This is a genomic window from Bacillus sp. SRL543 (genome assembly GCF_984799205.1).
This window is the reverse complement of record NZ_OZ481794.1, coordinates 2,555,503-2,610,837: the sequence shown is the minus strand read 5'-3', so window position 1 is coordinate 2,610,837 and position 55,335 is coordinate 2,555,503. Positions and strand designations below refer to the sequence as shown.

Annotated in this window: 66 protein-coding genes and 3 riboswitches (2 of these 69 cut by a window edge); of the genes, 48 read left to right on the top strand and 18 right to left on the bottom strand. The window is 47.2% G+C overall.

Going from position 1 to position 55,335, the window contains the following annotated elements; translation table 11 throughout:
• Both AC4E8B_RS13185 and AC4E8B_RS13180 read left to right on the top strand, forming a co-directional pair.
• Positions 1–1,275: the 3' portion of an ABC transporter permease gene (locus AC4E8B_RS13185; protein WP_490213847.1), read on the top strand. 327 nt of this gene lie to the left of the window's left edge; only the last 1,275 of its 1,602 coding nucleotides appear in the window; its start codon lies beyond the left edge, outside the window; its stop codon occupies positions 1,273–1,275.
• A 429-nt stretch (positions 1,276–1,704) separates the two neighbouring features.
• On the top strand, positions 1,705–2,691 hold the full coding sequence (locus AC4E8B_RS13180) for a CsxC family protein (RefSeq protein WP_490213846.1): 987 nt from the start codon (positions 1,705–1,707) through the stop codon (positions 2,689–2,691).
• Between the two features lie 151 nt (positions 2,692–2,842).
• Here the strand turns inward: AC4E8B_RS13180 and AC4E8B_RS13175 are convergent, their stop codons facing one another.
• The 6 genes from AC4E8B_RS13175 to AC4E8B_RS13150 form a co-directional block, all read right to left on the bottom strand.
• On the bottom strand, positions 2,843–3,055 hold the full coding sequence (locus AC4E8B_RS13175) for a hypothetical protein (RefSeq protein WP_490213845.1): 213 nt from the start codon (positions 3,053–3,055) through the stop codon (positions 2,843–2,845).
• 66 nt (positions 3,056–3,121) lie between these two features.
• Complete coding sequence (locus AC4E8B_RS13170) at positions 3,122–3,634, bottom strand: CBO0543 family protein (RefSeq protein WP_490213844.1); 513 nt, start codon at positions 3,632–3,634, stop codon at positions 3,122–3,124.
• A gap of 141 nt (positions 3,635–3,775) precedes the next feature.
• Positions 3,776–4,099 carry a hypothetical protein gene (locus AC4E8B_RS13165; RefSeq protein ID WP_490213843.1) on the bottom strand — a complete coding sequence of 108 codons (324 nt, stop codon included), beginning with the start codon at positions 4,097–4,099 and terminating at the stop codon, positions 3,776–3,778.
• A gap of 77 nt (positions 4,100–4,176) precedes the next feature.
• The gene (locus AC4E8B_RS13160) at positions 4,177–5,442 is read right to left on the bottom strand and encodes an ATP-binding protein (RefSeq protein WP_490213842.1); all 1,266 of its coding nucleotides are present in this window, start codon (positions 5,440–5,442) and stop codon (positions 4,177–4,179) included.
• A gap of 319 nt (positions 5,443–5,761) precedes the next feature.
• Complete coding sequence (locus AC4E8B_RS13155) at positions 5,762–5,887, bottom strand: DUF6254 family protein (RefSeq protein WP_490213841.1); 126 nt, start codon at positions 5,885–5,887, stop codon at positions 5,762–5,764.
• Between the two features lie 312 nt (positions 5,888–6,199).
• A complete protein-coding gene (locus AC4E8B_RS13150) occupies positions 6,200–7,213 on the bottom strand; it encodes a DUF3231 family protein (protein ID WP_490213840.1) in 1,014 nt (337 codons plus the stop codon).
• 202 nt (positions 7,214–7,415) lie between these two features.
• A riboswitch (SAM riboswitch) is annotated at positions 7,416–7,518 on the top strand.
• 75 nt (positions 7,519–7,593) lie between these two features.
• Positions 7,594–7,693, top strand: a riboswitch (SAM riboswitch).
• A gap of 179 nt (positions 7,694–7,872) precedes the next feature.
• Between AC4E8B_RS13150 and AC4E8B_RS13145 the strand changes: the two genes are divergently transcribed.
• Positions 7,873–9,495 (top strand): peptide ABC transporter substrate-binding protein, encoded by a 1,623-nt coding sequence (locus tag AC4E8B_RS13145; protein ID WP_490213839.1) that lies wholly within the window; start codon positions 7,873–7,875, stop codon positions 9,493–9,495.
• Between the two features lie 92 nt (positions 9,496–9,587).
• Here AC4E8B_RS13145 and AC4E8B_RS13140 read toward each other — a convergent pair whose 3' ends face one another.
• Both AC4E8B_RS13140 and AC4E8B_RS13135 read right to left on the bottom strand, forming a co-directional pair.
• The gene (locus tag AC4E8B_RS13140) at positions 9,588–9,743 is read right to left on the bottom strand and encodes a hypothetical protein (RefSeq protein WP_490213838.1); all 156 of its coding nucleotides are present in this window, start codon (positions 9,741–9,743) and stop codon (positions 9,588–9,590) included.
• Between the two features lie 171 nt (positions 9,744–9,914).
• Positions 9,915–10,091 (bottom strand): DUF2187 family protein, encoded by a 177-nt coding sequence (locus AC4E8B_RS13135; RefSeq protein WP_490213837.1) that lies wholly within the window; start codon positions 10,089–10,091, stop codon positions 9,915–9,917.
• Positions 10,092–10,294: 203 nt separating this feature from the next.
• Between AC4E8B_RS13135 and AC4E8B_RS13130 the strand changes: the two genes are divergently transcribed.
• Positions 10,295–10,954 (top strand): TetR/AcrR family transcriptional regulator, encoded by a 660-nt coding sequence (locus AC4E8B_RS13130; protein ID WP_490213836.1) that lies wholly within the window; start codon positions 10,295–10,297, stop codon positions 10,952–10,954.
• A 137-nt stretch (positions 10,955–11,091) separates the two neighbouring features.
• Here the strand turns inward: AC4E8B_RS13130 and AC4E8B_RS13125 are convergent, their stop codons facing one another.
• Positions 11,092–11,421 (bottom strand): hypothetical protein, encoded by a 330-nt coding sequence (locus AC4E8B_RS13125; RefSeq protein ID WP_490213835.1) that lies wholly within the window; start codon positions 11,419–11,421, stop codon positions 11,092–11,094.
• Between the two features lie 72 nt (positions 11,422–11,493).
• On the opposite strand from AC4E8B_RS13125, the gene AC4E8B_RS13120 reads away from it, so the two are divergent.
• The 14 genes from AC4E8B_RS13120 (at position 11,494) to AC4E8B_RS13055 (ending at position 26,111) form a co-directional block, all read left to right on the top strand.
• On the top strand, positions 11,494–12,348 hold the full coding sequence (locus tag AC4E8B_RS13120; protein ID WP_490213834.1) for a GRP family sugar transporter: 855 nt from the start codon (positions 11,494–11,496) through the stop codon (positions 12,346–12,348).
• A gap of 16 nt (positions 12,349–12,364) precedes the next feature.
• The gene (locus tag AC4E8B_RS13115; protein ID WP_490213833.1) at positions 12,365–13,150 is read left to right on the top strand and encodes a glucose-1-dehydrogenase; all 786 of its coding nucleotides are present in this window, start codon (positions 12,365–12,367) and stop codon (positions 13,148–13,150) included.
• A 300-nt stretch (positions 13,151–13,450) separates the two neighbouring features.
• Positions 13,451–14,485 carry a Delta(5) desaturase DesA gene (desA, locus tag AC4E8B_RS13110; RefSeq protein ID WP_490213832.1) on the top strand — a complete coding sequence of 345 codons (1,035 nt, stop codon included), beginning with the start codon at positions 13,451–13,453 and terminating at the stop codon, positions 14,483–14,485.
• Between the two features lie 101 nt (positions 14,486–14,586).
• Positions 14,587–15,723, top strand: coding sequence for a sensor histidine kinase (locus tag AC4E8B_RS13105; protein WP_490213831.1), 1,137 nt, complete (start codon positions 14,587–14,589; stop codon positions 15,721–15,723).
• On the top strand, positions 15,720–16,316 hold the full coding sequence (locus AC4E8B_RS13100; protein WP_490213830.1) for a response regulator: 597 nt from the start codon (positions 15,720–15,722) through the stop codon (positions 16,314–16,316). Before AC4E8B_RS13105 ends, AC4E8B_RS13100 begins: the two co-directional genes overlap by 4 nt.
• A 316-nt stretch (positions 16,317–16,632) precedes the next feature.
• Positions 16,633–17,190 (top strand): sigma-70 family RNA polymerase sigma factor, encoded by a 558-nt coding sequence (locus AC4E8B_RS13095; RefSeq protein WP_490213829.1) that lies wholly within the window; start codon positions 16,633–16,635, stop codon positions 17,188–17,190.
• Entirely contained in the window at positions 17,174–18,271 is a 1,098-nt protein-coding gene (locus AC4E8B_RS13090; protein WP_490213828.1) for a hypothetical protein, read from the top strand. Before AC4E8B_RS13095 ends, AC4E8B_RS13090 begins: the two co-directional genes overlap by 17 nt.
• A 21-nt stretch (positions 18,272–18,292) precedes the next feature.
• Complete coding sequence (locus AC4E8B_RS13085) at positions 18,293–20,374, top strand: peptidoglycan D,D-transpeptidase FtsI family protein (protein WP_490219663.1); 2,082 nt, start codon at positions 18,293–18,295, stop codon at positions 20,372–20,374.
• Positions 20,375–20,477: 103 nt separating this feature from the next.
• Complete coding sequence (locus tag AC4E8B_RS13080; RefSeq protein WP_490213827.1) at positions 20,478–20,978, top strand: GNAT family N-acetyltransferase; 501 nt, start codon at positions 20,478–20,480, stop codon at positions 20,976–20,978.
• Between the two features lie 167 nt (positions 20,979–21,145).
• Positions 21,146–22,072 carry a hypothetical protein gene (locus AC4E8B_RS13075; RefSeq protein WP_490213826.1) on the top strand — a complete coding sequence of 309 codons (927 nt, stop codon included), beginning with the start codon at positions 21,146–21,148 and terminating at the stop codon, positions 22,070–22,072.
• A 36-nt stretch (positions 22,073–22,108) separates the two neighbouring features.
• Positions 22,109–22,768: a hypothetical protein gene (locus tag AC4E8B_RS13070; RefSeq protein ID WP_490213825.1), complete on the top strand. Its 660-nt coding sequence runs from the start codon at positions 22,109–22,111 to the stop codon at positions 22,766–22,768.
• Positions 22,749–23,876, top strand: coding sequence for a DUF4350 domain-containing protein (locus tag AC4E8B_RS13065; RefSeq protein WP_490213824.1), 1,128 nt, complete (start codon positions 22,749–22,751; stop codon positions 23,874–23,876). Before AC4E8B_RS13070 ends, AC4E8B_RS13065 begins: the two co-directional genes overlap by 20 nt.
• Positions 23,873–24,802 (top strand): AAA family ATPase, encoded by a 930-nt coding sequence (locus AC4E8B_RS13060; protein ID WP_490213823.1) that lies wholly within the window; start codon positions 23,873–23,875, stop codon positions 24,800–24,802. Before AC4E8B_RS13065 ends, AC4E8B_RS13060 begins: the two co-directional genes overlap by 4 nt.
• Before the next feature lie 34 nt (positions 24,803–24,836).
• Positions 24,837–26,111: a DUF58 domain-containing protein gene (locus AC4E8B_RS13055; protein ID WP_490219661.1), complete on the top strand. Its 1,275-nt coding sequence runs from the start codon at positions 24,837–24,839 to the stop codon at positions 26,109–26,111.
• A gap of 118 nt (positions 26,112–26,229) precedes the next feature.
• On the opposite strand, the gene AC4E8B_RS13050 is transcribed toward AC4E8B_RS13055, so the two are convergent.
• Positions 26,230–27,210, bottom strand: coding sequence for a stage II sporulation protein M (locus tag AC4E8B_RS13050; RefSeq protein ID WP_490213822.1), 981 nt, complete (start codon positions 27,208–27,210; stop codon positions 26,230–26,232).
• A gap of 97 nt (positions 27,211–27,307) precedes the next feature.
• Between AC4E8B_RS13050 and AC4E8B_RS13045 the strand changes: the two genes are divergently transcribed.
• The 11 genes from AC4E8B_RS13045 (at position 27,308) to AC4E8B_RS12995 (ending at position 36,281) form a co-directional block, all read left to right on the top strand.
• Positions 27,308–28,117, top strand: a complete 810-nt coding sequence (locus tag AC4E8B_RS13045) for an RDD family protein (RefSeq protein ID WP_490213821.1) — start codon at positions 27,308–27,310, stop codon at positions 28,115–28,117.
• Positions 28,118–28,241: 124 nt separating this feature from the next.
• A riboswitch (SAM riboswitch) is annotated at positions 28,242–28,345 on the top strand.
• 96 nt (positions 28,346–28,441) lie between these two features.
• On the top strand, positions 28,442–28,597 hold the full coding sequence (locus tag AC4E8B_RS13040; RefSeq protein ID WP_490219659.1) for a YezD family protein: 156 nt from the start codon (positions 28,442–28,444) through the stop codon (positions 28,595–28,597).
• Between the two features lie 97 nt (positions 28,598–28,694).
• Positions 28,695–29,405, top strand: coding sequence for a phosphoadenylyl-sulfate reductase (locus AC4E8B_RS13035; RefSeq protein ID WP_490213820.1), 711 nt, complete (start codon positions 28,695–28,697; stop codon positions 29,403–29,405).
• A 15-nt stretch (positions 29,406–29,420) separates the two neighbouring features.
• Positions 29,421–30,500, top strand: coding sequence for a sulfate permease (gene cysP, locus AC4E8B_RS13030; protein ID WP_490213819.1), 1,080 nt, complete (start codon positions 29,421–29,423; stop codon positions 30,498–30,500).
• 5 nt (positions 30,501–30,505) lie between these two features.
• On the top strand, positions 30,506–31,651 hold the full coding sequence (gene sat, locus AC4E8B_RS13025; RefSeq protein ID WP_490219657.1) for a sulfate adenylyltransferase: 1,146 nt from the start codon (positions 30,506–30,508) through the stop codon (positions 31,649–31,651).
• A gap of 14 nt (positions 31,652–31,665) precedes the next feature.
• The gene (cysC, locus tag AC4E8B_RS13020) at positions 31,666–32,268 is read left to right on the top strand and encodes an adenylyl-sulfate kinase (RefSeq protein ID WP_490213818.1); all 603 of its coding nucleotides are present in this window, start codon (positions 31,666–31,668) and stop codon (positions 32,266–32,268) included.
• A gap of 12 nt (positions 32,269–32,280) precedes the next feature.
• Positions 32,281–33,912, top strand: a complete 1,632-nt coding sequence (locus AC4E8B_RS13015) for a nitrite/sulfite reductase (protein WP_490213817.1) — start codon at positions 32,281–32,283, stop codon at positions 33,910–33,912.
• Positions 33,896–34,114 carry a DUF3906 family protein gene (locus AC4E8B_RS13010; protein WP_490213816.1) on the top strand — a complete coding sequence of 73 codons (219 nt, stop codon included), beginning with the start codon at positions 33,896–33,898 and terminating at the stop codon, positions 34,112–34,114. The genes AC4E8B_RS13015 and AC4E8B_RS13010 overlap by 17 nt, the downstream gene beginning before the upstream one ends.
• Before the next feature lie 2 nt (positions 34,115–34,116).
• Entirely contained in the window at positions 34,117–34,896 is a 780-nt protein-coding gene (gene cobA / locus AC4E8B_RS13005; protein WP_490213815.1) for a uroporphyrinogen-III C-methyltransferase, read from the top strand.
• Between the two features lie 12 nt (positions 34,897–34,908).
• The gene (locus AC4E8B_RS13000; RefSeq protein WP_490213814.1) at positions 34,909–35,664 is read left to right on the top strand and encodes a sirohydrochlorin chelatase; all 756 of its coding nucleotides are present in this window, start codon (positions 34,909–34,911) and stop codon (positions 35,662–35,664) included.
• On the top strand, positions 35,640–36,281 hold the full coding sequence (locus AC4E8B_RS12995; RefSeq protein WP_490213813.1) for a precorrin-2 dehydrogenase/sirohydrochlorin ferrochelatase family protein: 642 nt from the start codon (positions 35,640–35,642) through the stop codon (positions 36,279–36,281). The genes AC4E8B_RS13000 and AC4E8B_RS12995 overlap by 25 nt, the downstream gene beginning before the upstream one ends.
• Positions 36,282–36,688: 407 nt before the next feature.
• Here AC4E8B_RS12995 and hmpA read toward each other — a convergent pair whose 3' ends face one another.
• Complete coding sequence (gene hmpA, locus AC4E8B_RS12990) at positions 36,689–37,903, bottom strand: NO-inducible flavohemoprotein (protein ID WP_490213812.1); 1,215 nt, start codon at positions 37,901–37,903, stop codon at positions 36,689–36,691.
• Between the two features lie 171 nt (positions 37,904–38,074).
• Between hmpA and AC4E8B_RS12985 the strand changes: the two genes are divergently transcribed.
• Positions 38,075–38,551 (top strand): RrF2 family transcriptional regulator, encoded by a 477-nt coding sequence (locus tag AC4E8B_RS12985; protein ID WP_490213811.1) that lies wholly within the window; start codon positions 38,075–38,077, stop codon positions 38,549–38,551.
• A gap of 14 nt (positions 38,552–38,565) precedes the next feature.
• On the opposite strand, the gene AC4E8B_RS12980 is transcribed toward AC4E8B_RS12985, so the two are convergent.
• The 3 genes from AC4E8B_RS12980 to AC4E8B_RS12970 are packed head-to-tail and all read right to left on the bottom strand — an operon-like array spanning position 38,566 to position 41,177.
• The gene (locus AC4E8B_RS12980) at positions 38,566–39,135 is read right to left on the bottom strand and encodes a hypothetical protein (RefSeq protein WP_490213810.1); all 570 of its coding nucleotides are present in this window, start codon (positions 39,133–39,135) and stop codon (positions 38,566–38,568) included.
• A gap of 39 nt (positions 39,136–39,174) precedes the next feature.
• Entirely contained in the window at positions 39,175–39,726 is a 552-nt protein-coding gene (locus AC4E8B_RS12975; protein WP_490213809.1) for a hypothetical protein, read from the bottom strand.
• A 14-nt stretch (positions 39,727–39,740) separates the two neighbouring features.
• Positions 39,741–41,177, bottom strand: a complete 1,437-nt coding sequence (locus tag AC4E8B_RS12970; protein ID WP_490213808.1) for a PQQ-dependent sugar dehydrogenase — start codon at positions 41,175–41,177, stop codon at positions 39,741–39,743.
• 163 nt (positions 41,178–41,340) lie between these two features.
• On the opposite strand from AC4E8B_RS12970, the gene AC4E8B_RS12965 reads away from it, so the two are divergent.
• Entirely contained in the window at positions 41,341–42,102 is a 762-nt protein-coding gene (locus AC4E8B_RS12965; RefSeq protein WP_490213807.1) for a YqcI/YcgG family protein, read from the top strand.
• Positions 42,103–42,123: 21 nt separating this feature from the next.
• On the opposite strand, the gene AC4E8B_RS12960 is transcribed toward AC4E8B_RS12965, so the two are convergent.
• The gene (locus AC4E8B_RS12960) at positions 42,124–43,095 is read right to left on the bottom strand and encodes a DMT family transporter (RefSeq protein ID WP_490213806.1); all 972 of its coding nucleotides are present in this window, start codon (positions 43,093–43,095) and stop codon (positions 42,124–42,126) included.
• A gap of 198 nt (positions 43,096–43,293) precedes the next feature.
• Here AC4E8B_RS12960 and AC4E8B_RS12955 point away from each other — a divergent pair, with 198 nt between their 5' ends.
• Entirely contained in the window at positions 43,294–43,932 is a 639-nt protein-coding gene (locus tag AC4E8B_RS12955) for a DUF6944 family repetitive protein (RefSeq protein ID WP_490213805.1), read from the top strand.
• Positions 43,933–43,986: 54 nt separating this feature from the next.
• On the opposite strand, the gene trhA is transcribed toward AC4E8B_RS12955, so the two are convergent.
• Entirely contained in the window at positions 43,987–44,634 is a 648-nt protein-coding gene (trhA, locus tag AC4E8B_RS12950; protein WP_490213804.1) for a PAQR family membrane homeostasis protein TrhA, read from the bottom strand.
• 144 nt (positions 44,635–44,778) lie between these two features.
• Here trhA and AC4E8B_RS12945 point away from each other — a divergent pair, with 144 nt between their 5' ends.
• Genes AC4E8B_RS12945 through AC4E8B_RS12930 form a run of 4 tightly spaced genes read left to right on the top strand, consistent with a single transcriptional unit; the run spans position 44,779 to position 47,362 of the window.
• Positions 44,779–45,369 (top strand): DUF1836 domain-containing protein, encoded by a 591-nt coding sequence (locus AC4E8B_RS12945; protein WP_490213803.1) that lies wholly within the window; start codon positions 44,779–44,781, stop codon positions 45,367–45,369.
• A 47-nt stretch (positions 45,370–45,416) separates the two neighbouring features.
• Complete coding sequence (locus AC4E8B_RS12940) at positions 45,417–46,385, top strand: bile acid:sodium symporter family protein (protein WP_490213802.1); 969 nt, start codon at positions 45,417–45,419, stop codon at positions 46,383–46,385.
• A gap of 18 nt (positions 46,386–46,403) precedes the next feature.
• A complete protein-coding gene (locus tag AC4E8B_RS12935; protein ID WP_490213801.1) occupies positions 46,404–46,598 on the top strand; it encodes a hypothetical protein in 195 nt (64 codons plus the stop codon).
• A 17-nt stretch (positions 46,599–46,615) separates the two neighbouring features.
• Positions 46,616–47,362 carry a DUF2161 domain-containing phosphodiesterase gene (locus tag AC4E8B_RS12930; RefSeq protein WP_490213800.1) on the top strand — a complete coding sequence of 249 codons (747 nt, stop codon included), beginning with the start codon at positions 46,616–46,618 and terminating at the stop codon, positions 47,360–47,362.
• 89 nt (positions 47,363–47,451) lie between these two features.
• Here AC4E8B_RS12930 and AC4E8B_RS12925 read toward each other — a convergent pair whose 3' ends face one another.
• Positions 47,452–47,601: a hypothetical protein gene (locus AC4E8B_RS12925; RefSeq protein ID WP_490213799.1), complete on the bottom strand. Its 150-nt coding sequence runs from the start codon at positions 47,599–47,601 to the stop codon at positions 47,452–47,454.
• 128 nt (positions 47,602–47,729) lie between these two features.
• Between AC4E8B_RS12925 and AC4E8B_RS12920 the strand changes: the two genes are divergently transcribed.
• The 12 genes from AC4E8B_RS12920 to AC4E8B_RS12865 all read left to right on the top strand — a co-directional run bounded on the left by AC4E8B_RS12920 (position 47,730) and on the right by AC4E8B_RS12865 (position 55,002).
• Positions 47,730–49,109, top strand: a complete 1,380-nt coding sequence (locus AC4E8B_RS12920; protein WP_490213798.1) for an amino acid permease — start codon at positions 47,730–47,732, stop codon at positions 49,107–49,109.
• 74 nt (positions 49,110–49,183) lie between these two features.
• On the top strand, positions 49,184–49,621 hold the full coding sequence (locus tag AC4E8B_RS12915; protein WP_490213797.1) for a GNAT family N-acetyltransferase: 438 nt from the start codon (positions 49,184–49,186) through the stop codon (positions 49,619–49,621).
• 95 nt (positions 49,622–49,716) lie between these two features.
• Positions 49,717–49,863 carry a hypothetical protein gene (locus AC4E8B_RS12910; protein WP_490213796.1) on the top strand — a complete coding sequence of 49 codons (147 nt, stop codon included), beginning with the start codon at positions 49,717–49,719 and terminating at the stop codon, positions 49,861–49,863.
• The gene (locus tag AC4E8B_RS12905; protein ID WP_490213795.1) at positions 49,860–50,297 is read left to right on the top strand and encodes a lipid II flippase family protein; all 438 of its coding nucleotides are present in this window, start codon (positions 49,860–49,862) and stop codon (positions 50,295–50,297) included. The genes AC4E8B_RS12910 and AC4E8B_RS12905 overlap by 4 nt, the downstream gene beginning before the upstream one ends.
• Before the next feature lie 43 nt (positions 50,298–50,340).
• Positions 50,341–50,811, top strand: coding sequence for an NUDIX hydrolase (locus AC4E8B_RS12900; RefSeq protein ID WP_490213794.1), 471 nt, complete (start codon positions 50,341–50,343; stop codon positions 50,809–50,811).
• Between the two features lie 108 nt (positions 50,812–50,919).
• Positions 50,920–52,491, top strand: a complete 1,572-nt coding sequence (locus AC4E8B_RS12895) for a DEAD/DEAH box helicase (protein WP_490213793.1) — start codon at positions 50,920–50,922, stop codon at positions 52,489–52,491.
• A gap of 421 nt (positions 52,492–52,912) precedes the next feature.
• Positions 52,913–53,437, top strand: coding sequence for a sigma-70 family RNA polymerase sigma factor (locus AC4E8B_RS12890; protein WP_490213792.1), 525 nt, complete (start codon positions 52,913–52,915; stop codon positions 53,435–53,437).
• A complete protein-coding gene (locus AC4E8B_RS12885; RefSeq protein WP_490213791.1) occupies positions 53,430–53,741 on the top strand; it encodes a hypothetical protein in 312 nt (103 codons plus the stop codon). Before AC4E8B_RS12890 ends, AC4E8B_RS12885 begins: the two co-directional genes overlap by 8 nt.
• 118 nt (positions 53,742–53,859) lie before the next feature.
• On the top strand, positions 53,860–54,033 hold the full coding sequence (locus AC4E8B_RS12880) for a hypothetical protein (RefSeq protein ID WP_490213790.1): 174 nt from the start codon (positions 53,860–53,862) through the stop codon (positions 54,031–54,033).
• Between the two features lie 52 nt (positions 54,034–54,085).
• The gene (locus AC4E8B_RS12875; protein WP_490213789.1) at positions 54,086–54,253 is read left to right on the top strand and encodes a hypothetical protein; all 168 of its coding nucleotides are present in this window, start codon (positions 54,086–54,088) and stop codon (positions 54,251–54,253) included.
• 72 nt (positions 54,254–54,325) lie between these two features.
• Positions 54,326–54,484 (top strand): hypothetical protein, encoded by a 159-nt coding sequence (locus AC4E8B_RS12870; protein WP_490213788.1) that lies wholly within the window; start codon positions 54,326–54,328, stop codon positions 54,482–54,484.
• The gene (locus AC4E8B_RS12865; RefSeq protein WP_490213787.1) at positions 54,466–55,002 is read left to right on the top strand and encodes an isochorismatase family protein; all 537 of its coding nucleotides are present in this window, start codon (positions 54,466–54,468) and stop codon (positions 55,000–55,002) included. Before AC4E8B_RS12870 ends, AC4E8B_RS12865 begins: the two co-directional genes overlap by 19 nt.
• Positions 55,003–55,043: 41 nt before the next feature.
• On the opposite strand, the gene AC4E8B_RS12860 is transcribed toward AC4E8B_RS12865, so the two are convergent.
• Positions 55,044–55,335, bottom strand: partial view of a cytochrome P450 family protein gene (locus AC4E8B_RS12860; protein ID WP_490213786.1) — the 3' end only. Its footprint extends 917 nt past the window's final position; only the last 292 of its 1,209 coding nucleotides appear in the window; its start codon lies off the right edge, out of view — the gene reads right to left on this strand; its stop codon occupies positions 55,044–55,046.

The window sequence follows — 55,335 nt, the reverse complement described above, 5'->3', positions numbered from 1 at the left end:
GACGAAGAAGAGGGAAGGATCGAGCTGATCCGCGCATTGCCAGTCGGGAGGATGGCCAATCTGACAGCATCCGTCCTTGTTTTATTTACTATGAATGTCATTTTGGCCATTATTATTGGCTTTGGCCTATACAGTCTGCAGATCGGAAGCATGAATCTTGAGGGATCGCTTCTTTATGGAGCGGCGATCGGTGCGGCAGGCATCTTTTTTGCCGGGACAGCCGCACTGTTCGCGCAGCTTTCGGAAAACACGAGGGGCACAGCCGGTTTGTCCCTTGCTGTTCTGGGAGTCGCCTATTTGATCAGGGCCATCGGGGATGTAAGCGGCGGCGCTTTATCCTGGTTCTCGCCGCTCGGATGGATAGTGGGCACAGAAGTCTACGTAAATGACTATTGGTTTCCTGTAATCCTTACTGTCATGGCGGGTATCCTGTTAACAGCATCTGCATTTTATTTCAATATGAAACGGGACCTTGATTCTGGCCTGCTTCCGTCCAGACCGGGAAAGAAATCCGCTTCACCGCTGTTATCCAGCCCCTTTGCACTGGCTTTCCGGCTCCAGAGGACAGCCATTATTTCCTGGGCAGCAGGGATGTTCATCCTGGGGATTTCTTATGGATCTGTGTTTGGAGATCTCGAGTCCTTTTTTACAGAAAATGAATTGCTGCAACAGATGATCGACCCCGCCAGCGGTTTATCACTGACAGAACAATTCATGTCCATGCTCATGTCCGTCATGTCTATGGTTGCATGCATCCCGCCGCTGATGTTCTTTTTAAGGCTGAAGAGCGAGGAGAAAAATGACAGGATTGATATCCTGCTGTCAAAACCGATATCAAGGCTGCGGCTTGCGGGAAGCTATTTCATGCTTTCATTGATTTTCAGTGTTATCATGCTGCTGCTTGCTATTTTGGGCCTTTGGGGAGCTGCTGGTTCGGTTATGGAAGACCCTATCCCACTGGGCAGTATGCTGGAGGCCGGGCTGGTCTATCTGCCGGCCATCTGGCTGATGCTTGGCGGTGCCTACCTGCTGCTGGGCTTCCTTCCAAGGCTCACCGGGCTGATATGGATTGTACTCAGCTATTCCTTTGTTGTTGTTTATCTGGGAAGCATACTGAATTTTCCCGAGTGGCTTGAAAGGCTATCTCCATTTGGCTATGTGCCGCGTTTGCCGGTAGAAGAATTTATCCCGGGAACAGTGCTAACGCTTGCCGGTGCGGCTGCTGTCTGCACCATTGCAGGGTTCATCGGCTATCGTAATAGAGATCTTGGCTGAATATAAAGAGAAAACGGATGGCTGATTACCGGCCATCCGTTTTGATTTGTTTATAAGGCCAGTAGATAATCCTAAGTTTCTGGATCATCGTTCACCAGCAGCGTCTGCTCCGCATCGAGCACTGGCCAATCCTCCAAAAAGGCAGTAAACGCCTTTCCATCAGGACCGTCTTGAGCCAAGCGTAAGCTGGTTATGGCAGAAGCAGCCACAGGACCCCGCGTTCTCAGTCTGCGTCCCATTGTATCCAGGCGGCAGCGCTGTTATTCATAAAATAGACTTTTTACCACCGGCATCAGTACAAGCCGAGCTCAGCAGAAGTACATATAAATTAAGAGAGTGATAAAACTTCACGATGCTTTCAAAACTTGCACTGCCTAAATAGAATTGGGCAGAGTCTGTCAGCAAAAAAATCCAAGGAGTGATATGAGAATGTCAGAACAAAAAAAGAAGAAGTCAACAAGCTATCAGCACAATTACAAGCCGGGCTATACGCCGGACCACTCGGTGAAATATCCGCCGAACTACCCGCCAAACTATCCTTACTGCAAGCCTGAGAACAAAGGTGAAACAGAAACGGTTGGTGCCTTTACCCGTTCTTTCCCGCCGCAAGGCGATTTTCAATTCTTCCCTGTTATTGATGCCAGCGTCGTGCTCGCAGAAGTTCTTCTTGAAGCAGATGTTGAAGCACATATCGAATTGCCTACACCTGCCAAGGAGATTAAATCTATCCGCAAAAATGTGCATCTGACTCAAGCTAAAGTAATTCCTTCTGTTGTCAGAAGAGACCTTGTTAAAGTATTCATCACTGGTGTTGTCCACAAAAACATTCAGTATGTAGAAGAATACAGCGGCTATGTCAGAGATTATGGCGTTGATATCAAATTCAGCACCAACCAGCAGGTCCGCATCTATAATCCTGCTTACTCCAGAACAAGCCAGAAGTCCAGCATCCACGAAAGCCGCTATCTGGATAAAAAAGGCCATGGAGCAGATAAGGACCAATTTGGTTCCTATCATTCCGAGTTTTTCAATGAGCCGATCGAAGTGAAGCTTCTAGGGGCTATCATTAACGAACTTGATCTCGCTAAAGAGCATAATATGTGCGGCAGCTTTAAGAAGATCACAGAAAAAATGGAAGTTGTCCTCTTCTTGAAGCTTCTTCAAAAGCAGCAATACAGCGGACACCGCCGTTTTGGTGCCGAAGATTTTGAAGCAGACGGCATGGAAGCACAAGGACAGTTTGAAGCTTTTCAGGAATTACAGGCTGAAGAGGAATTTGGCCAAGCTGAAAACGGAATCGAAGACAACTACGGAGATGCAAGGTCTGAAAAAGGCGCTGACAGCCTGCGCAAATCACTGCGCGGCCATATGAAGGAAATTCTTCGCAATGCTTACGGCCAAGGCTCTGACCATTAATTAGAAAAACTGGATTGTAAAGAGAGGGACAGGCAGCAGCTTGTTCCTCTTTGTTTACATAATGTTATTATTGTTAATAGAGTTGGTGTCTCTATAAAAGTATTCATGAAAAAAAGCCTTCTCTATGAAGGCTGGGGGAGAAAATAGCGTATTAGCGGTAATCATTCAATCCTGTTCCGAAAATATCGAATTCGGGAGCTGGTCCTTTAGTAGAAGGAGGGACGACAGAACTGCTTCCTGTTAAGCTGATAACCATTTTCTTGGGCTCCACTTCACCTGAACGAATGGCGGCTGCATCAGTTTCTGCCTTGAATGGGTTTTCGATCATGGACATGGCTGATTCAACTCCTCCTGAGTTTTTCATTACACTTTTCAATACCCGGCATGACAAGCTTTAAACAACAAAATGAAAATATAAGGTCATTTGCAATTATTCACTATCTATATCAGCGTGACCTTCACGCTGATGCTGATCTATCTTTCGGACGATTTCAATGATATAGCGGTTCAAAAGCGACTTCATAGTAAGGGTGGCAAAAGAATAATATCCTGTCCAGCCTTTCTGCCATTTGACGAGTCTTGTTCTTCGCTCTGCCCATGATTCAATCCGGAATATAGTAAAGGTTATGATCATCATTTTAAAGAAAAGCCAGAGACCTCTATCTTTACTTGTCAGCTGGTTCGCAAGCAGGGAGGCAGTCGGGTAGAAAAGGTAGTCAAATAATATATTGATGTCGCTCAGCTTTGGCAGAAAACGCACAGGATAGGTAACATATTTCTTGCTTACAACAAACTTATCAATGATCCCATTTGTGTACGCATTGAATAGAAATGCCAAAAGCCAATCTTTGATGGGCGGTTTCCTAAGGGTGAAAAAGAGTATGCAGAAAGAAAGGATAGACATGAACCATAATATTTTTCTGTCTGAGGCATCTCGTCTCATGATTCATCAATCCCTTCTTTTCTAAAAATAAATACACATAAGAGGCATACTTATAGCATGTTCAGTTGTTGAGTTTTTATGAAGCCGGTATGGAGGAAGTAAGAAAAAACACAAAAAAAAACAGGCTGGAGAGCGCTGTTCTTATTTATTCAGGATCGTTGCAATGTCTATTTTCGTCATATCGCGGGCCGCTGCAAAAGTGCGGATCTGCTTAGTCGCCCAGTAGTCATAGAGCCTTGCCAGGCTGTTCCGATCATAAACCTGGTGGGCGTATGAGGCATAAAAATAAACCAGCAGAACATTGATGACTTCCTTTGGCAGCTGCCTGCGGGTGTTCAGGGACCTAAGAGCAAGGTTTTCAAGTCCGCGCACCTTTCCTCCAGTAAGCTTTGTGACCATTTCAAGAGGGGTGGCTGTTTCACAAAAACGGATAAAATCCGGATCATACAAATTATTCAGCATCATAATCTCCCAATTTCGGCTTCTTTTTAAACTATACACGTAATTTTTTCTCCAGTATCATATGTGGCTCAAATGACACATTATCGAGCGGGTTCTGGAATCAGCTGAAGAGGCAGGATAATCGTTACCGTAGTGCCCCGATTCACTTCGCTTTCGTAATCTATCGTCCCATCCATCTCCCTGATGATCTTATTTGTCACCATGCTGCCCAGACCTGTTCCTTTTGACTTGGTCGTGTAGAAAGGAAGGCCAATTTTTCTGAGCTGTTCCTCCGACATCCCGACTCCATTGTCAGAAACCTTCAGGGATACTGTATTTGCCAGCTGGTTGGGCTGGATGGTGATTTTAATAGAGCCATCTTTATCAGTTGATTCGATTGCATTTTTTATTACATTCATAATTGCCTGCTTCATATGGTGCTCGTCCCCGCGGACGAAATGGTGCCCGCCTTCGTCGAATAGGATTGCTGTATTGATATAATTTGCCAGCGGGCGAAGCAGATCAACACAATCCCTGACAACTTTCTCCAGATTCATGGTAGTCAGATTGAATTGTTCAGGCTTGGCAATTTTTAAATAATCTGTAATGATCTTATTTGTTCTGTCTAATTCCTCAAGTATGAGAGGGGAAAAGGATTTGACCTGGTCATCTGTTGTCTTTTCGCTTAAATACTGGATGAAACCCCTGACAGTGGTAAGTGGATTCCTGATCTCGTGGGCGATGGCAGCGGCCATCTGTCCGACCATCGTCAGCTTGTCCAGATATACCACCTCTTCAATCTGCTTATTGGTCTTAATCAGCTTTTCAATTATCAGTACTATACTCCCGAATGTTATATAAAAGGCAGTAAAATACATGAGATAAAACGATAAATCCAAAAATCTAACATTAAAATAAATGACAAGAATATAAAGGATCGCATAAACAGCGAAGGCCGCAGAGCTGACAAGCAATTTATACGAAGTTTCAATATATTTCTTCCGGAAAGCCAGTCCTGTCAGCATAGCGAGAATAGACACCACTACCCCGGTCAGTACAAACGGTCCTCCAATGGCCGCTCTGATCAGGGAGACAACAAGCACCACGATGAGACCGGGAATCGGCCCGGCATAAAGCGAAATGATCAGTATGGCGATCATCCGGAAATCAAAGTGAGTGTCTCCAAGGGTTTCGATCGGATACAGCATGCAGAAAACCGCTCCAAGCGAGCCAATCAGACCGTAGGTGAGCTTATGCTTTAAAGAAAGCAGCTCTTTCAGCTGAAATGGGAAAAATAAATTCGCATTAAAGGTAAATGAAAAAAGTATCGTCATATTTATTAATAGCGTTTTTAGCAAAGTAATCAAACGTGCTCCTCCAAAAATTACCTAATAAAGCAGCATGGAAAACTGCCACCTCTATTATACTCGCATATCCAGGCTTGCGGGGGAATTGTACAAAATTCCTGTTTTTCTGCAGGTGAAAGCTATGTACTGCAGCACCTTGAAGAAAAGCGCATGTCGGACCTGGTGTTTTTTTGTTTTTAGCAGCTTTTTCTGTTTATTAGCAGCTTTTTTCATTTATTAGCAACTTTCAATTTATATTAGCAACTTTGCCAATATATTAGCAACTCGCATCTTCACATATCAAAAAAAAGGCCCAAGACATTGTCCTGGACCCATTCAATCAGGATCGTCCGCCTTTTCCGGCCTGATCGGCCAGCTGGTCAAACGATTTCACTTTTCCATGAGGATGCTGTGTTTCTTTTCTCTGGCGCCACTGTCTTTCTTCCTGCTTTTTAGACTGGGTCATGAGAAGACCTCCTTATTGTGGTATCTCTTTTAGATTTGCCAGCTGGCCTTTTTTCAGTCTGAAAACTTTCTCCCAATTGCTCCTTTTGGTTTAAGGAAATTTTAAGGTTGTTGGGTGATGTCAATCTGCGGGGTATTCGGAATCTTTAAGTCAATTTTGAATTTGTACTCATATTAATTAAATATAGGAAGAATCTGTCCCTAGGGAGTATCACAAACACAAAGGGTACCGATTTATGCAATAAATTGCTTTATGCTCACTGGACCGAAACACAAAACCCCAGAACCACAAAACCTCGCTCATATAGCAGGGTCAAGGCGTTCCTTTTTTGGACAGTGCATCACGGTCTGTTGTTCCTGGAGGCTGCTCGAGCCAGCCGTGCTTGATCATAATGTCTGCACCGCTTTTGGCGAAAATGGCAATTTCAACTGACAGCCGCTCATAGCTTGCAGCCACATCGGTTCGCTGGCTGGCAACTCCCGCAGTCGCGTAATTTCCTGATCCGGAAGCACTCAAAAGGGCCATATGGAACATCATCATCTTATCGGAAAACACCTGTGCAGTTGTATCATACACGGCGATATTCGGTGAACCGACAGCTTGTATATTGCTTTCCAAAAGCAATTTTGAAAAAATGCCGACGTGCTTTTGGGAAATCTCTTTGCCTCTCAGCATAAATTCCTGGACTTCCTTCAATTGAGCAGTTTGAGCAAATGCAGCTGATATTTGCAGTCCGATTGAATTGGTCTGGATATTCAGGGTCAGATGGGAAATTTCCACGGCATTCAAAGGTCTTTTGGTCCCGAAGGGGTTCAGCCCGCTTAAGTATTTCTTGGTATCCACATAATCCGTTTCATGCGGATAAGAGATGTAAGGAGCTCTTATGTAAATCCCTTTTTCGAGCATCAGGCTCGTTGTTTTATTATAAAGCAAGGCTGTTTCGGCCAGGCCCTCAGTAAAGAAATTCCGGATATCGCTTCTCGCACTCATAGAGAGCATACCGCTGTATGCCAGCATTCCCGCTTTTGCCATATGGTTGATATAAGCAAGGCAAAAAGTGTCTGAAAACAGCTGTGGAGCATCAGAGTTGACATCCCCGCTGCTGAAGCCGTCCGGAACAGCCATTTTTTCCTCTTTGAATAAAGGGATCAGATATTCCAGATGGCTGGTGGATAAATCGAGGGCATACTGCAGAGCAGCCTTTATTTCATCCTCTGCAGCATGTGATTTCATATAGCCAAGAACACATTTTGACATGCTGTCATTCATATAAGTAGTCCAGAGCATCGCGATTTCTGCCGATGTAAGAGGTGTTTGCTTTTCCATAGGAAGACTCCTTCAATCAGTATGCTGGTAGTGTTTGCAATTGCTAATAAGATTATTAGTCAGACACCTGAAAAGCTACCTTATGCCGGTGCATTTCCAATTCGCCCAAAAAGATAGAAAAGTTAGACTTTTCTCGTTGCTGTTGACGAAATTTTCTAAATTGGTTATTCTTAGTGGACCGGAAAAATTATATACCTATAATATCTTATCAAGAGAGACGGAGGGGATGGCCCGAAGAAGTCTCGGCAGCGGGTTCAATTGAACACTGTGCCAATTCCATCAGGCAGATGCCTGGCAGATAAGAAGGGAGCCTGTTTATACATACTGTCCTCTTCTATCTGCAGAAGGGGATTTTTTTATTCAGCCAGCTAATACCTATATTCTTATCCAGAGAGGCGGAGGGACTGGCCCGATGAAGCCTCGGCAGCAGGTTCTGTGAACACTGTGCCAATTCCGCCGGATATACCGGAAAGATAAGCCGGGTACAACACCTCTCAGCTTATCTTTGCCGGGAGGTTTTTTAGTGAGTTAATGAGTTAAAGGGTATTTTCGGAATAAGCAAAAAGGGCGGGGATATTGCAATTATAATTCTTACTTTTTTAATAAGATAAATCAGTTTAAAGTGTTAAACAAAAAATAAGTAGTGGAGGAATGAAACCATGAAGAAATTATTTAGTTTCCCGCTGGTTATCCTGGTGTTCGCCCTGGCGGCGCTGACAGGTTGCAGCAATGATGAAGCAGTGCCGGCATCCGGTGGAAAAGACGTTGCACAAGTGTTGAATGCCAATCTTGGAGGGGAGCCGTATACCCTTGATCCTGCCTTTGCATCTGATACAACTTCTTTTTGGGTCATCGATAATCTTTATGAAGGCTTGTACCGCTATGATAAAGATGGAAATGCAGTAGAAGGGGCGGCCAGCAAAGTCGATGTGTCAGAGGACGGAAAAACCTATACTTTCACAATCAGGGACGGCCAGAAATGGTCCAATGGCGACCCGCTGACAGCAAAGGATTTTGAGTTTGCATGGAAGCGTGTCCTTAATCCTGAAACAGGTGCCTATGATCCTTCCAGCTTTTTTTACATAAGAGGTGCAGAAGAATACAATAGGGAAAACGGGGATGCTGAAGATGTGGGAATCACTGCAGTGGACGAGCAAACATTAAAGGTGGAATTGAACACGCCTATTAAGTTCTTCCCTAAGGTCCTGATGGGCCAGGGCTTTATGCCGGTGAACCAGAAGGCAGTGGAAGCTGACGAAAACTGGGCGGCAGGCCCGGAAACAATTGTCACGAATGGTGCTTATACACTAGGGGATTGGGAACACAATAATATCCTTACCCTTAACAAAAGCAGCAATTACTGGAACAGCAAAGAAATTACGATGGATACTGTTAACTTTAAGATGGTAGCTGATGCCAACACTGAGTATCAGATGTATAAATCAGGCGATATCGACATGATCAAGAATCTTCCCGCCGACGCGATAGATATGGAAAAGGATGGCAGGGAGTTTGTAAACTCACCGCAATTCAGTGTTTATACCTATACATTCAATGTTGATCAAGAGCCTTTTAATAACAGCAAAATCCGAAAAGCATTCAGCATGGCAATCGATCGTGAGGCCATAACGAAAAACATTTCCAAAGGCGGGGAAGAGCCTGCCTACGGTTATGTGGGGTATGGTGTGGAAGGTCCCACAGGCAAAGACTTCCGTGATGAGGAAGACCCTTACTATACTTTTGATGCGGAAAAAGCAAAAGCATTGCTTGCAGAGGGTATGAAGGAAGAGAGCTGGAAGGATCTTCCTGCGGTCACTCTGAAATATAATTCAGAAGGGAACCACAAGAATATTGCCGAGGCACTGCAGGAAATGTTCAAAGTTAACCTCGGTGTTGAAGTGAAGCTGGAGAATCAGGAATGGAAAACATTCATTGATACTTTTAAGCAGAAAAACTTCCAGGCTGCACGCATGGGCTGGGTAGGGGACTTCCTGGATCCGTACCCTGTACTGGATCTGTACAGCTCAGGCAGTTCCAGCAACTTTACAAACTGGTCCAACCCTGAATTTGATGAGCTGCTCGACCAGTCGCTGACAGAGCAGGACGAAGCAAAGCGTTTTGAACTGCTGCATCAGGCTGAAGCTGTCCTGATGGATGAAATGCCAATCATCCCAATCTACTTTTCATCTCAAAATGCGGCCGTGAAAGAAAATATTAAGGGAATCCGGTTCAGCCCCCTTAATAATCCTGATTTCCGCTATGCCGAAAAAGTTTCTGAATGATCTGATGCAAAAGGAGCCGGAACCCCGGCTCCTTTTGAAGTTTTAAAGAATGCAAGACTTTCAATAAAAAACAGCCTTTTGAAGCCTGCAGTTTAAGAAGAAGCGGCGGGCATATTGGAAGCTGGCAGAGCAATGATTTTGCCGCCGATCTGGATATGAACGGTATCATTGTAAATAGCCTTAACAATGCCCTTTAGCAAAACAGGTGAATCTACCGCTAATTTCTTTGAATCTTTGCTGATTTCCATGCCAGTATCCTCCCAGGTTTTTAAATTTTTGATAGAACGGCTGAATCAATAAACATATAATTCAATTCTATCTTTATAGCTGAAATCCTGCGTGTTTTTCAAACAAAAGTAAATAAACTCCGCAGCTTTCTTCTATTAATGCTGTCAGCCGCCATTATACATATCTCAGTTTCAAACAATCTTGTAATTTTTATGCGACACGACCGTAATTGGTGTATCTATTTTCAAAAGCAGTGCATCCTCATCGCTGATCTGGACAAGAACGCTTTCTTCTTTGACTTTTACGACCGTTCCGGTAATGGAAAGATCATGCCTTTTAAACTTGATTGTGTCTCCCTCTTTTGCCATAATCGCGACTCCTTATCGTTAAATTTTCAAACCAGTAAAAATAAGACGTAAGGACTATCATAGTGAAATTAAATTCATTATTGCACCATAGGAAACACCTGTCAAACAATAAGCTGAACTAAAGTTCATGTTTTTTGTGCGTCAGGATTTCAGTATCTCTGCTATGTTTTTTATATGATATGATGAATCTGGAGGTGAGGTTTATGGCAGAAAAAAATACCGCCCCGTTTTCTGGGGAATTCCCATCCCTGCCCAAGCAGGAAAGAGCGCTTCAGAAACGGAAGGCTCTGCTGGAAAGCGGAAAGCGGTTATTTATAGAAAAAGGCTACGAAATGACAACAGCAAAAGAAATAGCAGCCGCCGCAGATGTGGCCACAGGCACCTTTTACCGCTATTTTTCTGATAAACGCCAGCTGCTCATGGAACTGCTGCAGGATAAAATCGACTTCTTGACGATTCCGGAGCCCGACTGGCTCAATGGAGACCAGGTGCTGATCCTGGCCCGTCTGCTGGATGAGCATTATAAGAGACTGGAAGAGGTTGGCATTCACCGGGTGCTGCCCGAACTTCTGCCCAAGGATTCAGAACTGGCCGCTGTTTTGCAGGAGGCTCGGAGAAATATACATATGCAGATTGTGCGCGGATTAGAACTGGCCAGGCAAAAAGGGTTAACCTGGGATGATATAGATCTTGATACAGCTGCCTGGTCGGCCCTTGTTTTGGCAGAAAACGGGCCTCATAAAAAAATTCAGAGTTCTTCGCCGGTCAACACAATGGAAGCAGCCCGCATCATTTGCCGGATGATTTTTCCCCCTGTGGCGATTAGACGGAATGATAAGATGAATGATGAAGATATGCTTTAGGAAGGACCAGGCATTTTGCCGGGTCCTTTTTTAGAAACTGGAATATGTGTGATTTACAATAAAGTGTTTCAAAACTGCGGGGAATTTCAGAACTCCCAGTATATACTCAACATATTTCATGTAAATAAAGAATCAAACTAAGACTTTCTGTTTTTTTCAAGCTGCTTCAAACCTCTTTTTGCAGCCTCGACCCCCAGAATGCTTGCACCGATTGCTGCAAGTTCATTGACGAAAATAATTTTCGCCCCGTAATAGCAGGCTGTACCAAACCCCATTTCCAAAGCGAAGAATTTTCTGAGAGCAGAGGCTTCAATGATAATGACAATAAACCGGCTTTTTACTTCCATTTCCTTCACCATCCCAAACTGATTGTTTACTATATGCCCGCTCCAATATGTCCGATTCTTGGCAGCTTCCCGGCTTGTAAAAAAATCCCCTTTCTTGTGCTTTTTAACTTTAGGTTTCATCTTGAGAACATTCAGGGAAAAGCTACTATCATCATCTTGAATTTTTTAGCATCGAGAAAGGGGAAATCATAGATGTCTGGAATTGTATTAGCTGTTATAACAGCGGCATGCTGGGGAAGCATCATTTTGGTCAGCAATAAGCTTGGAGGGAATGACAACAGCCAAACCCTGGGTACCACCATCGGAGCACTTATTTTTGCCGTGACGGTATTTATATTTGTCAGGCCTGAGCTTTCGCCCCATGTATGGGGAGCGGGGCTTGCTTCTGGGGCGCTTTGGTCCCTCGGGCAAAAAAATCAGTTTGGCGCGGTGAAATATCTGGGAGTTGCTAAGACTACACCGCTTTCAACGGGCCTTCAGCTGCTCGGGACAAGCTTTTTTGGGATCGTCGTATTTAATGAATGGTCGACCGGGCTGCAGATCACGCTTGGCGTTATCGCACTTGTTCTCATCATCGGCGGGGCGGTGATGACATCATGGGGGCAGAAGGGCGAGAATGATGAATCCAAAAATCTGAAAAAAGGGCTCGTAACGCTCCTTATTTCGACTGTTGGCTTTGTTGGCTATGTAGTCATCATCAATTGGCTTGAAATTGATGGATGGTCTGCGCTCCTTCCCCAGGCGCTCGGGATGATCATCGGCGGCATCGTGCTGACGATCAGGAATAAACCGTTCAATAAATATGCGGTGCGGAATATTCTGACAGGACTTATTTGGGCAACCGGAAATCTTACACTCCTGCTGTCGCTTCCGAAAATCGGCGTGGCGACAAGCTTCTCGCTTTCCCAGACAGGGATAGTCATCTCTACGCTGGGGGGAATCTACCTTCTTGGCGAGAAAACGTCAAAAAAGCAAACGGTACTTATTATAACAGGATGCCTGCTCATCATTGCAGGCGGTGTGCTGATCGGATTTACAAAAGGATAAACAAAGGAGAATGGACATGTATAAAGACCTTGAAGGAAAAACAGTCGTCATAACAGGAGGAAACTCGGGGCTCGGCCGGGCAATGGCCGAACGGTTCGGAGCAGAAAAATCGAATGTCGTCATCAATTATCACAGCAGTGATGACAATATTGACGAAATAATCGAGATCATTGACAAGGCGGGGGGCAAGGCTACCAGCATCCAGGGAGATGTCGGCAATGAGGAAGATATCAAGCGGATCATCAAGCATGCAGTCCATACCTTTGGTTCACTGGATGTTATGGTCAATAACGCCGGAATTGAAAATGAAGTGCCTTCAGAAGAACTGTCACTCGATGATTGGAATAAAGTCATCAACACAAATCTGACAGGGCAGTTCCTTGGCTCCAGGGAAGCAATCAATTATATGCTGGAAAACGATGTTAAGGGCTCTATCATCAATATGTCATCCGTCCACCAGCGCATTCCATGGCCGCATTTCGTCCACTATGCTGCCAGCAAGGGAGGCGTAAAGCTGATGACCGAAACACTCGCGCTCGAATTCGCCCCTAAAGGAATACGGGTAAACTGCATCGCACCTGGTGCCATCGACACACCGATCAATGCAGAGAAATTCTCTGATCCGGAGCTTGAAAAAGGCGTGCTGGAACTGATCCCGATGGGGTATATCGGAAAGCCTGAAGAAATAGCCGCCTGCGCTGCCTGGCTCGCTTCAAAGGAAGCAAGTTATGTAACCGGGCTGACACTTTTTGCGGACGGCGGGATGACGCAGTATCCGGGATTCCAGGCAGGGAAAGGATAAAAAAGGGTATTTTTATAACCATTTTTAAAGAGGGTACGGAGAGAGAATATTCCGTACCCTTTTTTTTGTTTTCTTCTTTACAATTCTTTAACGAACGGCTCTTAGCAGAAAACCTGTCGATAGCAGCGGAAGGTAAGACTACCAATAAGAATCTGCAATACTTAAACAAAGAGCCTTTTATAGATATTAATTCCATACATGACATTTATCATGTCCCCCGCATGACATGTATGTCTTACACCAAACTGCTCTATATTACATAATGGAATTAGCAAGAACGAACGAGGAGGAATATCTTTTATGGAAAAAAAGACGTCAAAACCTGGCAAATTATCGAGGAAAAATATCTCTCCTTATGAAAAAGCAGATACAAAGAGCAGTATTACCCAATTAATGAACACGCTGGTGCCATTTTTTCTCATTTGGTATCTGGCTTATGAATCCATGCAAATATCTTATCTGATCACCTTTATTTTGACTGTTGTGAATGCAGGATTTCTGGTGCGTATTTTCATCATTTTCCATGACTGCTGCCATAACTCTTTCTTCAAAAGCAAGAAAGCAAATGAAGTGCTGGGCATCATCACAGGTGTGATGACACTCTTCCCTTTCCATCAATGGAGACACAGCCATTCCGTCCATCATGCGACAAGCAGCAACCTGAATAAAAGGGGTACCGGGGACATCTGGGTCATGACCGTTGATGAATACATGGAGGCAAGCCCATGGCAGCGTGTGCAGTACCGCCTTTACCGCAATCCGCTTGTTATGTTCGGGCTGGGACCGATTTATGAGTTCCTTGTCGTACAGCGGTTCAACCGTAAGGGAGCTCGCCCTAAGGAGAGAATGAACACCTATATCACCAATATCCTGATTATCCTGGTGATTGCAATCATGTGCTGGCTTGTTGGCTGGAAGGCATTCCTTCTGATCCAGGGACCGATCTTCTATATCTCCGGAGCACTTGGGATCTGGCTGTTTTATGTGCAGCATCAGTTCGAGGATTCTTATTTCGAGAAAGACGAAGAATGGGAATTTGTCAGGGCCGCAGTTGACGGAAGCTCTTTTTATAAGCTGCCGAAACTCCTGCAGTGGCTGACCGGCAATATCGGCTTCCACCATGTCCACCATCTAAGCCCTAGGGTGCCGAACTATTATCTTGAGGATGCCCATAATATGGAACCGATGCTCAAAAATGTGCAGACAGTAACTCTTGCAACAAGTTTAAAGTCGCTGAAATACCGATTGTGGGATGAAAAGAACCGCAGTTTTGTTTCTTTCAGGGAAATCCAGCACCTGCTGAAAGCGCAGAAGAAGAAAAGCGTTTCAGTATAAAAAGCCATTTCAAAGGACGGAGCCCGGAATGAAGGCTCTGTCCTTTTTCGAAAACAAATTTTTATGTAAAATAAGGATACAAATGATATTGGAGTTGTATAATGAAGAAAAAATTGCTTGTCTTTAACAGCAGCACAGGGATTTCACCGTACATCTGGGCAATTTTGACGATACTGCCCTTTTATTTCATATTTCAGTCTTCTTCAACAGCGGAAATCGTTGCCGGCATCATTCTGACTGTCATCTTTTATTTATGCTTCCGGCTGGCCTTCCTTTCAAGGGGCTGGACCGTCTATATCTGGGCCGTCGTTCTGATCGGCATCTCGTCAGCAATGACAACACTGTTCGGCTATGTGTATTTTTCCTTTTTTATCGCCTATTTTATTGGCAATATGTCAGCAAAGGTGCCATTTGCCATTTTATATATCCTTCACCTGGTAGGCTCATCTGCAGCGATCAATTACCAGTTTATCCTGCAGGACCCTTTATTCCTGAAGCAGATACCGTTTATCATCATCAGCTGGCTCAGCGTTATTCTCCTGCCTTTCAGCATCAAAAACCGCAACATGCGGGGCAAGCTGGAGTCGCAGCTTGAAGATGCGAATAAACGGATTTCAGAGCTCGTGAAGATGGAAGAGAGGCAGCGGATTGCCAGGGATCTCCACGATACACTCGGCCAGAAGCTGTCGCTTATAGGTCTGAAAAGCGATCTCGCGGGGAAATTGGTCTATAAAGACCCGGAGCAGGCCCGTTCCGAACTGAAGGATGTTCAGCAGACAGCCAGGACCGCCCTGAATGAGGTCAGGAAGATGGTCTCGCAGATGAGGGGGATCCGGCTGAAGGAAGAAGTAGTCCTGATTGAACAAATACTGGAAGCTGCTGAGATCTCGTTTGTGCTTGAACAGGAGCGGCAGCTTGTCAATGTTTCTCTATTCGTGGAAAATATCCTCAGCATGTGCCTGAAGGAGGCAGTGAATAATGTGGTGAAGCATTCCAATGCTACTGAAGTCATCGTAGAAATCAGGCAGGCAGATGATGAAACCACAGTCACAGTGAGGGACAATGGTGTGGGTATAGACCCTGACCGGGATATCGGCAAAGGAAGCGGCCTGCTCGGGATCAGGGAGCGTGCCGAATTTGTCAATGGCACTATGGAGGTGTACCAGGACAATGGAACGTCACTGGTCGTCCGGGTGCCGAATGTTGTGAAGATTAGACAGAAGGAGGAGCTGCAATGATAAGGATCGTCATAGCGGAAGATCAGCGCATGATGCTCGGTGCGCTTGGTTCGCTGCTGAGCCTTGAGGAAGATATGGAGGTTGTCGGCAAGGCGGGCAATGGCGAGGAAGCTGTCGCCCTGGTCGATAGGCACCAGCCGGATATCTGCATCATGGACATCGAGATGCCGCTGAAGACCGGCCTTGAGGCAGCAGAAGAGCTGAAGGGCAAATGCAAGGTCATCATCCTTACCACCTTTGCCAGGACCGGCTACTTCCAGTCAGCCATTAAAGCCGGTGTCAGCGGATATCTGCTGAAAGACAGCCCGAGTGAAGAGCTGGCAGGCAGCATCCGCAGTGTCATGGCTGGCCGCCGCATTTACGCGCCAGAGCTTATGGATGATATGTATGCCGAAGAAAATCCGCTGACAGAACGGGAAAAAGCAGTGCTAGAACTGGTCGCAGACGGAAAAAATACGAATGAGATTGCAGAAGAGCTTTCCATTAAAAGCGGGACCGTGCGAAATTATGTGTCCGCAATTCTGGATAAACTTGAAGTACAGAATCGAATTGAAGCCATCACGCGTTCGCGCGAAAAGGGCTGGTTTAAATAATGAGAAGAGCAGGATGGATTCCGGCTCTTTTTTTTAGTGTTGGTTTGGTAATATTTGTAAAACGGAAAAGTTATTGCTGATTTTAGGTATTTTCGCAGAATTCTTCTGGTTTCAGGCGAAAAATAGAAAATTCAGGATCAGGCTCCATACCTTCTAAGTTCAGGTATTACCCTCAATCAAGGCAGAGCCGCCATATTTTTTGTGAATTATGCATGAAATACATAATCACCAGAAAAATTCCCTGTTTTTTGACCCTTTTTACATCTGTGTTGCGTCTATATTACAAACGGCTTTTTGTGCAGCAAGGAGGGAGCCCTTGAATCCTGACATCGATAGAGATTGGCATAAGATTTCAAAAGACGAAGCCATAGAATATGCTATGGATTTGTATGGCGAGAAACTAAAGAGATTTATTTATACATATACGAAAAGCTGGGCACAGACTGAGGATTTGCTCCAGGAGGTATTCTTGAGCGTCTATATGAATCTTGAAAACTTTAAGGGAGAATCATCATTTAAGACTTGGATTTACCGGATTGCCGCAAATAAATGCAAAGACTACCAGCGGAGCTGGCATTATATTCATCTTCATCTGACAGATAAGCTTTTCTGGTTTGAAAGAAACAGGGAGAAATCGGCCGAGGATGAGCTGGTTGAAAAGGATGGATTGGAAAACTTGATGGAAAACATCCTGGATCTGCCTGTTAAATACAGGGAAGTGATTCTTCTTTATTATATAAAAGAATTTTCGATGCCGGAGGTTGCTGATATCCTGGGCCTTCATCCAGAAACGGTCAAAACGAGGATCAGGAGAGGCAGGGAGAAGTTGAAAGTCTTTTATTCTGCAGGAGAAGGGAATGAATTCAGTGGATGACAGGCCGGAAGGTTTAAAGCAGCATTTTAATCGTTATATCTCAAAAGATCCTGTTTTTACCGAGAAAGATAAAAGGCTGATCAGGCAAAGGATTGCGGCAGAGAAGGAAAAGAAAGCGACACATTATTTAACCTTTTTTCCAAGGGCAGCAGCATGGCTCACAGCAGGGGTGTTCTTCCTGGCTGCAGGCGGATTTGCCGGATACCACTTGGGCCTTCTCCAGACAGAGAAACACAGCGGGCAGCAGGAAACTGTTAGAGAGGTCATCCCATTCGTCTCCGGCGGGAATATTTTTGACCCGGAGGATGCTGAGGCGGGCGACAGGATAGCGGGAATGGATCTGTCGCAGCTTGAGAGTGAGGGCAGGCAAGGAACTTTCCAGACAGTATATGCCGAATTCAAGGGAGAAAAGCTTTTAACCGGCACAGTTCACAGCTTTGGAGTCTCATCCGGCTTCCTGGAAGGTCAATTCTTTTTTAAACCAGATGCAGAATCGTCCGCACTTCTGCCCCGTTTTAAGGGTGACACAAGGGAAAGCTGGATTACTTTTGAGAATCAGGGGGATTTTGCAGACAATATGAAATCAGCGGCAGAAAAAGGCGTCAAGGTGGCAGTCATGATAGACTCTTATACTATCCGATTTGCACCCTCTGATTCAAACAATACTGCCAGGTTGAAGTCTGTTAAAACCAAAATGACACCAATTTCCATAAAACAGGAAGGAAAAACCGTCATTCCTATGGAAGTAGGAAAGGGGACGGCTTCCATTACGATGGATGGCCCCCATTCATTCACTGGAAGACTATATATTGAAGAGCTCAGCCCTTCCCGGCGGTATACGATTGCACTAAAATCATCAAACGCTGGTGTCATGTTCGGACCCGCTGAAAATATTGAGATAGGGGAAGGGACTATTGAAGAAGATATTTATTTTATTCCTTCCGCGGAAGGCAGGCTCGAGGTATCGATGGCTAATCCTGTCCGCATTCTTGAAGGCGGGGGTGAATTCGTTCTGATTCTGCAGGCAGAGGATGATTTGGCTGACTTGTCTGTCTCCTTGCCATTTCAATTCAGCAAATAAAAGGGGGTCTTATAAGTGGAAATGGAAAGGGAGAAAAAAAAGACAAAAAACAAGCTGCCATTCCGGCTTAATCTGCTTTTTTTCTTTGTTTTTTTATGTTTCACCATGCTGATCGTCCGGCTTGGCGTTGTCCAGATCGTCAAGGGGGAGGATTTCGTGAACGAACTGAACCGCACCGAAAACCTCGTCATCAAGGAATCTGTTCCAAGAGGAAAAATATTTGACCGGAATGGCCGGATCATTGTTGATAATGTCGGGCAAAATGCCATTTCTTATATTAAGGACCAGAATACAAAGCAGCAGGAAATCATAGACGTTGCTGAAGAACTGGCCAAATATATCGAAATGGGGACCGATAAGCTGACTGATAGGGACCTGAAGGATTTCTGGATCCTGACACATGAGGAAGAAGCAAAGGCCCTTCTTACAGAGAAAGAGCTTAAAAATCAAAAGCTGACTTTCAAAGATCTTTATAAGCTGCAGCTCAAAAGGATTTTTCCGGATAAGCAGCTTGCCAAATTGACTCCTAAGGAAAAAAAGGTGGCAGCCATCTTCAGGGAAATGGCAAAAGGCTACGCACTCACACCGCAGATCGTTAAAAATGAAAATGTAACCAGTGAAGAGGCTGCGCTTGTGAGCGAGCATCTTCAGGATATGCCTGGAGTCGATGTATTCACAGACTGGAAGCGCGAGTATCCAAACGGCGACACCTTCCGTTCGATTCTTGGCAATATCAGCTCCAGTGAGGAAGGCTTGCCGCAGGATCGGCTGGAATATTTCACCTCGAGGGGCTACAGCCTGAATGACCGGGTCGGGAAAAGCCAGATTGAGGACCAGTATGAAGACGTACTCGCCGGGGAAAAAACGAAAACAGAGTACAAGGTGGACAAAAGCGGACAAGTGCAAGAAGAAGAAGTGATTTCACCGGGCAAAAGCGGCAAAGACCTGATTCTGACCATCGATCTCGAGCTGCAGGAGAAAGTGGAGGAAGTCATCGAGCAGGAGCTGAAGGCTGCAAAAGCAAGCGGAGGCGGCAGATTCCTGGACAGCGCTTTTGTTGTCATGACTAACCCGAGGACTGGCGAGGTCCTGGCCATCTCCGGCAAAAAGCTTAAATATGAAAATGGCGGATACAAGGCGGATGATTATGCACTGGGCACCTTCACTTCATCTTATGAAGTCGGGTCTGCCGTCAAAGGGGCTACTGTCCTTGCCGGCTATGAGATGGGCGTCCTTCAGCTCGGAACCAGATTAAAGGATGAGCCTCTCAATCTGTATGAAACTCCAGTGAAAAAATCATACAGCTTGTCGCTCGGATCACCAAATGATATTGAGGCTTTGAAAAAATCTTCTAACGTGTATATGTTCAAAACGGCCATCAGGGCACTCGGCAAGGAATATACCCCGGGAATGAAGCTGCCTTACGATCCAGGCGCGTTTGAGGAATTCCGTTATTATTTCAATCAGTTCGGCCTTGGCGTGAAGACGGGGATCGACCTTCCGAATGAATCCAGCGGCCTTCCGGGTGCTGATTACAGGCCAGGGCTTCTGCTTGACTTATCAATCGGACAGTATGATACGTATACTGCCCTCCAGCTGGCCCAATATATTTCAACGATCGCCAATGACGGCAACCGCATGAAGCTCCAGCTCGTCAGGGAAATCAGGGAACCTTCCCCGGCAAAAGAGCTTGGGTCTGTCTACAAAGGTTTTGAGCCGGTCACACTAAACCGCATCGACATGAGCGAGCGTGAAATCCAGCAGGTCCAGACCGGCTTCAAGAAGGTATTCCAGGAACAGGGCGGTACAGCAACAAATTATTTCAGCAGCAGTCCATACCGGGAATATGACCTCGCCGGAAAGACGGGGACGGCCCAGTCTTTTTATTATAGTATGGAAGAGAAAAAGCTTTACAAAGACACACCGACTTATAATCTCACACTGGCCGGCTATTCGCCTTCAAGAGATCCGGAAGTTGCCTTCTCAATCATCGTCCCGTATGTGTCTACAGATAAAAACACAATTAATAAAAAAATCGGCCAAGGCATCATGAAGGCCTATTATGACTTAAAAAAAGGAAAAAAACCTGAGGACAGCGAATAGAATTTGAAAAGGCGGAAAGAAGGGGCCATGAATGGGCCCCTTTTTTCCATTGAACCAAAGTCTCACCTGTATTCTGAAAACGTACATAAAGGAGGATAAGAGAATGAAGATCAGAGAGCTGAAAAGTTTGGGGGAAAAAGAACTGAAGCAGCTTTCCTTGCTTCTGGCCGATGCAGTAAACAGCGGGGCATCGATTGGATTTTTGCCGCCAATGGATGAGGATGATGCACTTTCTTACTGGAGGGAACTGCAGCTGAATGATACAGCCCTATTTATAGCTGAAGAAGAAGGAGCCATCGCTGGGGCGGTACAGCTTCAATTTTGCACCAAGGAAAATGGCCGTCACCGGGCTGATATAGGTAAGCTGATGACCCTTACTGCCTTCCGCCGGAAAGGAATCGGCCGCAGATTGATGGAGGCCGCTGAAAAAAGGGCAGAGGAAGGCGGCATTTCCCTGATTGTGCTGGACACACGGGAAGGGGATCCTTCCAACCGGCTTTATCAGTCCTTGAGTTATGTGGAATCAGGAAAAATCCCGAGTTATGCCCGATCGGAAGACGGCAGCCTCCATACAACCGTCTTTTACCACAAACTACTGTTATAACATCCTCTAATATTGGTAAACTGCCAGGTTTCAATCTTTTACACCCCGCAGATGGGAGAAAAATGTTAAAATATCCTATAGATTGACAAATTTTTCATCAAGGAGAGGTATCAACACAAACCGGACTTGAATCCGGGGCGCTCTCCGTTCATTTAGGAGGCTGAAATATGAATTCACAGTTAAACAGACCAAAAGGGATCGGCCAGATCCTTGACCTTACCTTCAGCCTGGCCAGAAACAGGTTTGGCTCCTTTATGGCCATCTTCCTCATTCTGGCAGGGCCGGTCTATCTTCTTCAGGCACTATTCAGCCTGGCCGCGGGACAGAGCTTTTTCCGAGACATGGATGCCGGGGGGAGCTGGTTTGAACAGATTGCTTCAAGCTTTGAAGCAGAAACCACAGGAACAGAAATTTATGCACCGGGTTCGCTGTTTGCTGATTTGGGCATTATATTTGCCGGCCTGCTGTCAGCTTTGATGATCTCAATAGCCGGAGCGGCTGCCCTAATAGCGGTGGACGAGGTAAGAAAAGGGAAGGATTTTACCGCGGGAATGGCCATCAAGAAGGCTTTCAGGCGGTTTTGGCCTATTCTGGGAACAAGCATTCTTTTTAGCATCATTACATTCACCATCATTATCTTGCCGGTCATATTCATATCCATCACAGGTATTTTCGGGTCCATGGTGCATCCTGTGATCGGCATCATTTTTGCTGGGCTGTTTTTGCTGGCATTTGCCGTTGGAGTAGGTTATCTACTGACAAGATGGAGCTTTTATTTTGGATATACCGTTCTGGAAAAAAAAGCGCCTGGTTTCTCTGAAAGCTGGACATTGACCAAGGGTAGATCATGGCATATGCTCCTCATCTACGCTCTGCTGTTTTTAATAGTCGGAACAGTATCTTTTGCGATCGAGATGACGGCCGGCCTGCTCCTTGGGGGCAGTGTACTGTTTGATATCATCCTGAATCTGGCAACCCTTGTTACAACCTGCCTGTATTATATCGGCTTTTCTGTCATGTACTTTGACCTGAAAGGAAGACAGGGCGGCGATGACCTCAACAGCATGATAGAGGACTACAGCAGGGTGCAATAGGATGAGAGCTGAGAATACCGGCAAGAGGTGGAGAATATGAAGGATGCTAAACAAGCAAGAAAAGAACTTTCTGAGATATTGGAAGACAGGGAATATACTGTCTATCAGGATCAGGGGGAGAGCTTTCTCGAGAAGCTGAGGGAAAAATTCTTCACTTGGCTTAAAGAGTTGTTTCCGCAGATAGAATTCTCCAGCGGCTCTTCAGGCTCCTTTCCGTTCATCATGATTCTGGCGGGAGTCCTATTCATTGGATTAGTGCTTTTTGCGGCAGCAAGGGCTGCCAAAAGGCAGAGGATCCTGCAGGAGCATCAGCCTCTCGACAGGGAAGCTGAGATCAGCTGGTCCTATAAGAAGCATCTTGAAGAAGCCGGAAAGCATGAGGAAGCCGGGGATCTGACAAAGGGGGCCCGGCATATTTTCCTTGCCCTGCTGCTCTGGTTCAATGAACACGGGTGGCTGAAGGCAAAAATATGGAAAACGAATTGGGATTATTATGAGGAGCTTAAAAAAACCGACAGCAAAACGGCTGGAATTTTCTTTTCCCTGTCAGTCCTTTTCGACAGGGCTGCCTATGGGGGCAAAAGCATAAAGCCCATTGAATACCAGCAATACAAGACAGAAGCGTTGAAACTTATGGAAAATAGTGCAAACCTGCAGGAAGGGAGGGAACCGGAAGTTGCGGAATCAGCTGATTAAGAGAGCTTTATATTGGATACTTCCGCTGCTGCTGTTTATTATCGCCAGCTACTTCCTGGCCGGCGACGCGCCAGCAAGCTATCCTCCCTATCTGGCCAAATCCCCATCGCCGACAGGCATCAAGGGACTGTATACATATAAGGAGCAAAACGGCTCAAGCATCCGAAAGTGGAGCAGGGATCCCCGCCTTCTTCCAAACTCTGAAGATCCCATCCTTTTGGTCATGGCAGAGCCCCGGTCTGTTCCTGATAAGGAAGAAATGGAAGCATATGCAAAATTCATGGAAAATGGCCATACCATTCTATTATTCAAGGAAAATCCGGCACCGATGTTCGGGATGAAAACAGAACAATTTGCCGCTGAAGGGGACAGCGCCCGCAAGATTGCCGGCAAGGATGGGGGCAGATACAGTGCTGCCGTCACTTCTCCATTCAGAATCATGGAAGAACCTGGAGATGAAATTCTTCTTTCCGATGAACTTGGTGCGGTGGCGGTCAAAAGGGCTGTCGGAAAAGGCAGCCTGATTGCCGCAAATTCCCCTTCCTGGCTCACAAATGGGCTGATCCTGGAAGAAAACCATTTAGAGCTCATCCTGTCATTGATGGATGAAGAAGCAGCGGAAGATATATTCATAGATGAATTTTTACATGGTCAGGAATCTTCTTCCGGAGCTGGGGTGTATCCGCAATGGTTCCTCGTCATTCTTGTACAGGGCGTGCTCATTGCCCTGTTATGGATCATTTATAAAGGCAAGAGATTTGGTCCTGTTGACTGGCCTCGGGAAGAAACTGTCCGTTTTACGGATGAAAAGATTGCCGCTTTGTCAGCCTGGCATATCAGGGGGAGGCGCTACCAGGACTCGCTAAGGATACAGGCTGAATATACAAAAGAGCTGCTGCAGGAAAAATGGGGGATCCCTTTCAGCCGTAAGTGGGAGGAAGCAGGAGATTCCATCATGGCAAAAGCATCTTCCCTGCCTGCTGAAGAGGTAGAATCGTTCATTAAAGGGATTTCTTCTGTCCTGAAAAAAGAGTATTTGCATAAAAAAGAGTATTTGCGCTGGTCCGCAAAACTGGATGATTTAAGGAAAGAGGTGGAGAAAAGATGAAACAAGATACATCATCACTGCTCCAGCAGTATGAGGGGCGGATAAAAGGGCAGGGACGGAACCTGAGGCTGCTGCTTGCCGCGATCCTGTCCGGGGGGCATGTACTGATCGAAGGGGTGCCTGGAACCGGGAAAACCCAGATGGTCAAGACGCTTGCAGGGCTTCTTGGCGGTCAGTTCAGCAGGATTCAATTTACACCTGACCTGCTTCCAAGCGATATCACCGGAAGCATGATCTATAACATGAAGGAAAGCTCATTCCAGACACTGAAAGGTCCGATTTTCACCAATGTCCTGCTCGCAGATGAAATCAACAGGACACCTGCTAAGACTCAGGCTGCACTGCTGGAAGCGATGGAAGAGAAGCAAGTTACCATCCAGGGGGAGACCTATCAGCTCCCGGACGCATTTTTTGTCGCAGCGACCCAGAATCCGATTGAATTTGAAGGAACATACCCTTTGCCGGAGGCGCAGCAGGACCGCTTCCTTTTTAAACTGATTATTGACTTTCCTGAATTCAATGAGGAAAAACTTGTGCTTCAGTCTGTGCTGGAAGGGCGGATGGAAGCCGGATCTATTATACAGGCACTATCACTGGAAGACTTCCTGTCCATCCGTAAAGATGTTGAAGCGGTGGCCATAAGCGATGATATACTCGACTATATCATGCGGATCGTCAGGAAGACGAGGGACGCAGAGTCCATCCGGTTTGGCGCCAGTACGAGGGCAGCCATCTCTATCGGAAAAGCCGCCAGGGCATGGTCCTATCTGGCTGGGCGCGATTATGTGACCCCTGATGACATCAAGATGGTTTCCAAACCTGCCTTAAGGCACAGGATCCAATTATCCCCAAATGCAGAATTGGAGGGGAGGACTGTTGACCAGACAATCGATGAGCTTGTGGGATCGGTTCCTGTTCCGAGATAAAGGCATCCTTCCGGGAAAGCGGCTCCTCATCAGCATGCTTGTTCTTTCAATAGCCCTGGTGGGCGCTGCATTCTGGGGTGTTCCGTGGAAGGTGGTTGCGGGACTTGATCTCGGCATTCTGCTGCTATCCATTGCCGATCTGGCCTTACTGCCAAAGAATTCGCAGATCCAGCTGAGGCGCAGAGCTCCCGAAGAAATGGAAAGGGGGATTCCTGCAAGAGTGAGCATTGAAATAGAGAATCACTTTCAGCAGCCCCTTTCTTTCCGGATCATCGATGATCTTTCCGATTCCTTTGCACGGCCTTTTCCGCTTAAGCGCAAGGTAGCTGGAAACACCAGGGGCACTATTCATTATGAAACCAGAGCCAGTGCAAGGGGGCACTATAAGCTGAACAGCATTTATATCCGCTGCAGCAGCTTCCTCGGCCTTTGGGAAAAGCAGATGGTGAAAGAGAATGAAAGCATAGTCAAAGTGATACCAGATTTAACCGAAACCAGGCGCTATCTAGAAAATGCACAATCTTATTTGCTGTATGAAGGAGAAAAGATCAGAAGGCAGCAGAGCGGATCCGGCGAATTTTCAAAGATTCGGGCATACGCGCCAGGTGATGATCCGCGGAAAATCAATTGGAGGCAGACGGCCAAGCTCCAGGAGGTCATGGCCAATGTCCATGAGCCCGAACACGGAAAGTATGTCACCATCATGATTGACTGCGGCAGAATTATGGGGGCGGAACTTGAAACAGGGAACCGGCTCGAGAAAGCGCTTGAAGCGGCTATGACTACGGCTGCTGCTGCACTCAAAAACGGTGATTATGTTTCTGTCCTCGCCTTTTCAAAAGACATTAAATCATATGTCCCCCCTGCAAAAGGGATGCAGCACTTGAACTTCATCCTGAAAGCTTTGTACTCCATCCAGGCGGATGCAGTTGAATCTAACTATGGCAGAGCTTTTCAATACTTGCAGTCTGTTCAGAATAAAAGGAGCCTTCTTCTTCTCTTTTCTGATGTAAAAACGTTTATCCTTGAGGAAAGTGCGCTTGTTTATTTAAAAAGAATCAGGCAGAGGCACCTTTTCTTTATGCTGGGGATAGAGGATAATTTCCTTGCAGACCGGGCGAAAGCGCGGCCGGAGGATATAAAAAGCACCATGCTGAAAAGCATGGCGCAGCAGCAGATCCTTATGGCTAAACGTGAAAAGCTGAAGTGGGAGAAGCAGGGCCTGCAAATGGCGGAAGCACCTGAAGGAAAACTTGCAGCAGCAGCTGTTTCCCACTATATCAGTGTGATGAACCGGGGACTGCTTTAATATGGCCAGCCTTTCTGCCATAAGTGATAATTTTCAGTGTAACCGGCCGGCAGTTGAGCGATGTTCAGCCCAGGCACCTGCCGATGTGATGGCCTGAGCAGTTCCCGGGAAGCTTTCATCACGCCTGCCGCGGCTGCCCATACAGGCGGTTTCTCTTTTGTTCCAAGAGCCAGCCTGACCAGGCATAAAACAGCAGGCCCAGCACAGTCAGCAAGGCGGCCAGGTATTTTATTTCCAGCGGGAGCGGGGAAGGGGTAATGAACCCTTCGATCAATCCGGCGATGATGAAGAGCGGGATTGTCCCCAGGAGCAGCTGGACGGACCTTCTCGCCTGGGTTTTCAGCTGGTATCCTCGAGAATATTTGCCCGGGACAAGAAGCTTGTAGCCCATCAGCAGGCCGGCGCCCCCGGCGATGAATATCGCGGTGAGCTCTATCATTCCATGCGGGACGATATAGGCCCAGAATTCATAAGATTTGCCGTGCGTCCAGAAGAGGCCAGCGATGGCACCAACTATAATACCATTGTAGATCATCAGGTAGACTGTCAAGATGCCGAAAGTGATGCCGCCGGCGAATGCGAGGATAGCCACACGGATATTATTGGTCATGATGCTGGCTGACATGACCGCAGAATCGACCGCCCCTTCATTTTCGCCGAGCCGCTGTGGATCAATGGCCCCTGACATATCGTCCGGGAGAATCGAATGGATCGACAGCGGATCCCCGATTACAGCAAAGAAACTGCCCAAACCTCCCAATGTGAAAAGAAGCATGCTGGCGATGACAAATTTCCATTGCTCAAACAGCAGCCTTACAAACTTAATCTGGAGGAAATCTTTCAGCTGGCCCAAGCTGGAGGACTGGCTTTTGTATAAAAGATTATGGGCTTTTGCGACCAGATCATTTAAATAAAGAGTCACTTCTTCCTCAGGAAAGAAAGTCTGGGAGAATGAAAGGTTTTGGGCTGCTTTCTGGTATAGCCTGTCAAAACGCGCTAAATCAGTTCCTGCAGCTTTTTTTCCTTTTATCCTGGCCAGCAGCTCCTCGAGCTCATGCCAGTTCCCGCGGTGCTGCTTGATGAACTGTTTACTATTCAATATAATCACCTGCCTGTACGAATGAAAAGTTATATCTCCATTATAAATCAAAGCGAAAGAGAGATACAGGCAAAACTTCCAGGAAATGGGGTGCACCATGCAAACAGAAACAATTCTTATTAAAACACCGGAATATGTATCACTGCAGTTCCAGCCGGCGGGTCTCGGAAGCCGGGCAGGAGCACTCATCATTGACCAGCTGATCCTCACGGTTTTTAATTTGGCTGCGATTCTTTTATTTGCTTTTTATGCTTCCAGCGCAGCTGCATACTTCCTTGATGATTCTTTCCTTTCATGGCCATTCGCCATTATGCTCATTTGCATTTTTCTTGTCAACTGGGGATATTTCTTTGTGTTAGAGTATTTTTGGGCCGGGAGGACTGTAGGGAAAAAAATAATGGGCATTCGCGTCATCCAGGATAACGGCCAGAGCATCACTTTGCTTTCGAGCTTTATCCGCAATCTTCTGCGCATCATAGACTCTCTGCCGGTGTACTATCTGCTTGGCATCTTGATGGTGTTTTTCCATTCCAGGCACAAACGGGTTGGGGATCTTGCTGCGGGGACGGTGGTCGTGCATGAGCGGAAAAAGAAGAGGCCGGGAAAAATGACTGCGATTGAAAGAGAAATCCAGGAGAGAGGCCTGAAGAAGGAAGATTTGTATATGGATGAATGGACTGTCAGGAAAATCGGGGCTCAGGAATGGAAGCTTTTAAAAACCTATAGTGAGAGACTGCTCCAGCTGCCTATAAGCAAAAGGGAAGAGCTCACAAAGAAACTTTCGTATACACTCCTGCCGAATCTCGATATCGATCCAGAACGAAAATCCTTCAGGCAGCTGGAAGACATCCTGCTCGTTCTTTATTTAATCGGCAAGGAAGAATGGGAGTTTGAGAATCATAAATAAATGAGCTGATTTTCCTAATTAATAAAATAATTAGAAAATTGCATGATAACTCGTTGACAAATCATATAGGTATGGTAGGATTAATTTCAATAAAATAAATCAGAGCAAACGCTCCTGATTAAATCACTTATCTAGAGTGGCTGAGGGACTGGCCCATCGAAGCCCGGCAACCTGCTAAAAGCAAGGTGCCAATTCCAGCAAAATGTCCAGCATTTTGGGAGATAAGGTGCAAGTATGTGAAGATGCGCCTTTTCCTGATGGAAAAGGCGTTTGTTTTTCTCCTCTTGTGCCAGTACCCGCCATTCAAAAAGGAGGCGAGCCAATCTGAAGCATGCTGATTGGGAGGAAGTGGCTGAACATCTGGAAAAGATGCTGCAGTCCGTAAAGTTTGGAAGCATCACCTTAGTGGTGCAGGATGGCAAGGTCATTCAAATTGAAAAGAATGAAAAGGTTCGCCTTCAATCTAATAAAGCGCGCTGACTAGACAAACTAGAGGCGGCCTTCTTCCCAAAGCGGGAGGAAGGCTGCCTTTTTTTCTTGTTCAAACAGCAGAAGGCGATCTGAAAGGAGCACTGTAATGAGCACCACCGTAACGTACACACAATGGAATCCGCCTTCATTTTCAGAAGAAGATGGATTCAAAGGAGCAAGAAAAGTGCTGGAATGGGCCTACAGCCACTACGGCGCGCATGAAATCAGCTATGCCTCAAGCTTTGGGGCAGAGGCGATTGTCCTGATTGATCTTATCCAGGAAATCAAGCCTGACGCCCACATAATCTTTCTGGATACCGGCCTCCATTTCCCTGAAACTTATGAAGTCATTGAAAAGGTCCAGAAACGCTTTCCAGGATTGAATATTGAAAGAAAGCTGCCTGACCTTTCTTTGGATGGCCAGCGTGAAGCCTACGGATCTGCACTTTGGAAAAGAGAGCCGGACCGCTGCTGCAGCATCCGGAAGATCATTCCGCTCCAGGAAGCCATGAAAGACAAAATGGCCTGGATTTCCGGGCTGAGGAGGGAACAATCTGCATCCAGGGCCGGTGCGCAATTTTTAAACAAAGACAGCAAATTTCAAAATGTGAAAATCTGCCCGCTTATTCACTGGACTTGGGAGGAAGTTTGGGAGCATATCCGTAAAAAAGATCTCCCCTATAATAACCTCCATGACAATGGATATCCCAGCATCGGCTGCTTCCCCTGCACAAGGGCTGCAGGAGACGGCGGGGACAGCAGGGCTGGCAGGTGGGCAGGGACCGGCAAGACTGAATGCGGCCTGCATTCCGGGTGAAAGGGGGGCATGACCATGCTTGCAGCAATAGCAATAACCGTTGGACTATTTTTTGCCATGAACATAGGAGCAAGCGGTGCCGCCGCCTCGATGGGAATTGCCTACGGCACGGGGTCCATTAAAAGCAGAAAAATCGCCCTCCTCTTGTGCGGTGCTGCTGTATTCCTTGGCGCCTGGCTCGGAGGGGGCGAGGTCGTCAAAACGATGGGGAGCGGCATCGTGCCGAAAAGCACTTTCACCGTGAGCATTGCCCTGATCGTTCTTGCCTCAGCAGCACTTTCGCTCTTTCTGGCCAATATTTTCGGCATTCCGCTGTCGACCAGTGAGGTGACAGTCGGATCAGTGGTCGGGGCAGGGATTGCTTATCAGTCTCTATTTGCTTATAAACTGCTCTGGATCGTGTCCTTCTGGCTCCTAACACCGCTGGCAGCTTTTATTATTGCAGTCCTTGCCGCGGAACTGGTCAGGATGACCCGCTTCTCCAAGAAAAAGAAAAAGCCGGGCACAAACAAATTCCTTGGCTTCCTGGTAATATCCATGGGATTATTTGAAGCCTTTTCGGCCGGCATGAACAATGTGGCGAATGCCGTTGGCCCCCTTGTAGGCGCAGATGTCCTTACCACGGGGGCAGGGATATTCTGGGGCGGCATATTTGTCGCAGCCGGGGCAGTTTTTCTCGGCAGCAAAGTCCTGGAGACAAATGGAAAGAAAATCACGGATATTAAGCTTGGGGAAGGATGCATCATCTCAGGGACGGGGGCGGGAATAGTCACAGCAGCATCATTGTTCGGGATTCCCGTTCCCCTGACCCAGATTACCACAAGCTCTATCATCGGCATCGGCTTTGCCGGCCAGGGCCGGTCCGTTTTTCAGAAAGAGATCGTCGTCAGGCTGCTCGGTGTATGGCTTGTTTCACCGGTCCTCTCGATGGTCCTGAGCTATACTTTGATCCAAATTCTCATCAAACATGACTATTATCCGATTGTTGCCATGGCAGGAGTGCTAATTTCTGTATTAGGCGTCCGCTTCCTGATGGGAAGGCAAACCGCGGCACTGCCGGAAAATGAATCTTACAAACTAGCAAGGAAAGGCTGATGAAAATGACACTGCCAGCGCCTCATGGAGGCAAACTAATAGAATTATTTAATCCGGATTACCACCTGGAGAATGCCAACAAGGAGATTGAAATCGACTCTATTGCACTAAGCGACCTTGAACTGATTGCCTGCGGCCATTTCAGCCCGCTGACAGGATTTCTTGGAAAAAAAGACTATGAGTCTGTTGTTGAAAATATGCGCCTTGGAAACGGGACGGTCTGGCCGATCCCTGTGACATTGCCGATACATTCTGCTGCAGCAGATCAGCTCCGGGAGGGAGATGTCTGCAGCCTGAAACATAAGGGCGTCATCTATGGGGTTCTTGAACTTTCAGAGCTGTATAAACCAGATTTGGAAAAAGAGGCCCTGTTTGTCTATCGGACGTCTGACCGGGCACATCCAGGCGTAAAGAAGCTCTTTGAAAGAGGAGGCACATATGCTGCAGGGAAAATCACACTGGTTAAACGCCCCGGAAAAGGCGAATTTGCAGATGTCTGGCTGACACCTAAGGAAACAAGGGCATTATTTGCCGAAAAAGGCTGGAAAACGGTTGTCGGCTTCCAGACAAGGAACCCGGTGCACCGGGCTCATGAATATATCCAGAAAGCAGCATTGGAAACTGTCGACGGCTTATTCCTGAACCCGCTGGTCGGAGACACGAAGGAAGATGATATCCCGGCCGATGTCCGCCTGAAAAGCTACCGGGTGCTGCTGGAGCATTATTATCCGAAAAATCGGGTCCAGCTGGCTGTCTACCCGGCAGCGATGCGGTATGCGGGACCGCGTGAAGCCATCTTCCACAGCATCGCCAGGAAGAACTTCGGCTGCACCCATTTCATTGTCGGGCGCGACCATGCCGGCGTGGGGAATTATTATGGAACCTATGATGCCCAGCATATATTCAGCGAGTTTGCCGAAGAAGAACTGGGGATCAAGCCTTTGTTTTTCGAGCACAGTTTTTATTGCAATGTGTGCGAAGCTATGGCTTCCGATAAGACCTGCCCTCACTCAGCGGATGACCGGGTGATCCTGTCAGGCACAAAGGTAAGGGAAATGCTCAGGGCCGGTGAAATTCCGCCTTCATCTTTCAGCAGGAAAGAAGTGATAGAGGTATTGATTGAAGGCCTGCGGGAAAAAGAAATAGTTTAAGGAGGAAGGGAAATTTGGCACAATCACTTAATTTGACCTGGCATGAAGCAGCAGTAACAAAAGAAGAGCGAAGGGCGCAGAACGGCCATGCAAGCTGTGTGCTCTGGTTTACCGGCTTATCCGGCTCTGGAAAATCCACTATTGCCAATATCGTCAGCCACCGGCTGTTCAAGGAAGGCATAGATGAGTATGTACTGGATGGAGACAATATCCGCCACGGGCTTAACCGCGACCTTGGATTTTCTGAGGCAGACCGGAATGAAAACATCCGCCGCATCGGTGAAGTGGCTAAGCTGTTTACGGACAGCGGCCAGATTGTCTGTACAGCATTCATCTCGCCTTACAGGAAGGACAGGGATTTAGTGCGGGGCATTTTTCCGGAAAAAGGGGAGTTCATTGAAGTATTCATTGACTGCCCCTTGGAGGAATGTGAAAAGCGCGATCCGAAGCAGCTTTATCAAAAGGCACGGCGCGGTGAAATCAAAGGATTCACAGGGATTGACGCCCCCTACGAGAAGCCGGAAGACCCGGAGATCGCCATCCGGACTGATCAGCTTTCACCAGAAGAAGCAGCTGAAAAGATATTAACTTATCTAAAAGAACAGGGAATTATTTAAGGAGGGGCAAGGATGGCATATATAAAGCATTGGGCTGATAATGAAAAGCTGAACAAAACGGAAAAAGCGAAGCTCGAAAAAGACGGACTCGAAATTCTGAATGACATACCCTATTATGCAGCAAACGGTTTTGAATCCATTCCGAAAGACCAGTGGGACCTGTTCAAATGGGCCGGCCTGTATCTGCAGCGCCCGAAAGAGGACGGCTATTTTATGATGAGGGTGAATGTCCCTTCAGGCATCCTGACAAAACCGCAGGTGGATGCTTTGGCCGGGATCGCCCGGGATTACGGGCGCGGCGTTTTCGATATTACGACAAGGCAGGCTATCCAGTTTCACTGGCTTGAAATCAGCCAGATCCCTGATATTTTTAATCGGCTGGAGGCTGTCGGCCTTTCAAGTGCCGGTGCGTGCGGCGACATCACCAGGACGATTGTCGGCAACCCGATTGCAGGACTTGATCCGCATGAACTGTTTGATACGGCAGAAATCGTTCAGGAAGTATATTCCTATTTTCAGAGAAATGAGGACTTTTCCAATCTCCCGAGAAAATATAAGATGTCGATTTCCGCCAATCTTCATAATGCATCCAATGCGGAAATCAACTGTGTATCTTTTACCCCAGCCGTCAAGGTGATAGATGGGATCGAGAAAAAAGGATTCCACCTCAAGGTTGGCGGAGGCCTTTCTTCACGGCCTTATCTGGCAGAAACGCTGGATGTATTCATTGAACCGGAGCGCACACTGGAAACAGCGATTGCCGTAACGACGATTTTCAGGGACTACGGCTACCGCGAAAAAAGGCATCTTGCCAGACTGAAATTCCTTATGGCCGATTGGGGTCCAGAAAAATTCAGGGAAAAGCTGCTCGAGTACACAGGTCCTCTCCCTGATAAGGGAACAGAGCCTGCGGGAGGCTGGAATGCCGGCTATTTTTACGGTGTCCATGACCAGAAGCAGCCCGGGCTGAAGTTCCTTGGCTTCAATGTACCCGTTGGCCGCCTGTCGGCTGATGAAGTGTTCGAGCTTTCCCGCATTTCAGCCCAATATGGGAACGGAGAAATCAGGACGTGCAATTCCCAGAATCTGATCATACCCAATATTCCTGAAGAAAACGTTGAAGCACTGCTTCAAGAGCCGATCTTCAGCCGCATCACCATCAATCCCAATTCATTTATCGGCCATGCGGTATCCTGCACCGGGATCGAATATTGCAATCTGGCACTGGTTGAAACAAAAGAAAGGATGCGCTTGATTGCTGAAGAACTTGATAGCCGGATCGCCCTTGATGTGCCGGTCAGGATTCATATGGTAGGCTGCCCGAACTCCTGCGGGCAAAGGCAGATTGCCGATATCGGCCTTCAGGGGATGAAGGTGCGGAACGAGAATAAGGAAATGGTGGAAGCTTACGAGATTTATGTGGGAGGAACCCTGAATGCAGGCGGCAAATTCAATGAAAAGCTGAAGGGTAAAGTGGAAGCAGAAAAACTGGCGGACGTACTGGAGGAACTGCTGCAATTTTTCAAGGAGGAAAAAGCATCAGATGAATCATTCTTCGATTTTGTCGGCAGGGCCGGCCTTGAGCTTCTTCAGCAGCAGCTTGACATCATATTGGGAAAAGAAGCCCATGGCCTATCTTTATAGATTCAGTGTACAGCTGGAAGAAAAAGAGATTGCCGCGGTCATCCTTGCTGAAGATGACGAAGCGGCTTTCCGCCAGCTGGATGTGGAGCTTGAGAAGTTCTATCTGAAAGAACCGGGCATACAGGAAGTGGCCCTCCGCGAGAAAAAGCGCGCTGCAAAAACGGCAGGCTATATTTTTGATGAAGATGAGAAAGGGTGGTAGTGATGCCAGGAAAAGTATATTTGGTAGGAGCAGGTCCGGGGGATGCGGACCTGATTACGGTAAAAGGGCTCCGCTGTATCCAGCAGGCGGATGTTATCCTCTATGACCGTCTCGTGAATCCCGGGCTGCTGGAGCACGCGAAGAAAGGCGCCCAGCTTATCTACTGCGGCAAGCTCCCCCATTATCACACAATGAAGCAGGAAACAATCAGCCGGTTCCTTGTTAAGTTTGCAAAAAAAGGCCTGGTTGTCGTCAGGTTGAAAGGAGGAGATCCCTTCGTGTTCGGACGAGGAGGGGAAGAGGCGGAGGAATGCGCCATTAATGATATCTCTTTTGAAGTGGTTCCAGGCATAACCGCCGGCATCGGAGCTGCTGCATATGCAGGGATTCCTGTCACGCACCGCACACTCAGCAAAAGCTTTGCCTTTGTGACAGGCCATCAGGCTGGAGACAGGGAGGCAGAGCACCAATGGGCCCATCTTGCCCGGGCAGTAGATACGATTTGTGTCTATATGGGGGTATCTCATCTTCCGAACATCGTTGCCAAGCTCCTTGAAAACGGAAAGAAAAAGGAAACGCCGATTGCTCTTGTCCACTGGGGCACACTTTCTGACCAGCAGACTGTCGCTGGGACTCTTGAGACGATAGTGCAGCTGGTTGAAAAGTCAGGCATCAGCAATCCAAGCATGATTGTTATCGGGGAAGTCGTAAAGCTGCACAAGAAGCTACATTGGTTTGAGGAAGAAATTGCTCCCCAGCTGCCGGTCATCCAGGGAATATAGAGGAGGGGGAATATGGAAGCGATCCTTTATGTGGGGCACGGAACAAGGTCCAAGAAAGGTGCACAGGAGGCAAGGGACTTTTTGAACAGAATCACCAGCAAATCTGCTGCACCGATCCAGGAAATCAGCTTTTTGGAGCTTTCTGAGCCTTCGATCGGAGAAGGCTTTGAAAAATGTGTCCGGCGGGGAGCCGCGCTGATCAAAGTGGTCCCCATTTTTCTTTTATCTGCCGGGCATATAAAAAGTGATATTCCGAAAACCCTGGAAAAGTTAAGGAATAGGTTTCCTCATATCCCGGTTGAAATGGCGGATCCCTTTGGAGTCCAGCAGACAATCATTGACGGCGTCTCCGATTTGATCTTCCAGGAATCTCCGGTCCTTGCCAAAGATGATACTGTCCTGATAGTCGGGCGGGGGAGCAGCGATCCTGGCATTCTTGAAGCATTTGAAGAGATTAGGAAGAAGATTGCTGATAAGACTGGTGCCAAAGTGAAGTTCTGCTTTCTGGCTGCGGCTTCTCCATCTTTCAATGAAGGACTTGAAGATGCATGCTCCAGATCCCGCGGCCGCATTATCGTTGTTCCGTATCTATTATTCGGAGGGCTCTTGCTGGGTGAAGTGGAAAACGCGGTGAGGAAAAAGAAAAAGCTGGGTGTTCAAATCGTACATACCGGCGCATTGAGCAGGCATCCTGCCATAGAAAATGTTGTCATTGCACGTGCAGCAGGGAAGGTTGGAGAACGATGCAGCCGCTATTCATTGATTTAAAAGGGAAGAAAGTTGTCATTGCCGGCGGCGGCAGGATTGCTGCCAGGAAGGCGCGTGTGCTTGAAGAGGAGGGGGCACTCATCACTTTCATTGCCCCCTCGTTTTCTGAGGAAGCGGTAGCGATCGCCGCCGGCAAAGGCTATACACTTATTGAACGGAAAGCAGACGCAGCAGATTTCGCTGATGCCTTCCTTGCCATATTGGCCACAAATGACCGCAGTGCCAATGAAGCTTTGCAAAAGTCTCTCCCGGCCAATCAGCTCGTCTGCGTCGTTGACGAATTCGAAACCGGCAATGTCACTTTTCCGGCAAGAGTCCGGCGGGGCGGCCTTCAAATTGCTGTCACTTCAGGCGGCACAAGCCCCAAGCTGACGCGGAAGCTGAAAAAAGAATTTGAGGAGCTTTTTGACGAGACATGGACCGTATATACAGAATTCCTCGGAAGCTGCCGGTCAGAGATCAAAAGGCTGGATCTTACTGCCGAGGAAAAAGACCGGCTGCTCTGGAGCCTGCTGGAGGATGATTGCCGATTGAACAGGAGTGTGCAGGGGGAGAAGCTCATGGAAATCAGGAGGATGGCGGAGAGAGTGAGGGAAGATGGTCAGGGGTTTCGGTGAATATGCGCTGGCACGGCCGGCGGAAGAATCCGGGTTTGTGCGAGGCGCCCTTCGGCAGCACCGTTATAGTCCGTCTAATGCTGAAATGGCAGAATAATCGTGCAATTGATTAAATTAATTCCTCAAAGTAGTGAAATAAGCTGCACCATGATAAAAAACACTATTTTCCACAGTTTAAGGAGACCATATTACACCACGAAGCCTGCACATCCGGCTGTAACCTCGACAAAATATCTTTACTGCTATCCCATGCAGACAATAACACCCGGAATTCCATAATAATTCCCGAAAAAGCCGCTTATCCCAAAAAAACAATTAAATCCAAACCACCACGCCTTCTCAAAACGCCCAAAAAAGAAGCTGACGAGCCTATCAAGGCCCGCCAGCTTTTTTCACTTCATATATTCCTATTCTTCCAGATTCAAAGCCGGACCGAAAAATTCAAAGTGAATCTTGGATTCTTCTACATGCAGCTTTTTCAACCCTTTAACAATTGCGTGGAGGAAGGGAACCGGCCCGCAAACATAATAATCTGCATCATCAGGCAGGAAATCACTCAGGAAGTCTGCATCAATATAGCCTTCTTTGGCAAAGCGGGCATCCTGGCGGTCGGTTACCTGGGCATTTTCGTAGACAAAACGAAGCCTGCTGTTTTCTAATTTTCCTTCGAGTGCGTATAGTTCCTCCTTGAACGGCTGGTGGCTGCCGCTCCTGGAAGCATGGATGAACTCCACCCGGCGGCCTGGGTTTTGTTCAGATACCGCACTGATCATGCTCATGAAAGGTGTGATGCCGACACCGCCGCTAAGGAGCACAACTGGATTATTTGCGTTTACCTCTAACGTGAAGTCACCGGCAGGAGCTGTCACTTCTATCATGCTGCCTTTTTCAACAAAGTCGTGCAAATAATTGGAAACCTTGCCTTCCGGTGTATTTTCTTCTGCTTCCCGTTTAACCGAAATGCGGAAGTAATCTTTGCCTGGTGCCGCTGAAAGGCTGTACTGCCGATTCAGCAGATATTTTTCACCAGGGATGCCGATGCGCACGGTTATATACTGGCCAGGCAGGAAGGCCGGTACAGCAGAACCGTCTGAAGGCTTTAAGTAGAAGCTGGTAATAACATCGCTTTCTTTCACTATATCTTTGACTGTAAGCTCCTTGAAGTCTTTCCAGCCTGCAGGCACGCTGGCAGCTTCTTCATACATTTCCTTCTCGATCCCGATAAAAACATCGGCAATGACGCCATAGGCTTCTCCCCAGGCACCGATGATTTCATCAGTTGCCGCATCGCCAAGCACTTCTTTGATCGCTTCCAGAAGATGTTCGCCGACGATCGGATAATGTTCAGGCTTAACCCCAAGGCTTCTGTGCTTGTGTGCGATTTGCTTTACTGCAGGAATGATCGCTTCCAGTCTGTCGATATAAACAGCTGCAGCCAAGATCGTATTGGCAAGAGCCGTCTGCTGCCTGCCTTTCTGCTGGTTGGCATGATTAAAGATATTCAATAACTCCGGATGACTTGAGAATAAGTTGCGGTAAAAAACGGTTGTTATTTCCGTTCCTTTCACTTCCAGTACAGGAACGGTTGAAACGATTGTGTCAATTGTTTTTTGAGATAGCATTGCTGAATCCCTTCTTTGTTTAAGTAGTATTTTGAATACATCTTTATAATAGTAGCCAAATAACTAAAAAGCAATATTTCAAATACATCTTTTTATGGGCAGAACAGCAAAGTTTAAGATTTGTTCACAATTATGATAAAATGGGGAAAGAACAGAATGTGAGGGAAAATCATGAGGCTTACAACCTATTCGGATTACTCCATAAGAGTGTTAATATATCTGGCTTCCCATAAAAATGACAAGCTCGTCAATATAAAAGAAATTGCTGAAGCATATGATATTTCAAAGAACCATTTAATGAAAATCATTTATAATCTCGGAAAAATGGGCTATATCAGGACCGTACGCGGCCGCAATGGGGGCTTCAAGCTCGCCAAGGCCCCGGCCGAAATCAATATCGGGGAGATTGTCAGGAAGACAGAAGAAGATTTTTATCTTGTTGAATGTTTTGACCACAATAATAAATGTGTCATCACGCCGGTCTGCTCTTTGAAGCATATCCTGAATCACGCGCTGGAAAGCTTTTTAAAAGTGCTGGATCAGTATACACTTGAAGACATTGTCGAAAATAAGGCTATGCTGAAGGAATATTTTGCACGTATAGCTGAAAACGGACATAATGAATCACATGAAGAAAGGCTGCCCTAAATGGCAGCCTTTCTTCATGTCATTTCCGGTGATTTCTTCCGTACGGTCCGGTTGAGCGCCTTAAGAGTGGCGAAAGAAACCCACAGCCACAGACAGCTGTAAATCAAGCCAAACAGAAATATCGGGCCGCCAGTCAGCAAGACTGGATAGCCAGAAAGGGATGGCCCCAGTATCGGAAAATCAATGATGTACAAAAGAAAAGCGATGCCGGCTGTCAGAGAAGCTGCACCGGACAAGATGGCAATCAAAGGCCGTTTGAGCTTATTGAGTGAGATGCCGATGCTGATGCCGAGCAAGCCGGTGGTAAATGGAAATACAAACAGTTCGGAAGGCTGAAGGACAGCAAGCATCAGGACGGTGAGCAAGTATGTAAGCAGTCCGATGCGCACCGACAGGAAGCAGGCAATGATGATTGGCCAAGTCGTCAGGATGCTGAGCGCATAGCCTGCACCGCTGAACAGGCCGGCTGACTGGAATATCGCTGCCAGCCCGCCTAGAATCGCCCCCATCACCATTTTGACTGTACCGGAATAACCGGCCATCTCTTCTGCAGCTGAGAGTCCTGGTAGCCAATTTCTCTTCATTTTTCCACCCCCTTATAGGCAATGCGTTTTTGCGCCCGTTTATACCTGTTGTTTATACAAAATTGAAATAGGCGCCATTTCCAGCATATATTCCTGGAGCAGCAGCTGGTGCATCGTTTTATCATGGACGATCAGAAAACATGCGTCAGCAACTTCTCTGCTCCCGACTGAAAGGCCGAGCTGTTCGCCAACGGCAAAAGCGCCCATTGCCTGCTGGTTTAACAGGAGCAGGTGATGGATGGATTGCCAGGATCCTTCAGCACCAGCGAGGAAGTCCTGAAAAGACAATAAAGCTTCCTCCACTTTGCCGATCACCGTGCCAAGGATCTTGTCTTTACGGTCATCGGCTGTCCGGCCGATAAAGCGGAAAAGATTATCCGCACTTTCCGCATGATGCTGCTGCGACTTCTGGATTTTTTCAATAGCTTCCCTGATATGGGGCTCCCTGATTGCGGGCACAGCTTTTGCCAGCATAACCTCAAGAGCAGTTTGGGCAGTGAGGATATGTTCAAACCATTTTTCCATTTCATTCTTTTGCATTTCAATATAATCTTCACCCAGCTCAATAAGAATGGCTTTTTGTTCCTGCATATTCGTACCCCTATTCATTCCTTTGTTATTTTCCATAAAACTCCCGTATGGCCATATGCCTGAATATATCCTTTTGTCACAGGAGAGTAGCCGAAATCAAGTACATACAAGCTTTTTCCGTCCGGATGAAATTTGCAGTCAACCGGCCTTTCAATTCCGCCTGAGCCTGAAGAGGAAGCAGCTCCAGGGGCACGGTTGCGGAGGAATACCTCAGAAGTTCCTGTTTTAACATCAACCATTGCCACCCTGAATCCGTTATTCAGGTCTTTCTCATGCGGGCTGTTGAGTGGAGCGTAAGTACCCCATTCTGTTACAAACAGTTTCCCGCGGTGCCCAAAGAAATCTGATGTGCAAAACTCCATTTTTGTCATAGCCGAATGAGGCTTCTCCAGGTAAACCGGAGGGCCGGCCCATTCAGGAGGATTCTCAATCAGCTGCTCGGCGGCCTTGCCTTTTGCCGGCTTACAGCGTTCATCCCATACAGGCACGCCATCTGCCCGGTAATCAGGAAATCCATACCAATCAGGATTTTTTACTGTTCCATGCTTTGTTTTGGCATTGCGGATATGCCAGATTCTATCAGGGTCGCCGGCGATCGCCCGTTCGCCTTTTTCCTCCAGGCAATTGTCTGATGCATATAATTCGCCATCTTCACTGAAAGCCAGTCCATATGGATTCCTGAGACCCCAGGCCAATAGTTCAGGTTCGCTTCCATCCGGCTTGGATCTCCAGAGACCCGTTGAGCACCATAATTCTCCTTTGACTTTTTCCCCTTTCTGGGCTGGTGTCCCGAAAGGCTTAAAGGCGCCTGTTTCTGTTAAGAAAGGAAAGGGCATCAGCGGGTTGCGCGATGTGACATTATGCCCTGTTAAGGTGATGTCTGCACCTGGGACATCATGGGCCTCGGGATGCTTCGCCAGATCGACAGTAAAACCTGCAGGAAGGCAGACACCGTTTTGCGAAACTGACCCATTGGCAAAATACAATAACCCGTCATGCGGGCCAAAAACAGGACCGCCTGGTTCATGCCAGCCGCCGCTCGGTATTTTTTCATGAAGGACGGTGCGTTCCTTTGTTTTTCTGTTATATGTGACTATTCGTGCGAGATAGCCGCCTTTGCAAGATACATACAGCTTGCCGTCCCTGCAGACGACTCCGCGAGGTCCTCCAAGCGTCTCGACTGCAAAAACCTCGAGCATTCCGCCAGGATCCAGGCTTAAAATCCTGGGCGGGAGGGCAGGCCTTGTCGGCCATGTGCTTCCGCCTTCTAATATGTAAAGTGTGCCGTCCTCCGCAAATCCCATCCCGGTCGGAAAAGACAGGCCGGCAGCGGCCACCTCCACTTTGTATCCTTCGGGGACCCAGACATCATCAGGATTCACTACTGGCCGTGCGCTTGTAGGAAGCTTCAAAACTTTTTCGGCAGATTGGGTATAAGCGATATGTTCCATTAGAATCTCCTTGGTTGTAGTTAGTAAAAAACCTTATCAGTATAGTCCAACAAGGAAACGGGTATTCAATTTGCCGGTGTATAAGCCCGGTTTTCAGCTGTACAAACCCATTTACGGCCCATCCTGAATATGCTGAATAAGCAAACAGGAGGCAGGGATCAGTATGCAATTAATCAGCGATATATCCGGCTTGAAAAAAACTGACTGCTGGGAAGAAGATGCACTGAGGGCATTCCAGTCAAAGCTGGGCAATAAAAAAGATCGATTCCCATGTATCCCGGCGACCCAGGGTCATGCACTTCAGCAGCTGCGCTATGGATTTGCCGGAGATCCGCGGAATATTTCTTCTGCAGGTGAATTGGCGGAAATGATGACGGAGTTTACAGCACTTTCAAGGAGCTTTGGCAGCTATACTTCGCTTATTGTCTTTTTTGAAACCAATGAACAGCTGGCGGAACAGGGTACGGTGGAGGAATTTGAACAACTTTTTTGGCGGCAGATGAACCTTTTAGCAGAAAGGGACAGGGAAAGCTGGCCGGCCCATATACCAGAGGACCCGCACGATCCGCTTTGGGAGTTCTGCAGCCATGGTGAACAGTATTTTATGTATTGCGCCACACCTGCGCACGTAAACAGGCAAAGCAGGTATTTTCCATATTTCATGCTGGCAATCACACCCCGCTGGGTGCTGGATGAGTTCAATGCTGCCCCGGAGCGTGCTGTAAAAGTAAAAAGCAAAATACGCGACCGGCTGGCAGCTTACGACAGTATCGGAGCCCATCCCCATTTAAACAGTTATGGAAGCGATAATAATTATGAGTGGCAGCAATATTTTTTAAGGGATGATGACAGTTCGCTCAGCAAATGCCCATTCCATAGGATGCTTGCAGGAAAAGAGAGCGGAGAAAAAGGACGAGACAATTGAAATGTCTCGTCCTTTGCTCATTCAAGCCTGATTTTTAATAGGGGAAGCCGGAATGGGCAGTGAGGGCTTTTCTTTTGATTGCGAGAAGCGGCTGTGCAGCACCATTCCGATTATGATGACCAGCAGTCCGGCAGAAGAGAGGGTATCCGGGGCGGCTGCAGAAAACAGAAGAACTTCGCCTGCCATCACAAAAAGTACCTGCGTCGACTGTGTCGCTTCCACTGCAGCAAGCCTAGATTGATCTTGGCGAGAACGGTCAGTTGCAATGAAAAACAACGTTGTCGCAATGACTCCTGATGAAATGGCGACAATGAAGGTCTGCAAAAGCTGGCTTGAGGAAGGAGGGCCGGCATTTCCGTAGCCGGCAGCAGCTATGACGAGCCAGAAAGGGAGACTTGCAATCGTCATGCCCAGCACTCTTTGGAAGGTATCAAGCCTTCCTCCGCAAAGCTCCATCATTTTCCGGTTTCCGAGCGGATAAGCAAAGGCAGCCACCACGACCGGCAGGATTCCTGCGGCCATTTCAGCAGGAGACAAAGTGTCTGCTTTCTGAAGCTGGATAAGGATGACTCCAGCCAGAATGATAAGCGAAAAGGAAAGGGGCCTGAAAGGGATTTTATTTCTTTTTCCCGCAGTGTTGCCAGATGCAAAAAGGGGAGCAAGGAGGGTGCCTGCCACAATTGTCAGCTGCCAGGATCCTGCAACAAGCCAGCCGGGCCCGTAGCTTGCTGCATAGGTGATCGGTGCATAAAAAAGCACAAACCCAACAAAGCTCCATAACAGCCACCAGTAAGGATGCTTTCTCATTTCAGCAAATAGCTGCTTCAAATTTCCGCGCAGTGCTACAATAATGACCAGAAACGGAACCATAAAAATAAATCTTAAGGATGCGCTCCAAAGCCAGCTGCCGCCTGCAAGCTCCATCGTCCTGTTAAGAATGAATGTGACCGCAAAAAATACGGAAGCAAGAATGCCGATCAGTATTTCTTTCATAGCCAGCTCCTTCCCAGCCTAATTATTACAATATACTGAATTTTATTCACTATTATACTCTCCTTCCCAGCATAAGGCTATAAGAAATATGGGCAGGGACCAGTCAGCTGAGGCAGCTTGACACCTCTTGAATATAATGGGGAAAGGACCGGAATAATCATCCTTGGAAGCCAGCAGCAGAACAGGCGGGAATTCTTTATGAAAAATCAGAAAAAGGAGATTGCCGGCGCCTGGATCCAGGCTGCCGGAACCCTCATAGCCGCGGTTGGAACTTCAGAATGGCTGGGGCTGGATGATGCAACCGCAGAATCACTTATAGTAATAGGCAATGAATTGCAGGCGGCTGGAAGCGCATTGGAGGCGGACGGACAGGATAAGCCTTCTCTCGAGAAAACAGGAAATGAACTGCAGGCAGCCGGCAATTTATTCGTCATTGCCGGACTTGTTCTCGATCCAGGGAATGAGAACGAATTAAAGCTGGTCATTACTGGGAACTGGATTCAGGCACTGGGATCTCTCACTGTGCTTGGGGATGAATGGACTGATCAGACAGCAGAAGGGCAACACTTGCTGATCATGGGAAGCTTCCTGCAGGCGATCGGCAATTCCCTCCAGGCTCTTGGGACGATTCTGCTCCTTGAAACAACCAGAAATGGTTGTGCCGCATCTGAGAGCTTGAAAGGGAAATCACTGGATATATCAGGAAGCTGGATCCAGGCTGCCGGCTCTGTCCTCTCAGCAATCGGGCAAACGCGTGAGGAGCTGGCTGAAATCTCTTCAAAAGATGGAAATAGATTGATGGGATTCGAATTACTAAATAAGCAGCAAAGGTATTAACGCGGAGGAAAAAATGAAACAAAAAAAGCCGACGGAAAATCCGTTCAGCTTCTATTACAGCACATATAGGTAGACACTGAGGAAGTGGGCCATACTGCCCATCATGATGAAAATATGGAATATTTCGTGGAAGCCCATGTGCTTGAACTCCAGGAACTTCGGCTTGACTGCGTAGATGATGCCCCCGGCCGTGTAGAATATTCCGCCGAGCAATAGCAGGAATACGCCGTGGAATGACATTGCCTCAGACAGAGGCGAGAATGCCAATACAATGATCCAGCCCATTGCAATATACAGGACGGTTGAAAGCCATCTTGGGCAATTGAACCATACCATTTTGAAAATGACGCCGCAAACGGCTACAAGAGTGACAATGGAAAAAATGACCCAGCCTGTTGTACCATTCAGGCTCACAAGGCAGAAAGGTGTATAAGACCCGGCAATCAGAACGAAGATCATTGAATGGTCAAGCCGTCGAAGGAACGCGATCACCTTATCCTTTGCAATCACCATATGATACGTGGCAGAAGCAGAATATAAAAGGATCATGCTGACACCAAAGGCAATGGATGATGCGATTGCTGCGGCAGATGCGGTTACCATCGAAGCTTTGATGACCATAGCAAGCAGGCCGATGAATGACAGGATGGCTCCTGCAAGATGTGTGAGTCCGTTGATAGGCTCGCGGATATAAGAATTCAAGACAACTCCCCCTTACATAACACAATGTAGTATTGATAACTACTTATCATCATATAATGATTAATGCAGTCCCGTCAACAATTAGTTCTCACTTATGGTAAAATAAAGGAAGCGCAATACATAGAAAGCTAGAGGGAAAATGTTATGGATAAAAACAATATGGAAGAATTGATCGAATCCCTGGGCCTTGAAAGGCAGCTTTTGCCTGAAGAGCTACCAAGCATTGATCTGTATATGGATCAGGTGATCCAGCTTTTTGAGAACACCTTTGGTTCAGCCACCCGGAATGAAGGGGAAAAGGTACTCACCAAAACGATGATCAACAATTATGCCAAAGGAAAACTGTTCACTCCGGTCAAAAATAAGAAATATTCCCGTGAGCAGCTTATGATGATAAGCCTCATTTATCAGCTCAAAGGATCCCTGTCCATCCAGGATATCAAACAGATCCTCGATGGAGCCAATGAAAAGGCACTGAAAGGGAAGCTGCGGATCGAGGAATTTTACAGCAGGTATCTCCAGCTGGCAAAGCAGAATCTGTCCAGCTTTAAAGAAGATGTCCCGCTCCGCGGCCGCCTGGCCCGCGAACAGGCAGAAGAGCTGGAAGAAGGCAGCAGCGAGCTTGAACAGATTCTCCTGATCCTCTCGCTCGTCCATATGGGCAATATGTACAGAAGGACGGCAGAAAGGCTGATTGATGAACTGGGCGGAAATCCACCTGCTACAAAAGGCTAATACCCTTTTCTATTAGATTGAAACCACAAAAAGGCGGAGGAGCAACCTTGCTGGATAAGCTTAACCGATTTTTACAAAAATTCATGCCGTTCATGACGCCGCTGGCCGTCCTTCTCGGCATTACATTTGCAGACCAGCTTCATGGCCTCGTCTTTATCGTGCCATGGCTGTTCGCTCTTATGACGTTCTCCGGAAGCCTCGGCTCGAGCTTCAGTGATCTGAAGAAGGTCATTTTGCACCCGCTTCCGATCATCATTTGCCTTGTGCTTCTTCACTTTGTGATGCCTGCAGCAGCATTTGGCACAGGGGCCCTGTTTTTTCCGGATGATGCCTACACAAGGACAGGTCTGATCCTTTCCTTTGTTATTCCAACCGGCATCACGAGCCTTGTATGGGTGACTCTTTATAAAGGCAAGACTTTCCTGACATTATGCATCATTCTGGTCGACACCATGATTGCCCCATTTGCCGTGCCGTTCATCCTTCACCTGTTTGCAGGGGCCTCGGTAGAAATGGATGCGGCCGATATGATGGGAGGGCTGATTTGGATGATTGTGCTTCCGTCCATTGCGGGAATGGCAGCCAATCAGCTGTCAAAAGGCGCAGCACCGAAAATATTGAATCCGTTTCTTTTTCCGTTTTCCAAAATAGGCATCGGTGTGGTTGTCGCCATCAACAGTTCAGCCATTGCCCCTTACCTTGAGACGATTTCCAGCAAGCTATGGGGCATCGCAGCTGCAGTTCTTATGCTGTCAATCACAGCTTACCTGCTCGGCTTTCTTGCTGGAAAGCTTTTGAAGGAAGAAACAGCAGGCGTCATCTCACTCACCTACAACAGCGGCATGAGAAATATCAGTGCCGGCGCCGTGCTGGCCATCGCCTATTTTCCTGCTCCTGTTGCAGTTCCTGTCATCATGGGCATGCTGTTTCAGCAGATACTTGCTGCTTCAGCCGGCACCTTCATGAGCCGTATGAACCATCAGCGGGGAGAAATGTCCGTCAACCAGGCGGTGTAATAAAAAGGGGGCAAAACCATGATCAATCGGCTTTCAAAAGCAGGCAAAACACTTTATTTTCTGGGGATGGCCCTGTTTGCAGCAGGCTTTGCTGTCAACCCGCTGCTGGATATCGGTGATGTGCCAGAAGCTGTAAGCAGATTATCCATGCCTGCCATAATAGGAGGAATCCTCCTTATAGCGGCCTCGAACTTCTTCAAAAGAAACAATTAGACAGAAAGGCAGCAGCAATGAAAAACACAAATGTGAAAAGATATGAAGCAGACTTATACAGGCCGATCCAAAAGCATTTTTCTGAACTCGGCTATAAGGTTTATGGAGAGGTTCATGATTGTGATCTTGTGGCTGTGAAAGAAGATGAGCTCATCATTGTCGAGCTGAAGCTCAATCTGACAGTTGAGCTGCTAGTGCAGGCGGCCAAAAGACAAAAGCTCTCCGACCAGGTATATATCGCGATTCCAAAGCCCAAATACAGGCTTCGCTCTAAAAAGTGGAATGATATCAGCCATCTCATCCGGCGGCTTGAGCTCGGCCTTATCATTGTTTCTTTCCAGGCGGGTTCCGCCAAAATGGAAATCCTGACCGAACCGGGAGCATTCGACCGTAAAAAAAGCATCCGCCTCAACAAGAAAAGGAAAGAAAAAATGCTGTCCGAGATCAGCGGGCGGAACGGGGACTATAACATAGGCGGTGTCACCCAGACAAAAATCATGACTGCCTACAAAGAAAATTGCATTCACATCGCCTGCTGCCTCAAGCGCTTTGGCCCCTTGTCACCAAAGAAGCTCCGCGAAATGGGCACCGGCGATAAAACCCAGTCAATTCTCCATAAAAACTACTACAGCTGGTTTGAAAGAATCAGCCGTGGAACCTATTCCCTGACAGAAAAAGGGAGGAAAGAGCTTGAAGAGCATCCCGATGTAGCAGGATATTATTCCGGCGGTTTGAGTTTTGCTGGTGAAGATAGCATCGATTAGCCATGGCCTTGGCGGCTGTGGCTTTTTTTGATCCCTAAGAGGGAGGGGAGGTCATGCACTGCTTCTGCAGCAGACCTCCTTTAAATCCTTCATTGCATTCTGCCCCCGCTTCCAGCCCTGCGTATCAATTCCTCAATCCGCAGATGATGATAAATCGTCATTCCAATGATGACAAGGCTGAAAAAGCTTGAGAGAATGGCTCCTGAACCGATCATTTTCCTGTTTTTATTCCCGAACATAAACAACACCTCCCCGATTCCATTTATTTCAGTGGATTTTCTGGCCGCAGATTAGAAACGATAATCTTGTATAGTGTTTGTCGGATAAATGACAGTGATTCATTTTTCTTTTAAGAGGGAGGCAGAAGATGAGCAGTGCTAGTTGTGATCCAAGCAGTTCAGGAAAAGGAAGCAAGGGAGGAAAGGAAGGGAATCTGAAATGGTGGCAGCTGTCCTTGACAGGGGTGGGCTGTACAATCGGGACCGGGTATTTCCTGGCTTCTGCCATCGGCATCAAGATTACCGGTCCTTCCATCGTCTTTTCGTTCATTCTGGCTGCACTTGGAACTTATATTGTTTTTAACCTGCTTGCAAAGATGACTGCGAAGGATCCGCAGGAAGGATCATTCTGCTATTATGCAAAAAAGGCTTATGGAAAATGGGCCGGCTTCAGCTGCGGCTGGAATTATTGGACCTCCAATATCCTGATCATGGGCAGCCAGCTGACCGCCCTGTCCATTTTGTCGCGATTCTGGTTCCCGGATGTGCCTTTATGGGTATTTGCAGCCGGCTATGCCATTTTGTCCATCCTTGTTGTACTGACTGGTACAAAGGGCTTCGATAAGATAGAAGATATCCTGGCAGTCGTAAAAACGGCAGCCATCATCATGTTCATCATCTTGGCGGCAGCCGCCATGTTCGGCTGGCTGCACAGCAATGCTGACCGGCCGGGGATCCCGGACTCTGCAGGTGCTTTTTTTGAAGACGGCTTTAAAGGCTTCTGGTCTTCCCTTATTTATGCTTTCTATGCTTATGGGGGGATTGAAGTCATCGGGCTGATGGCCATGCAGCTGAAAAAGAAGGAAGATGCACCAAAGGCAGGGAGTGTGATGCTGATCCTCCTGGCATCCATTTATGTCATCTCCCTGGGGCTTGCTGTCGCAATGGTGCCGATTGATGCATTCCATGAAAAAGAAAGTCCGTTCATTACGGCATTATCGAAAAATCATCTGCCGTTCTTCCCGCATGTATTTAATGGGGCAATCATTATTGCCGGCTTTTCAACGATGACAGCGTCGCTCTTCGGAGTGACCAACCTTCTTGTGACACTGGCTAAGGATGGGGATGCACCGGCTTTCTTCGGAAAAAAAATCAAGAAATTGAAGGATTTGCCCCTGCCCTCACTGGGGCTGGCTTCCGTCGGGCTGCTGCTGTCCATAATTACCGCCCTGCTTTTGCCGGGTAAAATTTATGAGTATATCACTACAGCTGCAGGGATCCTCCTCCTGTATAACTGGTTTTTTATCGTCATTTCATCGTTTAAGCTTCTCGAAACGAAGATTTGGAGCAAATTGATGGGTTCGGCGGCGCTGCTGCTGATCCTCGCAGCCGTCAGCGGCACCCTGCTAGAAAAGAATATCCGTCCCGGATTTTTCGTAAGCCTGGCTATCATCGCTTTGATTGCCATTGCGGTATTTATAATGAAGAAAAAGGTCTGGGATACCAATCCAAGCGAAAATACAGGCTGAATCAAGATTGGCAGCACCATGGGCATTTGTACGGCATATATTATGCTGAAAGCAAATGAACGGGGTGCTGCCTTTTGTTTATACGGAAAGCGAATCGGGCTGAAACAGAACAGCTGCTTTATACAACCGTGCATGTGATGGAGGAAAGCTCAATGGGGCATCTCCAGAATGATCCACAAAAAGGATTGGGTGCATTTATTCCGGCGCTGCAGAATGGGGCATTCTTTTATGTGGCAGTCCATGATTACAATATCCTCGGCTGGCTGATGGCAGGAAGGGATACAAACCCTGTAAATGGAAATAATGCTGCATTTTTATATTCCCTTTATGTGTTCCCGCCATACAGAAAGCTTGGCGTTGGGAGGATGCTGATGTCCCATGCAGTGAGTGTGTTCAGGCAGGAAGGATATGAAAAAGTGCAGCTGAATGTTTTTGAGGGGAATCCTGCCAAGAAGATGTATGAGGAGATCGGCTTCCATGATATATCGACAGTGATGGAAATTAAGTTTTAAGCTTTGTTAAAGTTTATTGTTGATTGATAAAATGAATATAATATTTCCCATCTTCTTCCTTTTGGTTTAAAATGAAACAAAAAGGAGGGGGTAGCATGGCGGCCTTCATCACAGGTAAACTGCTTTTCATAGCCCTGCTTCTGCTGGTCATCACGGCTGTTGAAACACTGGCTTATTCGGCATCTTTTCGAGAGCCATTGTCCATCTGTCAGAGGAAAGAGGATCGTATATCCAGGTTATGAAAAAAGGGCTTACTGCAGCAAGCCTTAAAAAAGCAGCTGCCTGCTTCCGGCTGCCAAGGCTCTCTTATCTGAACGGAATCACTTATCAGACGGTGCCTAAACGGTTGTTTGCCGTTAATGTTCTCATTTCCGGGATTTACACAGTAGGAATCCTCGCGGCATTATATGCTTCGGCGCTGGCTCCTGAATACCAGGGGGCAGCCATGATGTCATCAGGCATCATCAATGGATTCGCCACCATTCTGCTGACTCTTTTTGTTGATCCAAAGGCCTCTATTCTTGCCGACAGGGTTGCCAATAAAAAGGCCGGCTATGTGTATTTAAAAAGCTATTCACTGACCATGGTGACAAGCAAATTCGCCGGGACGCTGTTTGCACAGGCAATATTCATACCGGCAGCTTATTATGTTGCCTGGTTTTCGAAATGGATCTAAGCGGGCTGTTCATGTCTGCCAAACTAATAAAGGGGGATAAATCATGGGATACATAATGGATTTAAGAAAGGTGGTTGGGACGCGTCCGCTTATTGCTGCGGGAAGCAGTGTCCTGCTATTGGATGGAAAGGACAGGCTGCTGCTGCAGCTGCGCAGGGACAACGGCTGCTGGGGCCTTCCCGGCGGGTCGCTTGAACCGGGTGAATCACTCGAAAGCACAGCACTGAGGGAGCTGAAGGAAGAGACAGGCTTTCATGCAGAGAATCTTTCATTTTTTAAAGTATATTCAGGAGAGGAATTATATTATAAGTATCCTCATGGCGACGAGGTTTATAATGTCATTGCCGCTTATATTTGCACAGAATACAGTGGAACAGCTGAACCTGATGCGGAGGAAGCATTTAAGGTGGAGTTTTTCCCGCTGGAACAGCTGCCTGAAAATATCAGCCCCCCAGATAAGATTGTCATAAATGACTTATTGAAAACAAAGCGTGCTATGCATTCTTCTGTCTAATAGAGGCCTCCCGGGTCTCTTTTTTCATTCACAGTCCGATAAAGGTTGCTATTTAATGAAGCTATCGCAGATAATAGGAGTATTGTCCAAAAGAAAGCAGGGATTAGATTGAATTTTAAACAACTCGGGATCTCAGATCCTCTCATACATAAACTGGCAGTCCAGGGAATCGAAGTGCCGACGCCCGTGCAGGGAAAAGCGATTCCAATCGTAATGGAAGGCAGGGATGTCATCGCCCAGGCACAGACTGGCACAGGCAAAACGCTGGCGTTCATTCTTCCGATCCTGGAAAAAATAGATCCGTCTAATGGAAGCACACAGGCATTGATTGTCACGCCGACAAGAGAGCTCGCCCTGCAAATTACATCAGAAGTGAAGAAGCTGATCGAAGGGATTCCTGATTTGAATGTCTTGGCGGTCTATGGCGGACAGGATGTTGAGAAGCAGCTGCATAAGCTGCAAAAGCAGACACAGATTGTAGTGGCCACACCTGGCCGACTTCTTGATCATCTCAGGAGGGGGACTGTCCAGCTTGAAGAGGTTTCATTCCTTGTCCTTGATGAAGCAGATCAGATGCTGCATATCGGTTTTCTGAACGAGATGGAACTGATCATTAGCCAGACGCCTGCTTCCAGGCAAACGATGCTGTTTTCAGCCACCATGCCTGACGATATCCGGAAACTGTCCAAAAAGCATCTGAAGGGGCCGGAAAGCATACGCATTGAAAAAACGTTTGTTCCCGAAAAAGCCATTGAGCAGCTGGCCATTTTTACAACCGACAGGGCCAAGCAGAATGCCCTTATCAGCAGGATCCGGGAAGACAGGCCATTCATGGCGATCATATTCTGCCGGACGATCCGCAGGGCCAGTAAACTGTATGATGCCTTGAAGTCACAGCGGTTCTCATGCGAAGAACTTCACGGTGATCTTACCCAGGCTAAACGTGAAAAAGTCATGAAGAAGTTCCGTGAAGCAGAAATCCAGTTTCTGATTGCAACCGATGTAGCGGCAAGGGGCCTTGATGTTGAGGGTGTGACACATGTATACAATTACGACATCCCGCAGGACAGCGAAAGTTATGTCCACCGCATCGGCCGCACCGGGCGGGCAGGCAAAGACGGACTTGCTGTCACATTTTACGCAGAAAAAGATGAAGCGGCTTTGAAAATGATCGAGCAGGAGCTCAATATAAGACTGCCTAAAGAAGAAAGCACAGCAACTGCCAATTCTACAGCCGATGGCGAGGAAAGCAGCAGTGCAGATAAACCTAAAAATCGTTCTGACCGGGACCGCAGGACTGGCGCTGCTGAATCGCGCAGAAGGACGGGCGGCCGGACTGACGGGCGGGGGAGCCGTGAAGGCCGCAGCAGCCGTTCCGGAGAGAGGCGCACCCGTGCGAATGAAGGACGCAGAGCTGATGGCGAAAGGCGCAGCAATTCGAATGATGAGCGGAGAGAGAATGGCAGCCGTTCAGCAGGAGACAGGCGCTCCCTTAGTGATGGCCGGAGGGCGTCGGGAGAACGATCTGCTGAAAGAAATCCAAGGCAGGATGGCACACGCTCAAGCGGCGGGCGGGGCCGTGACGGCCAGCGATCCAGAAGATCAGATGGAACAGGCGGCCGCAGAGAACAGGGGCCAGCTTCAAATGGAAGCCGCGGTCCAGGCCGCGGCAGGAGGTAATGAGAGAAGGCTGAAATTTGGCCTTCTTTTTTATGATTTTTTGTTAAGGAGCATGCATTTTTATGCAATGAATGATAATCAGTTTTTCATGCAATAGATTGGCTGTATGGCTTCAGAAGCAATGGATTTTAACCAATTGGTGAATTAATTTGCCAACATTGCGATTGTTTTAACCTTTTGGAGTCGGAATCTGCCGTTTCTCCTTTTATTTACTTGCCATAATATTGCTCAGGCACCTTCCCTCTAAACCGCTGAAGCGCCTGCCTCCCAAGGCTCGGGACTGTTTAGAAATCGGGAATACCAATTGCCCAAAAAGCTCCTTTTTTCTCCATTTTCCATAAGTAATTAAGCCCAATTTAGATAAAATATGGAACCTTTGCATTCGAAAAAATGTCTAATGTGCAAAGGGAGGAAGATAAATGTGTTTTCAGAAAAAGACATTATTCTTGCCAAAAAAGGAAATGAGGAGTCTTTTGTCAGACTGATTGAATCTTGCGAGGTATCACTTTACCGGGTGGCGCGCGGCCTTTTGTCCAATGACAGCGATTGTGCCGATGCCATACAGGAGACAATCCTGAAAAGCTTCCGCAGCATCCCCAAACTGAAGCAGCCAAAATATTTTAAAACCTGGATCACGCGCATCCTTATCAATGAGTGCCATAACATCCTGAGAAAAAAACAAACAGTCGTGCCAGTAGAGGATATTGAATATTATCTATCAGACCGCTTTCTCGGCGATCCGGCCCAGAGCATAAGCGAAGCGATCGGTGAACTGGATGAAAAGCACCGTGCACCGGTCATCCTTTACTATTATGAAGATTTCTCCGTCAAGGAAATTGCCGAGCTGCTGGAAATCAGCATAGGAACAGTGAAATCCAGGCTGAACCGGGCAAGGGCCAAATTGTCTGTTTATCTTTCTGAGGAAAGGGGGATCGGCAATGCATGAGAAATGCAAGGATGAACAGCTGAAGAGAATCCTGCAAAATGAGCCGTCATATCTGCCGCACTCTATCAAACAACAAATACACTTCACTTTATATCGCCTTCCCAAACAAAACAGGACCTTATCCATTGTGATGCATTATCTGATGTACGGAGCAATTTTTGTCCTGGCCGCACTTATATTCCTATTCTTTTTCCTATGGAACCATGAACAAACAAAGATAACAGCCTATGAAGAGGGCAACAACAGCCTTTTAGAGGGAGAACTCGAATTCTCTTGCCAAAAAGCAGGGATTAACATGCACTAGCCCGAATAGAGAGACAATCTGTTTTAAAAGGGGGAAGTGCTGCAAATGAAAGCTGTCCTGTTCTTCTTGACTATTGCAGGCATTGCATTGTCCCTTAAAGGGCTTAGAGCTATTCAACATGGGGCCGAATATTGATGGAGACGGGATCGGCATCCAGCTGCTGGGTGTTGAAATGGCTGACAGCCTTTCTGAGCAGAACATTCCAAAAGCTGCCTCAGCCTTCCTTGCAGCAGGAGTCCTGCTGGTCCTGTATAGCATTATTTCGGCATTCATGTTTAAAAAGAGCGTATGAGCGGAAAAGATGACAACAAAGAGTTTCTGATTAACGAAAGGCAGGTAATTCTATGACAAAAGAAAGTCTGATGGATTTCAGCCTGATCATATTTTTCAGTGCCCTGGCCATATGCCTGATTTTTCAGGGCTCCTGGCTTGCCGGCACTGCGTTTTTCTTTATGGTGGTTTCCAGCATTACCACTTTGGGAAGTTTCTTTTTAAAAGAAAAAAGCCGCTAGCAGGAATTTGCCGGATGATGCCATCCGGTTTTTTTCTGCTGTGAAAATGGGGGATGGGTAGATGTTTCATGAGTGTGGAAAGTATCAAAGGTACTGGCTGAAGCAGGCCATCCAGCAAATGGACACTCATCACCCGTGGATTTCTTATTTGTAGGAGGAGATTACGAATTTGGTGAAGAATTGGTAGAGGACTGCCAATTAGGAGGAGAGAAATGGAAGCATTGCTGGTGATAGATGTGCAGAATGGTATTGTCGGGACAAGAGATTTTTCAGAAGTACTGCAAAATATTGAAAAAGTCATGAAGGATTTTAAAGACAGGGACAGACCGGTCATCTTTTTAAAGCATCTGGATGGAGTTGCAGAAAGCCCTCTGTATGAAAAAGGTGAAGGAGCTGATATCATCGCGGAATTTACCGATTATCCTGACTATGTGATCGACAAAAGGACTCCGAGTGCCTTTGTTGGGACGAATCTGGCAGAGCTGCTGCAGGGATTGGATGTCGAAAAGCTGGTGATCACCGGTTTCAACACAGAATTTTGCTGTCTCTTTACAAGCATCAGCGCCTATGACAGGGGTTATAAGGTCACTTTCATTGAAGATGCAACAGGCAGAGTGAATAGTGAAGAGACATATGAAATGCCCGGCCTTGATATTAAGGACTTTATCGGGACGGTCCTTCATTGGTCGGAAGTGATCGAGGTGCTGGATTTTGAGGAATATGAAGAGATTTATTTTAAAGTCACATAATCTTAAAGTGAAGCAGCCCCCAAAAAGGGCTGCTTTTTCAGTCATCTGACCTTTAACGGAAGTTCTTTAACACCCCTGACAATCATGCCCGGGCGCCACTCCAGCTCATCAGGTGAACCGTTCAGCCCTATTTCAGGGAACCTTTCCAGCAGGGCAAGAATGGCTATTTCACCTTCCAGGCGCGCCAGTGGTGCACCGAGGCACAGGTGGATGCCCTTGCCAAAAGCAAGATGCGGGCTCTTCTCCCGGGTGATGTCCAGGACGTCCGGGTCAGCGAATTTTTCACCGTCACGATTAGCTGAATTCAGCGCAGCAATGACGAGTTCGCCTTTT

Coding starts and splice junctions, on each gene's coding strand:
- cysP (WP_490213819.1), top strand. CDS start 29,421: ATGCTTGCAGCAATAGCAATAACCGTTGGACTATTTTTTGCCATGAAC.
- AC4E8B_RS12970 (WP_490213808.1), bottom strand. CDS start 41,177: ATGGAACATATCGCTTATACCCAATCTGCCGAAAAAGTTTTGAAGCTT.
- AC4E8B_RS12965 (WP_490213807.1), top strand. CDS start 41,341: ATGCAATTAATCAGCGATATATCCGGCTTGAAAAAAACTGACTGCTGG.
- AC4E8B_RS12975 (WP_490213809.1), bottom strand. CDS start 39,726: ATGCAGGAACAAAAAGCCATTCTTATTGAGCTGGGTGAAGATTATATT.
- desA (WP_490213832.1), top strand. CDS start 13,451: ATGGAAAAAAAGACGTCAAAACCTGGCAAATTATCGAGGAAAAATATC.
- AC4E8B_RS13055 (WP_490219661.1), top strand. CDS start 24,837: ATGCTTGTTCTTTCAATAGCCCTGGTGGGCGCTGCATTCTGGGGTGTT.
- AC4E8B_RS12935 (WP_490213801.1), top strand. CDS start 46,404: ATGATCAATCGGCTTTCAAAAGCAGGCAAAACACTTTATTTTCTGGGG.
- AC4E8B_RS12900 (WP_490213794.1), top strand. CDS start 50,341: ATGGGATACATAATGGATTTAAGAAAGGTGGTTGGGACGCGTCCGCTT.
- AC4E8B_RS12985 (WP_490213811.1), top strand. CDS start 38,075: ATGAGGCTTACAACCTATTCGGATTACTCCATAAGAGTGTTAATATAT.
- AC4E8B_RS13075 (WP_490213826.1), top strand. CDS start 21,146: ATGAATTCACAGTTAAACAGACCAAAAGGGATCGGCCAGATCCTTGAC.
- AC4E8B_RS12925 (WP_490213799.1), bottom strand. CDS start 47,601: ATGTTCGGGAATAAAAACAGGAAAATGATCGGTTCAGGAGCCATTCTC.
- AC4E8B_RS12955 (WP_490213805.1), top strand. CDS start 43,294: ATGAAAAATCAGAAAAAGGAGATTGCCGGCGCCTGGATCCAGGCTGCC.
- AC4E8B_RS13175 (WP_490213845.1), bottom strand. CDS start 3,055: ATGAAAAACTCAGGAGGAGTTGAATCAGCCATGTCCATGATCGAAAAC.
- AC4E8B_RS13015 (WP_490213817.1), top strand. CDS start 32,281: ATGGCATATATAAAGCATTGGGCTGATAATGAAAAGCTGAACAAAACG.
- AC4E8B_RS13060 (WP_490213823.1), top strand. CDS start 23,873: ATGAAACAAGATACATCATCACTGCTCCAGCAGTATGAGGGGCGGATA.
- AC4E8B_RS13100 (WP_490213830.1), top strand. CDS start 15,720: ATGATAAGGATCGTCATAGCGGAAGATCAGCGCATGATGCTCGGTGCG.
- AC4E8B_RS12875 (WP_490213789.1), top strand. CDS start 54,086: ATGACAAAAGAAAGTCTGATGGATTTCAGCCTGATCATATTTTTCAGT.
- AC4E8B_RS13115 (WP_490213833.1), top strand. CDS start 12,365: ATGTATAAAGACCTTGAAGGAAAAACAGTCGTCATAACAGGAGGAAAC.
- AC4E8B_RS13105 (WP_490213831.1), top strand. CDS start 14,587: ATGAAGAAAAAATTGCTTGTCTTTAACAGCAGCACAGGGATTTCACCG.
- AC4E8B_RS12945 (WP_490213803.1), top strand. CDS start 44,779: ATGGATAAAAACAATATGGAAGAATTGATCGAATCCCTGGGCCTTGAA.
- cobA (WP_490213815.1), top strand. CDS start 34,117: ATGCCAGGAAAAGTATATTTGGTAGGAGCAGGTCCGGGGGATGCGGAC.
- AC4E8B_RS13085 (WP_490219663.1), top strand. CDS start 18,293: ATGGAAAGGGAGAAAAAAAAGACAAAAAACAAGCTGCCATTCCGGCTT.
- AC4E8B_RS13125 (WP_490213835.1), bottom strand. CDS start 11,421: ATGAAACCTAAAGTTAAAAAGCACAAGAAAGGGGATTTTTTTACAAGC.
- AC4E8B_RS13070 (WP_490213825.1), top strand. CDS start 22,109: ATGAAGGATGCTAAACAAGCAAGAAAAGAACTTTCTGAGATATTGGAA.
- AC4E8B_RS12920 (WP_490213798.1), top strand. CDS start 47,730: ATGAGCAGTGCTAGTTGTGATCCAAGCAGTTCAGGAAAAGGAAGCAAG.
- AC4E8B_RS12960 (WP_490213806.1), bottom strand. CDS start 43,095: ATGAAAGAAATACTGATCGGCATTCTTGCTTCCGTATTTTTTGCGGTC.
- AC4E8B_RS12980 (WP_490213810.1), bottom strand. CDS start 39,135: ATGAAGAGAAATTGGCTACCAGGACTCTCAGCTGCAGAAGAGATGGCC.
- AC4E8B_RS12880 (WP_490213790.1), top strand. CDS start 53,860: ATGGGGCCGAATATTGATGGAGACGGGATCGGCATCCAGCTGCTGGGT.
- AC4E8B_RS12930 (WP_490213800.1), top strand. CDS start 46,616: ATGAAAAACACAAATGTGAAAAGATATGAAGCAGACTTATACAGGCCG.
- AC4E8B_RS12910 (WP_490213796.1), top strand. CDS start 49,717: ATGGCGGCCTTCATCACAGGTAAACTGCTTTTCATAGCCCTGCTTCTG.
- AC4E8B_RS13000 (WP_490213814.1), top strand. CDS start 34,909: ATGGAAGCGATCCTTTATGTGGGGCACGGAACAAGGTCCAAGAAAGGT.
- AC4E8B_RS13130 (WP_490213836.1), top strand. CDS start 10,295: ATGGCAGAAAAAAATACCGCCCCGTTTTCTGGGGAATTCCCATCCCTG.
- AC4E8B_RS12905 (WP_490213795.1), top strand. CDS start 49,860: ATGAAAAAAGGGCTTACTGCAGCAAGCCTTAAAAAAGCAGCTGCCTGC.
- AC4E8B_RS13170 (WP_490213844.1), bottom strand. CDS start 3,634: ATGAGACGAGATGCCTCAGACAGAAAAATATTATGGTTCATGTCTATC.
- AC4E8B_RS13120 (WP_490213834.1), top strand. CDS start 11,494: ATGTCTGGAATTGTATTAGCTGTTATAACAGCGGCATGCTGGGGAAGC.
- AC4E8B_RS13145 (WP_490213839.1), top strand. CDS start 7,873: ATGAAGAAATTATTTAGTTTCCCGCTGGTTATCCTGGTGTTCGCCCTG.
- AC4E8B_RS12865 (WP_490213787.1), top strand. CDS start 54,466: ATGGAAGCATTGCTGGTGATAGATGTGCAGAATGGTATTGTCGGGACA.
- AC4E8B_RS12885 (WP_490213791.1), top strand. CDS start 53,430: ATGCATGAGAAATGCAAGGATGAACAGCTGAAGAGAATCCTGCAAAAT.
- AC4E8B_RS13180 (WP_490213846.1), top strand. CDS start 1,705: ATGTCAGAACAAAAAAAGAAGAAGTCAACAAGCTATCAGCACAATTAC.
- AC4E8B_RS13140 (WP_490213838.1), bottom strand. CDS start 9,743: ATGGAAATCAGCAAAGATTCAAAGAAATTAGCGGTAGATTCACCTGTT.
- AC4E8B_RS13135 (WP_490213837.1), bottom strand. CDS start 10,091: ATGGCAAAAGAGGGAGACACAATCAAGTTTAAAAGGCATGATCTTTCC.
- sat (WP_490219657.1), top strand. CDS start 30,506: ATGACACTGCCAGCGCCTCATGGAGGCAAACTAATAGAATTATTTAAT.
- AC4E8B_RS13155 (WP_490213841.1), bottom strand. CDS start 5,887: ATGACCCAGTCTAAAAAGCAGGAAGAAAGACAGTGGCGCCAGAGAAAA.
- AC4E8B_RS13165 (WP_490213843.1), bottom strand. CDS start 4,099: ATGATGCTGAATAATTTGTATGATCCGGATTTTATCCGTTTTTGTGAA.
- AC4E8B_RS13010 (WP_490213816.1), top strand. CDS start 33,896: ATGGCCTATCTTTATAGATTCAGTGTACAGCTGGAAGAAAAAGAGATT.
- AC4E8B_RS12995 (WP_490213813.1), top strand. CDS start 35,640: ATGCAGCCGCTATTCATTGATTTAAAAGGGAAGAAAGTTGTCATTGCC.
- AC4E8B_RS13090 (WP_490213828.1), top strand. CDS start 17,174: ATGAATTCAGTGGATGACAGGCCGGAAGGTTTAAAGCAGCATTTTAAT.
- AC4E8B_RS13080 (WP_490213827.1), top strand. CDS start 20,478: ATGAAGATCAGAGAGCTGAAAAGTTTGGGGGAAAAAGAACTGAAGCAG.
- AC4E8B_RS13045 (WP_490213821.1), top strand. CDS start 27,308: ATGCAAACAGAAACAATTCTTATTAAAACACCGGAATATGTATCACTG.
- AC4E8B_RS13150 (WP_490213840.1), bottom strand. CDS start 7,213: ATGGAAAAGCAAACACCTCTTACATCGGCAGAAATCGCGATGCTCTGG.
- hmpA (WP_490213812.1), bottom strand. CDS start 37,903: ATGCTATCTCAAAAAACAATTGACACAATCGTTTCAACCGTTCCTGTA.
- AC4E8B_RS13035 (WP_490213820.1), top strand. CDS start 28,695: ATGAGCACCACCGTAACGTACACACAATGGAATCCGCCTTCATTTTCA.